General features: G+C 66.9%; 36 protein-coding genes and 2 pseudogenes. 12 read left to right on the top strand and 26 right to left on the bottom strand.

Annotated features, from left to right (window positions below):
* Positions 1-260 precede the first annotated feature (260 nt).
* The 3 genes from ACQ0O7_RS36080 to ACQ0O7_RS36070 form a co-directional block, all read right to left on the bottom strand.
* Positions 261-1,541: a ricin-type beta-trefoil lectin domain protein gene (locus tag ACQ0O7_RS36080; RefSeq protein WP_430789194.1), complete on the bottom strand. Its 1,281-nt coding sequence runs from the start codon at positions 1,539-1,541 to the stop codon at positions 261-263.
* A 144-nt stretch (positions 1,542-1,685) separates the two neighbouring features.
* Entirely contained in the window at positions 1,686-2,510 is an 825-nt protein-coding gene (locus ACQ0O7_RS36075; protein WP_430789192.1) for a helix-turn-helix domain-containing protein, read from the bottom strand.
* A 645-nt stretch (positions 2,511-3,155) separates the two neighbouring features.
* A complete protein-coding gene (locus tag ACQ0O7_RS36070) occupies positions 3,156-3,566 on the bottom strand; it encodes a helix-turn-helix domain-containing protein (RefSeq protein WP_430789190.1) in 411 nt (136 codons plus the stop codon).
* Positions 3,567-3,671: 105 nt separating this feature from the next.
* Here ACQ0O7_RS36070 and ACQ0O7_RS36065 point away from each other — a divergent pair, with 105 nt between their 5' ends.
* From ACQ0O7_RS36065 to ACQ0O7_RS36045, 5 genes are read left to right on the top strand one after another with little or no spacing between them, the layout of a single operon-like run.
* On the top strand, positions 3,672-4,577 hold the full coding sequence (locus ACQ0O7_RS36065; protein ID WP_430789188.1) for an AAA family ATPase: 906 nt from the start codon (positions 3,672-3,674) through the stop codon (positions 4,575-4,577).
* Entirely contained in the window at positions 4,564-5,049 is a 486-nt protein-coding gene (locus tag ACQ0O7_RS36060; protein WP_430789186.1) for a hypothetical protein, read from the top strand. Before ACQ0O7_RS36065 ends, ACQ0O7_RS36060 begins: the two co-directional genes overlap by 14 nt.
* Entirely contained in the window at positions 5,046-5,555 is a 510-nt protein-coding gene (locus tag ACQ0O7_RS36055) for a hypothetical protein (RefSeq protein WP_430789184.1), read from the top strand. Before ACQ0O7_RS36060 ends, ACQ0O7_RS36055 begins: the two co-directional genes overlap by 4 nt.
* Positions 5,556-5,585: 30 nt before the next feature.
* Positions 5,586-6,443, top strand: a complete 858-nt coding sequence (locus tag ACQ0O7_RS36050) for a CBASS oligonucleotide cyclase (RefSeq protein ID WP_430789182.1) — start codon at positions 5,586-5,588, stop codon at positions 6,441-6,443.
* Positions 6,444-6,475: 32 nt separating this feature from the next.
* Positions 6,476-7,378, top strand: coding sequence for an S-4TM family putative pore-forming effector (locus ACQ0O7_RS36045; RefSeq protein WP_430789180.1), 903 nt, complete (start codon positions 6,476-6,478; stop codon positions 7,376-7,378).
* Between the two features lie 177 nt (positions 7,379-7,555).
* Here ACQ0O7_RS36045 and ACQ0O7_RS36040 read toward each other — a convergent pair whose 3' ends face one another.
* From ACQ0O7_RS36040 to ACQ0O7_RS36030, 3 genes are all read right to left on the bottom strand, one after another.
* Positions 7,556-8,086, bottom strand: a complete 531-nt coding sequence (locus tag ACQ0O7_RS36040; RefSeq protein ID WP_430789178.1) for a topology modulation protein — start codon at positions 8,084-8,086, stop codon at positions 7,556-7,558.
* Positions 8,083-8,574 (bottom strand): hypothetical protein, encoded by a 492-nt coding sequence (locus ACQ0O7_RS36035; protein ID WP_430789176.1) that lies wholly within the window; start codon positions 8,572-8,574, stop codon positions 8,083-8,085. Before ACQ0O7_RS36035 ends, ACQ0O7_RS36040 begins: the two co-directional genes overlap by 4 nt.
* A gap of 136 nt (positions 8,575-8,710) precedes the next feature.
* Positions 8,711-9,316 (bottom strand): hypothetical protein, encoded by a 606-nt coding sequence (locus ACQ0O7_RS36030; RefSeq protein ID WP_430789174.1) that lies wholly within the window; start codon positions 9,314-9,316, stop codon positions 8,711-8,713.
* A 91-nt stretch (positions 9,317-9,407) separates the two neighbouring features.
* On the opposite strand from ACQ0O7_RS36030, the gene ACQ0O7_RS36025 reads away from it, so the two are divergent.
* Positions 9,408-9,629 (top strand): hypothetical protein, encoded by a 222-nt coding sequence (locus ACQ0O7_RS36025; protein ID WP_430789172.1) that lies wholly within the window; start codon positions 9,408-9,410, stop codon positions 9,627-9,629.
* A 50-nt stretch (positions 9,630-9,679) separates the two neighbouring features.
* Here the strand turns inward: ACQ0O7_RS36025 and ACQ0O7_RS36020 are convergent, their stop codons facing one another.
* Genes ACQ0O7_RS36020 through ACQ0O7_RS36005 form a run of 4 tightly spaced genes read right to left on the bottom strand, consistent with a single transcriptional unit; the run spans position 9,680 to position 15,679 of the window.
* Positions 9,680-12,061 carry a tyrosine-type recombinase/integrase gene (locus tag ACQ0O7_RS36020; RefSeq protein ID WP_430789170.1) on the bottom strand — a complete coding sequence of 794 codons (2,382 nt, stop codon included), beginning with the start codon at positions 12,059-12,061 and terminating at the stop codon, positions 9,680-9,682.
* On the bottom strand, positions 12,058-13,287 hold the full coding sequence (locus ACQ0O7_RS36015) for a tyrosine-type recombinase/integrase (protein ID WP_430789168.1): 1,230 nt from the start codon (positions 13,285-13,287) through the stop codon (positions 12,058-12,060). The genes ACQ0O7_RS36020 and ACQ0O7_RS36015 overlap by 4 nt, the downstream gene beginning before the upstream one ends.
* A 26-nt stretch (positions 13,288-13,313) precedes the next feature.
* Positions 13,314-13,625: a nucleotidyltransferase domain-containing protein gene (locus ACQ0O7_RS36010; RefSeq protein ID WP_430789166.1), complete on the bottom strand. Its 312-nt coding sequence runs from the start codon at positions 13,623-13,625 to the stop codon at positions 13,314-13,316.
* Positions 13,622-15,679, bottom strand: coding sequence for an ABC transporter ATP-binding protein (locus ACQ0O7_RS36005; protein ID WP_430789164.1), 2,058 nt, complete (start codon positions 15,677-15,679; stop codon positions 13,622-13,624). Before ACQ0O7_RS36005 ends, ACQ0O7_RS36010 begins: the two co-directional genes overlap by 4 nt.
* A 694-nt stretch (positions 15,680-16,373) precedes the next feature.
* Between ACQ0O7_RS36005 and ACQ0O7_RS36000 the strand changes: the two are divergent.
* A pseudogene (locus ACQ0O7_RS36000) lies at positions 16,374-17,289 on the top strand (phosphotransferase).
* 98 nt (positions 17,290-17,387) lie between these two features.
* Here ACQ0O7_RS36000 and ACQ0O7_RS35995 read toward each other — a convergent pair.
* The 9 genes from ACQ0O7_RS35995 to ACQ0O7_RS35955 all read right to left on the bottom strand — a co-directional run bounded on the left by ACQ0O7_RS35995 (position 17,388) and on the right by ACQ0O7_RS35955 (position 32,718).
* On the bottom strand, positions 17,388-18,101 hold the full coding sequence (locus ACQ0O7_RS35995; RefSeq protein WP_430789162.1) for a creatininase family protein: 714 nt from the start codon (positions 18,099-18,101) through the stop codon (positions 17,388-17,390).
* Positions 18,092-19,369 carry a hypothetical protein gene (locus ACQ0O7_RS35990; RefSeq protein WP_430789160.1) on the bottom strand — a complete coding sequence of 426 codons (1,278 nt, stop codon included), beginning with the start codon at positions 19,367-19,369 and terminating at the stop codon, positions 18,092-18,094. The genes ACQ0O7_RS35995 and ACQ0O7_RS35990 overlap by 10 nt, the downstream gene beginning before the upstream one ends.
* 114 nt (positions 19,370-19,483) lie before the next feature.
* Entirely contained in the window at positions 19,484-20,974 is a 1,491-nt protein-coding gene (locus tag ACQ0O7_RS35985; RefSeq protein ID WP_430789158.1) for an IMP dehydrogenase, read from the bottom strand.
* Between the two features lie 147 nt (positions 20,975-21,121).
* Complete coding sequence (locus ACQ0O7_RS35980; protein WP_430789155.1) at positions 21,122-22,243, bottom strand: acyl-CoA dehydrogenase family protein; 1,122 nt, start codon at positions 22,241-22,243, stop codon at positions 21,122-21,124.
* The gene (locus ACQ0O7_RS35975; protein WP_430789153.1) at positions 22,240-22,719 is read right to left on the bottom strand and encodes a nitroreductase family deazaflavin-dependent oxidoreductase; all 480 of its coding nucleotides are present in this window, start codon (positions 22,717-22,719) and stop codon (positions 22,240-22,242) included. The genes ACQ0O7_RS35980 and ACQ0O7_RS35975 overlap by 4 nt, the downstream gene beginning before the upstream one ends.
* A 119-nt stretch (positions 22,720-22,838) precedes the next feature.
* On the bottom strand, positions 22,839-23,798 hold the full coding sequence (locus ACQ0O7_RS35970; protein ID WP_430789151.1) for an ATP-grasp domain-containing protein: 960 nt from the start codon (positions 23,796-23,798) through the stop codon (positions 22,839-22,841).
* A gap of 102 nt (positions 23,799-23,900) precedes the next feature.
* Positions 23,901-30,995 carry an amino acid adenylation domain-containing protein gene (locus ACQ0O7_RS35965; RefSeq protein WP_430789149.1) on the bottom strand — a complete coding sequence of 2,365 codons (7,095 nt, stop codon included), beginning with the start codon at positions 30,993-30,995 and terminating at the stop codon, positions 23,901-23,903.
* Positions 30,992-31,648: a DUF6875 domain-containing protein gene (locus tag ACQ0O7_RS35960; RefSeq protein WP_430789147.1), complete on the bottom strand. Its 657-nt coding sequence runs from the start codon at positions 31,646-31,648 to the stop codon at positions 30,992-30,994. The genes ACQ0O7_RS35965 and ACQ0O7_RS35960 overlap by 4 nt, the downstream gene beginning before the upstream one ends.
* A 62-nt stretch (positions 31,649-31,710) precedes the next feature.
* A complete protein-coding gene (locus tag ACQ0O7_RS35955; RefSeq protein ID WP_430789145.1) occupies positions 31,711-32,718 on the bottom strand; it encodes a TauD/TfdA dioxygenase family protein in 1,008 nt (335 codons plus the stop codon).
* Between the two features lie 244 nt (positions 32,719-32,962).
* Here ACQ0O7_RS35955 and ACQ0O7_RS35950 point away from each other — a divergent pair, with 244 nt between their 5' ends.
* Complete coding sequence (locus ACQ0O7_RS35950) at positions 32,963-33,115, top strand: hypothetical protein (RefSeq protein WP_430789143.1); 153 nt, start codon at positions 32,963-32,965, stop codon at positions 33,113-33,115.
* A 30-nt stretch (positions 33,116-33,145) separates the two neighbouring features.
* Positions 33,146-33,535 (top strand): GNAT family N-acetyltransferase, encoded by a 390-nt coding sequence (locus ACQ0O7_RS35945; protein WP_430789141.1) that lies wholly within the window; start codon positions 33,146-33,148, stop codon positions 33,533-33,535.
* Here the strand turns inward: ACQ0O7_RS35945 and ACQ0O7_RS35940 are convergent.
* A complete protein-coding gene (locus tag ACQ0O7_RS35940) occupies positions 33,523-34,032 on the bottom strand; it encodes a PPC domain-containing DNA-binding protein (RefSeq protein WP_430789139.1) in 510 nt (169 codons plus the stop codon). The genes ACQ0O7_RS35945 and ACQ0O7_RS35940 overlap by 13 nt on opposite strands.
* On the bottom strand, positions 34,029-35,102 hold the full coding sequence (locus ACQ0O7_RS35935) for an asparaginase (protein ID WP_430789137.1): 1,074 nt from the start codon (positions 35,100-35,102) through the stop codon (positions 34,029-34,031). The genes ACQ0O7_RS35940 and ACQ0O7_RS35935 overlap by 4 nt, the downstream gene beginning before the upstream one ends.
* Positions 35,103-35,241: 139 nt before the next feature.
* Between ACQ0O7_RS35935 and ACQ0O7_RS35930 the strand changes: the two genes are divergently transcribed.
* Positions 35,242-35,955, top strand: coding sequence for an HAD family hydrolase (locus ACQ0O7_RS35930; RefSeq protein ID WP_430789135.1), 714 nt, complete (start codon positions 35,242-35,244; stop codon positions 35,953-35,955).
* Between the two features lie 16 nt (positions 35,956-35,971).
* Here ACQ0O7_RS35930 and ACQ0O7_RS35925 read toward each other — a convergent pair whose 3' ends face one another.
* The 5 genes from ACQ0O7_RS35925 to ACQ0O7_RS35905 all read right to left on the bottom strand — a co-directional run bounded on the left by ACQ0O7_RS35925 (position 35,972) and on the right by ACQ0O7_RS35905 (position 40,874).
* Positions 35,972-37,339 carry an XRE family transcriptional regulator gene (locus ACQ0O7_RS35925; protein ID WP_430789133.1) on the bottom strand — a complete coding sequence of 456 codons (1,368 nt, stop codon included), beginning with the start codon at positions 37,337-37,339 and terminating at the stop codon, positions 35,972-35,974.
* 62 nt (positions 37,340-37,401) lie between these two features.
* Entirely contained in the window at positions 37,402-38,325 is a 924-nt protein-coding gene (locus ACQ0O7_RS35920) for an LLM class F420-dependent oxidoreductase (RefSeq protein ID WP_430789131.1), read from the bottom strand.
* On the bottom strand, positions 38,322-39,647 hold the full coding sequence (locus tag ACQ0O7_RS35915) for a hypothetical protein (protein WP_430789129.1): 1,326 nt from the start codon (positions 39,645-39,647) through the stop codon (positions 38,322-38,324). Before ACQ0O7_RS35915 ends, ACQ0O7_RS35920 begins: the two co-directional genes overlap by 4 nt.
* A gap of 130 nt (positions 39,648-39,777) precedes the next feature.
* The gene (locus ACQ0O7_RS35910) at positions 39,778-39,999 is read right to left on the bottom strand and encodes a DUF397 domain-containing protein (RefSeq protein ID WP_430789127.1); all 222 of its coding nucleotides are present in this window, start codon (positions 39,997-39,999) and stop codon (positions 39,778-39,780) included.
* A 2-nt stretch (positions 40,000-40,001) separates the two neighbouring features.
* The gene (locus ACQ0O7_RS35905; RefSeq protein WP_430789125.1) at positions 40,002-40,874 is read right to left on the bottom strand and encodes a helix-turn-helix domain-containing protein; all 873 of its coding nucleotides are present in this window, start codon (positions 40,872-40,874) and stop codon (positions 40,002-40,004) included.
* 568 nt (positions 40,875-41,442) lie between these two features.
* Here ACQ0O7_RS35905 and ACQ0O7_RS35900 point away from each other — a divergent pair.
* Both ACQ0O7_RS35900 and ACQ0O7_RS35895 read left to right on the top strand, forming a co-directional pair.
* The gene (locus ACQ0O7_RS35900; protein ID WP_430789123.1) at positions 41,443-42,135 is read left to right on the top strand and encodes a hypothetical protein; all 693 of its coding nucleotides are present in this window, start codon (positions 41,443-41,445) and stop codon (positions 42,133-42,135) included.
* Positions 42,136-42,244: 109 nt separating this feature from the next.
* A pseudogene (locus ACQ0O7_RS35895) lies at positions 42,245-42,391 on the top strand (SAM-dependent methyltransferase); the annotation flags it as partial.
* Between the last annotated feature and the right edge of the window lie 90 nt (positions 42,392-42,481).

The following is a 42,481-nucleotide window of genomic DNA, read 5'->3' as shown; positions in this document are numbered from 1 at the left end:
CCCCGCCCCCCCCCCCACCGCACCACCCAGCAGCGCCCCGACACAGAAGGTGAGTAGCACACTCGTACTGACCAGCACCGCGTGGATACGCCCGGCATGGCTCGATGTCGCTCTCATGAAGATCCTCTCGATTCTCGGATGATGGGTACAGATGAGCGGTCAAGGTTGCGAGGCCGCAGCGAGGCCGCCCGCACTCGACCGGCTGAACTAGGGCAGCGCTCCCCGCGCGCGGTCGGCTGCGGAAATGCCGCCCTGTGCGGTCAGGTGCGCGCCCAGATGGCGACCCAGTCGACCTGCACGTTGCCGTTGGCGGAATCGGCCGGGGCTGTCTGCGTGGTCTCGGTCTGCAGAACCCAATGCATGGGGGTGCTCGGAATAACAGCCGTGTTGGTGGTGGCGCCGATGGTGACGCCGTCGAGAAGGAACTTCACGCTCTGCGGGGTCCACTCCGTGACCGCCGTGTGCCAGGAGCCGTAACGAGCCGTGGTCGAGTAGGCATCCTGAGTGCGCGGGTTGCCTTTGTAATGCATGAATGCCTCGATAGTGCCGTTAAGGTTGCCCTCCGGGAAGTCGATTTCCCCCCGGTTCCAGTTGCCGCCCGGGTAGCCGGGCTCAGAGTCCGGCCAGAGCAGCCACGCGGTCTTGTACCCGGCGAGGTTGGCCGGCTGATCGACGCAGAACCGGACAGCGTACCGGCCGTACGTCAGACCGTCGTAAGCGCTGGCGTGACCGGCGATCTTCGGCACCGGGGCGGACACCAGATGCACTCCGTTCTCGGTGTGTAGGTTGATGTTCATCAACCCCGCGGAGACACTGACGACCTTGCCCGGGTCGTGGGTGCCGTTGCCCCAGGTGTCCTTGAACCCGCTGTAGGCGTCCCACTTGGCGGAGACTGCGGCCGGGAAGCTGCCGCGAGGTACAGCGGTGGAGAAGTCATCGGTGAACACCTGCCGCCAGCCGGGCCGGTCGCCGGCCGGCAACGGCTCGCCGGAAGGGTCGTTCGCCGATGCTGGTACCCGCCAGACCTGAGCGGGGCCGCCGTCGCAGGTGTACACCCAGATCGGGTTGCCGTCGGTGGTGCCGGCCCCCTTGTCGGCCAGGCACAACCCAGAGTTGTTATTCACGATCGCGCCCTGGGCGGTGATGGTCCACACCTGGGCGGGGCCAGCGTTGCAGTCCCACAGCCACACCGGGGTGGTCGAGACCGTGCCCGCGTTCTTGACGGAAAGGCAATGGTTGCCCTGTACCCGGATCGTCCCGTCGCCCGGCATCCACCACCGCTGCTGGGTGGACCCGTCACAGGTCCGTAGCTGGATGGGGTTGCCGTCGGTGAGGACCGCGTCCTTGTTGTCGAGACACTTCCAGGCGATCCCGGTGATCGGCCCGCTGGGTGGCAACGCCACGGCGGGCGCGCTCGGTGCCACGACAAACACGGCCGCAACGGTGGTGATCAGAATGATCCAGGATCGGGTGCTGCGGGCGCCGAACGAGCGCGCCTCGGCGTTCGGAGAGATACAAGACGTCATGCAGGCCGCCTTCACGAGCTGGACGAAAGGGTTGCCGACCCAGCTTGAGCTCTGGCAGCCGCGGCCCAACCCATGGAACGTCTCAGGCTCTGTTCCACCCCTCTGAGCTGCGGGAACGCAACCATTCTGGAACGGCTGAAACAGGAGAGCCGGCTAGCCTCACGACCCCTGCCACTTCTTTACGTGCCAGATCACCTCAGACTCCACCCGTGTGCCGCGCGGCAGCTCAAGCACGCCCTCGTCCACCACCTTGTTCTGCTCGAGGGCGTGCCGGCCACTGTCATCAACACTGATGACATAAAACGCTGCTCTCGTGCCGACCGGCTCCTCCAACAACAGTTGGTGCGACGAGGTCACACCACGTTCGGGGCGGATCAGGTACGCCTTGGCGAAGTAAACGCTGTGTGGGTTGCCCGGGTCCACGTCCGGGACTTCCTCGATCAGAAGGTAGGTGCGGTCCTCAGCGAGGGCACACGCGGGGCGCATCGCCACCCCCATGGACCTCCCGCTGATCGACGGAACCTGCAGGGCGACCCGGTGCGACGGGCAACGCCCAATGCGGTACGTGTACACGGCGCCCGAAACCACCACAGCCAGCAGTGCAACAGCCCCGGATACCCACCACCGGTGTTCCCGGAACCACCTGAGCATGCCGGCCGAACGCGGCTGAACGCCTCGTTGCGCATGCTGAACCGAAGGATCCTGCAGCACCTCGACGGCGTCCCAAAGCTCGCCCATCCGAGCCGCGCTGGTCCCGCACACCTGAGCCCAACGGCACGCTTGCTCGCGTGTGGGCACCGCCGCCCCGGAAAGCCACCGGCTCACCGACGCCTTCGACGAAAGCACCTGCCGGGCAAGGCCGGACAAACTCAGATCAACAATTTCGCGCCCAAGGCGCATCTCTTCGGCCAAAGCCGACACCGGGGCCGGCAACCCGTCGGGCAGGGGCGCCAACGATCTTCTCGGCTTCTGTCCGGCACTCACCAGTCCTCCAACCAACACCCGAACAGGCCCCCGGTCCGGCGCCCGGTGGTGTCAGTCTCGGGCGCACTCCTTCCGGCAGCCTGTGACCGCACCGGGCCGTGCCGCCCGCACATCACGTGTCCGTCGCGATCCGGATCGATACGGTGCATCAACGCGCCGCGCTGATTGGGCAGCAGTGTCCATCTGTGAGCGACCACGGACCCACCGTAGTGCGCCCGGTCACACGCCGGTGGTCACGAATGCCGTTGTGCGTGTCGTTGTACACCGAATCGTGAGTGGACACGGGGACTGTTAGACAAACGGCTCGGGCGCAGTGACGGTGGTGCTCGATCAGCGAACGATGGTGGGCGTGATTGCCCGGACCTCATCGGCTGCGGTGGCCTGCCCGGATTGCGGGAAGCTCAGCGAGCGGGGGCCGACACGTGCCGCCAATGCCCCGGTTTGGTTCGCCAAGCCTGGAGAACGCCCTCCTGCACTTGAGTACTACCCCCTGGCAGGACCTGGTACGACTGGCCCTGTCAGGCGCTCGCACTGACCCTAGGCAGTGGTGTCATACCAGCATTACGCCAGGTGACGCGGCGTCGTGCTCTGGTCAGGGGATCAGACAGTAGCCGCCTCGGTTGCCGCTCGACGGCGACCTTGCCGTCAAGTTCGCTCGTGACGGCTGAGTTGTTCCAGAAGATCTACGGCGCGCAGTTTCTGATCCGTGGTGAGGCTGAGGACCAGGGAGATGAGTTTCTTGGTGACATCGGCGGTGGCCTCGCCGTTGTCGGCTTCGGTCAGGCCAAGCCATTGTGCCAGCAGGGTGAAGTCCAGTTCGTAGAGCTGGGCCAACTCCCAGATTACGGCCGGGTCCGGCTGGCGGATGACGCCTCGCTCGATCTGCGACAGGTAGGCGTTGGGGCGCCCGGTGCGGCGTTCAACCTCGCGCAGACTCCACCGGCGGTACTGCCGGGCGCGCCGCAGTGTCTCGCCGACGGACCCCTGCGCGGCATCAGGCGCCGGTGACGTATCTGAATTTGTCGTACCCGTCGGGGATGATGCGCCGCGTGCCATGGCCCCAGCCTAGGCCGTGCAGATAGACCCCGAACGGGTAAAACAACTTGCGAAGCAAGTTAGCAAACCTGCAAAGTGACTTCGCACTTACCGAAGGAGAACGCAGTGAACGTCGCTGAGACCGTGACGAACAACGTGGTACTGCCCCACGCCCGCTACGCGAGGACCTGGGACTCCATCATCGTGGACCCGCAGGTTAAGGACCGGCTGCTGCGATGGGCGGTGCTGAGCCTGCGCCTGCGAGACCGGCTGCCGTTCGAGGCCACCGCGCTGCACGGACTGATGCTGTTGTACGGCCCGCCGGGGACGGGCAAGACCACCCTCGCGCGGGGTTTGGCGCAGCAGCTGGCCCCGGTGATGGTCGGTGGCCGGGCGCGGCTGATCGAGTTGAACCCGCACGGGCTGATGAGCGCCGAGCACGGGCAGTCCCAGCAGAAGGTGACCGAGTTGCTGACCGGACATGTCCCGGCGCTGGCCGACGACGGCCTGCCGACGGTCATCCTGCTGGACGAGGTTGAGTCGATGGCCGTGGCGCGCAGCGAGGCGTCGTTGTCGGCGAACCCGGCCGACGTGCACCGGGCGACCGACGCGGTGCTCACCGCGCTCGATGACAACGCCGCCCGCTATCCGCATCTGCTAGTCGTGGCGACTTCCAACTTCACCGGGGCGCTGGACACGGCGTTCCTGTCGCGGGCCGACGTCGCGGTCGAGGTTCCCCCGCCGGACGCTGAGGCTGCTCTGGCGATCCTGGCGGGCACGCTGCGCGACATGGCCGCCGCGTTCCCCGCCCTGGCTGAGCTGGCCGACGACCCGGGCCTGAAGGAGGTGGCGAGCCTGCTCGCCGGCACCGACGGCCGACAGATCCGCAAAGCGGTCACCGAGGCGATGGCCGGCCGCCTCGAAACCGTCCAGCGGCCCGATCGGCTGACCGTTGACGACCTGCGTCAGACCGCCCACCGGGTTGCCTCAGCCCGCCGCGCTACCGGAAAGGGAACCCATGCAGCGTTCTAGAACAATTGCCGGCCCGCCCCAGCGGACCGCGACCGCGGCATGGGAGACCGCCGCGGCATTGATCTGCGACACCCTCGCCGTCTCCGGCCTGGTCACCGCCGATACGGTCAGTGCGGCGCTGGCCCCGCTGCGCGGGCTCGGCCCGGCACTCATCGCCGCCGGCCACCTCGAGACGGGTGCGGCCGTGCTGGTCTCCGGGCCGCTGCACGTCAGCATCACGGTGGCCACTGGCGGCGCCGTCACCGAGGTGCAGGAAAACCTGAACCCGGTGCCGGGCGGCGCGAACGCCACCTCTGACTGGGTGCTGTACCTGCCCAACCCCGCCAACTTCGCCGTTCCGCTGGCCGCCGCCGTCCAGCAGTCCGCCCACCTGTCGGTCGCAGCACCACCCGAGGAAGCCACCGCCGTGGCCGCGAGCTCGAAGGCTGGGCTGGTCGATCTGGCTGCCCTCGGCCGCCTGGAACGCTCATGAGCACCTCGACCTCGACCAGCACGTGGACGATCGTGCACACCGCCACCCACCTGGCCGACATCATCCTCGGCTCGATCGCGGACATCCTCGGTCATCTCGGTATCGACGCGACCCGCTTGTTTTCCACCTGGGCCCAGGACGAAAGCGCCATCAGCGCCTGGATCGCCGAACAATCCCTGGACACGGTCGTCCTAGAGTGCCACCGGCCCAGCGGTGTGGTCGACCCGATCCTGGAGTTCCCTGTCACGTACACCAGCACCGGCGCGGCCGACAAGACGTTCACCGCCGACCGCGCCAGCCTCGCCCGGTACCTCGCCAAACTCGGCACCGTGCCGCGCGGCACCACCTACCGACTGTTCGTCACCTTCCGCACCACCCGCACTCCCCAGCCCGGCTGGTCACCCGGCAGCCGGGCCGGCACTGACGGGATGCGCTCGACCAGCTTCGGGACGCTCGCCGGAGCACCACACGGCAGCGCGAGCCTGCGCTACCTCACCGGCAAATAGAAGATTCCACGATCGGAGTAGAGCCTCACCATGGGTTACATCGACGACGCTTTCGACGGACTCAAAAAGAATCTGGAGATCAGCCAGACCGAACAGGACCTAGCCCAATCCCGGCATGCCCTGATCCGCGACCACGTCAAACGCGCCTGGACGACCACCGGGGACTTCATCACCGGCAGCTACGACCGGCACACCAAGACCAAGAAACTCAAGGACGTCGACATCTTCATCGTCGTCGACCCCGACGGTCCGCAGGGCCCCCTCGCCGGCGGTACCGGTACCGCCGCCGTGAACGCCCTGTGCCAGGTCCTGTCGACGCGCTGGCCCAACGTCACCGGCGACGACTACGTCGCCTTGGTCGAGTACGCCGGTGAGGACGTCGCCTCCTACGAGATCGCACCCGTGTTCGCCCGCGCAGGCGGCGGGTTCCTCATGCCATGCGGAAGCGGATGGATGGCCACCGACCCGAACATCCATGCGCAAATGGTGACCACGAAGAACAAGGCGTGCGATGGCAAATTCGTACCGTTCGTCAAGATGGTCAAGGGCATCAACCGCGAAGCCGGTGACCCGATCGCGCCGGCCTTCCTCATCGAGGTGATGGCTTTGGACCTGGTCCGCCCGCCGTTCGGCCGGTACCGCGACGAGATCCGCTGGTTCCTCGCCTCGGCGGCCGAGCAGATCACCGACAACTGGCCGGACCCGGCCGGCCTCGGCCCAGATGTCAACGGGGGCCTGAGCGCGTACGACCGCCAGCAGCTCGCCGCGACCCTTCTCAGCTGGCAGCAGACCTGCGAGCAGGCCCTGCTGTTGGAGAACGACGGCAAGGACCGCTCCGCCGTCGAAACCTGGAAGACCCTGTTCGGCTGGCGCATGCCCCGACCGTAACCACCACGCCGACCGTCGAGGACACCGAGCGGATGACCGCTGCGCACCCGAATATCGCCACCGCCCAGAACAGCGAACGGGCCCTGACTCTGCTGGCCGCCCAGCGGCAGCTATATACCGACGCCAAAACGATCCAGGGAACACGGCTCGCCATCGCCGCTACCGGGGCCCTCGGCAGCGTTGTCGCCACCCTCGCATTCCCGGCATGGCGAACGTCGATCGGTGTCGTCACCGGCCTCATCCTGCTGGTCGTCGGCATCCTGGGTGGCGCCCGGGAGAAACGCAAAATCAAGGAGGCATCCTGCGTCCAGGAAGAACTCGACGTGATGCTGTTCGGCCTGACCTGGAACGACATGTGCGCGGACCGGCCGACCACCAGTACCATCACCGCGGCCGCAAACCGCCTCAAAGGCGACCGTAGCGATCTGCGGGACTGGTATCCCGACACCGCAACCGTGCCCTACCCGATGAACGTGCTGATCTGCCAGAACAGCAACCTCGGTTGGGGAGCGTCCGCGCACCGCAAATGGGCCGCGACCCTGACCGGTGTGATCCTCGCCCTGCTCGCGGTGTCCGCGCTCATCATGGTCGCGGGCCACATGGGCGTCGTGGAGGCGCTGATCGCGCTCGTCGTCCCCCAGCTATCGCTACTCAAAGAGCTCTATGAGATGGTGCGGTCCAACCTCGACACCGCCACCAGCAAAGCCAGCGCCGAAGGCAAAGTCCTGAACCTGTGGCGTCGCGGCCTGGCCGACCCGACCGCCGTCACGACCGTCGACTGCCGCGCCGTGCAGGACAAGATCCTGCAGTTTCGGCAGAACGGCGCATCAATCCCAAATTGGTTCCATAACCGGGTGCGGCAGCGCCAAGAAGCCACAATGCGCGCTACCGCTGAACACCTGGTCGCTGAAGCCCGAGCACACGGCATCGCCTGACCCGCACCACACCAGCCCGTGCCCGTGATCCAGATTTTATCGACGTTGATGTGCTCCCGCGTTCCTGCTGCCCGATCTGTCGGCTGACGTGAGACATAACCCCTCGGCAGATAACGAAATCGATCACGATCCACGTCGCGGCGAAGGCCGGGTCGCTCGCATACCGTGACAGGTCGATCATAGGCTGCCCTCCCGGCGACTGAGTCGGGCGACGAACTGTTCGGCCTGGCGGCGGCTGGTCAAGTGGACCACTGTGGCGTGCGGCCCGTGCTGGGCGATGCAGGCCAGCGTGCGGGCCAGGTGCCGATGCCGATACAAGATCACGTACCGGATGAACGGCCAGGTGATGCGGTCGAAAACCCCGTCGGCGTGCTGGCCGCCGCGGTAGCGCCAGCGGCGTTGCAGAATGCCCCACAGGCAGACCAGCGGCGGCGGGTCCACCACGATGACGGTGTCCGCAGCAGCAGCGCGTATAGGGAGTGTGGCCAGGGAGTTGCCGTCCGTGATCCACTGATCAGCGGCGACCGCCTTGCGCTGGCGGGCCGCGAACTCGTCCTCGGGAACCAGGTTCCAGTCGGCGTCGTAGCGCAACGCATCCAGGTGGGTCACCGGGATGTTCAGCTGGGTGCTGAGCCGGTTGACCAGCACGGTCTTGCCGGCGCCCCCGGCACCGACGATGACGATCTTGCGCATGCGGTTCGCTGTCATCGGCTGCCGGGTTCGCCGAGTAGATGGCCAGGCCACCGACTATCTCCTGGAGAGAGCGATGCCGCCCGGCTCGGTGTGTCGGCTGTGCGCTCGGCGACATCGACCAGCCGCTGCACTGCGGCGACCGCGCCTCGTAGCTGGGGGTGAGCCATCGAGTCGACGCGAGCGGCAAGGATGCTGCGCAGCAGGGCGGCACCGATATCAGCCGGTCGGACCTGGAGTTGCCGGAGGATCTTGGCGTGCCGTTCGTGATCGCCGCGGGCGACGTGTTTCGCGGCGAGCTGCACCAGCATCGGCACGGTCTGCGGCTGGTACGGGTCGCTGTCCCGGGTGTCGCCGCTGGGGTACGGGCTGATCAGCGGCAGGAACCCGAGGTCGCTACGCGGCGGTCGCTCATCGCCGCGCTGATACAGCAGTCGTGCGGTGGCGGACATCGTGGCCGTCGCCGTCGGCCACAGGTAGAGGTCGACCAGGACCGGCAGCGTCACCAGCTCGACGCAGACCGCCCGGTAGGCGCCGCCGGTCGGCGCGTTCTTTTTCCGGACTAGTGAAGATGGTCGATTTTCTGGTCATCGCGGAGTCCGGCCATGTGGTCGAGGGCATCGGCCGCAGTTCGAGAGGACCTTAGGGACGATCTTCAGCAGTACGGCGAGGGCGGCCGCCGGCCGACTTGCGAGGCGCAGCGAGGAACCCCAGGTCGCGTGCTCTACTGATCCAGCGGCTGACCTCGGCGCCCGACATCTGCCAGGTCTTCATGATGAAGGCTCTCGGTGGGACGCCGGCTGCCTCCGCCGCACGGTATGCACCTGCGATCTGCTTGTAGTGCTCCTCCGGATATCCCTCGCCTCGGCGCGGCGGAGGAAATCGTCCGATCGCGCTAGCCCATTTCTCGAGGTCCCAGTGCAGGGCATCGAACGCGTTGCGCACCAACTCCGCCAGCGGGAGATCATCCATGGCCTTGCGATCGATCGGAGCATCGCCGAACGGAACGCCGTCCTTGACCCTGATGGTCACAGCCTCGATCACGGGCCATGTCACCGGCCCATCCTCGACTCGTCGCACGACGGCTGCATACCGGAAGGACCCTTCGGGCGGGTCATAGGAAACGTCCATCACGAGCTCCGTCTGCTTCTCGGTGAAGGCCCCCACAAAGGCCTGTCGACCCTCGTCCGGCATCCAGAGCGAGATCATGGCGTTCGGCACGTTCGCGGTGCCTTCGTCGGTGCCCATGGCATCACTCCTGGAAAGATGAGAAACCTCGACCCTTTGCTGAGAAACCTATCCCGTGGTGTTTACCGGGGTGTACGCGCAGAGTCGAACCGTGACCACCGAAGAACTCGCTTTCACCATTCCGCAGCCGGCGATGGTGATCATCGGCATCATCGTCTGCGCCTGGACGATGGTGTTCGTGGCGTCTGGCTTTGCTGCCGTGTTCAGCAACGACTCGGCCAAGCGGGCCGACGCCCGGGCGGTAATGCGCATGATCGGCGCACCCCACCGGATGCTCGCATCGCTCGCGCGCCGCGACGAGAGCGGACGGTGAGGGAGGAACGCATGCGCACCGCGCGCGGGGTCAGCGAACCTCGTCGAGGTCTATCTGACTCGGGTAGGCCCGAGGGCAATTGTGGTCTGGCGGAGTTTGCGCATTTGGGTGAGTTTCTGGCGGGCGCCGGCGAGGCTCACTTGCAGTCCCTCGACCTCGCCAAGCCATCCGCGGTCAGTTGCCTCTCGGATCCGTTCGTGCAGGTTGGTGATGATTTCCGCGAGGCGCATGGCTTGGGCGGGGTCGGGTCGGAGCATTGGGCAGCGAAGGCACGAGTGTTCGTGGCGGCACGGGGTTCCGTATGGTCTGGCGCAGGTGCCGAGTTCGACCTTGCGTCGGGTGAAGTGCCTTTCGAACTCGGCCCACTCGGTCGCGGTTGGTTCCCGGTATTCCTCTGCGGGGCGTTCGACACGGCGGCGGGCGATGAAGGCGGCGTGTTGGCGCAGGACATCGTCCTGGTAGACCGCCGTGTAGACCTGGGTGGTGTCGAGGCTTCGGTGGCCGAGCAGCTTCGCGGCGATGTGGATGGGCAGGCCGGCGGCGACGGCCTCGGTGGCGAAAATGCGGCGGAAGTCGTGGGGTGTGTAGCGCACCGGGTTGCCGTCTGGCCCGCGCAGGCCGAGTCGCTCAAGCGCGTCGGTGATGAGCCGTTGCACCACTCCTGGTGTCAAGATGCGCCGCTCGGTCCCGTTCCAGCGTTGGAACAGGTGCGGCAGCGGTGGCCCGGTAACGCGCTCGTGAGGGTCGTAGCGAGCTACCAGCGGGATGTTCTCCTTCTCGGCCCGGACGCGGTGGACGATTCGTGCCAGTACGTGGGCGAGTTCGGGGGAGACGAGCAGAACTCGTTCCTCGTCCTGTTTCGACGGGACGATCTGGAGAAGGGGGACGACCTCGCCGGTGTCGGCGAGGCGGTGGGTTACCAGGGCCAGGTGGGTGAGCTCGAGCAGTTCCTCGATGCGGACGCCGGTGTGGCGCAGAGTCTCGACGCAGCCCCAGGTCCAGAAGGCGTCGTCCTCATCCTGGGTGAGGTCGAGGGCCTGGTCGTCGGCCAGCCGCCGGCATCGCAGGTGGCGGGCGCCGCCTTGCCCGCGCGCGAGGGTGTCGCTCCGCGCCTGGGTGCGGACGAACAGTTCGCCGTCGACCGCGAACGTGGCGTCCACGGGTGTCTGCTTCGCCGCCGTGGAGAGTTGCTCGACATAGCGGAGGCGGGCTTCGATGCTGCTGATGAGGTGAGGCAGCAGTGGAGCGAGGGTTCGAGTTCGCTGGTGCATCCGGGCGCGGCGGCTTCGTTGGTGTTTCAGGGCGCCGCGAACGTGCTCGTCACGAACCGGGCAGGGTGCCGCCCACCTGGCCCAGTATGGCTCTTCGAGCGCCCACTGGGCGATGTCATGGTAGAAGGCTCGGACCAGGAAGAAGTTGCTGTAGACGGTCTGGCGTTTTTGCCCTTTGCCGCGTCCGGTCTGTTGGACGTGCGCCCGTTCGATCCAGCCGCGGGCGACCTCGGGGCTCAGATCCAGCGAGTCGATGCCGGGGTGGTGCTCTTCAAGGTCTTTCCAGAAGAGGCTGACCAGGATGCTCGTGCTCTTCGCCAGGGTGTTGTAGTCGACCGAGGGAGCGCGCTCGCTGAGGTAGCGGACCAGCATGTCTCGGATCGGTTGGCAGTGGACGTCGTAGGAGTCGACCATTTCGGCGACGGTGAGCTGTCCGCGTTGCCGGGCGGCGCGAAGGGTGGGCGTGCCGGGCGGGAAAACCCCCGTTCTCTGCATGATGTCCCAGCTCACCGCCATGCCTCCGAGGTGCTGGAACGCAACCACTTCGGTGTAGTAGCTGAGCAGGTCGTCGGTGGTCAGCTCGCGTGGAGGACGGCCGGTGTGCATGACGATCCGGGTGATGTGGTTCAGGGCGCCGAACAGGTTCCGCCCGGTGATTCCTTCATCGTGGCAGCGGGTGAACGCCTCGGCGAAGAACTCGGCATCCGTCAGCGCCTGTATGAAGGCGTAGGTGTACTTGACCCGGATGGCGAAAAGGAACTTGTAGCTGGGTCTGATCACGCCGAGGCAGAGCAGCATGGTGAGGCCGACCATGGCGCTGCGGCGGCTGGCTGCCCGGGAGACCTGCGGCTGCGTGTTATTGCAGGTGAAGTCGGTCGGGGCCTCGTTCCAGGCACTGAGCGCTTCGTTGGAGCCGGAGGCTTGCCATCGCTCCTGCCACGTTGCGCCGGGGAACGACGCGAGCCAGGTCAGGAGCCTGTTGGTTGCAGTCGCGCGCGTCGTGCGTTTCTCGTTGGTTCGAGATCCGACCTGCAGACTCCGGGCTCGCTCGACGATGTCGGAGTGGGTCCATTGGGTCGCTGGCCAGGACGGCGCAGGCGCCGCCGAAGAGGCGCTTCGGGGCGCGATGACTTCCGGCTGCGTTGCCTGAGTGAGGGTCATCGGCGTAGTTCCTGCCAGCCGAAGAGTTCATGGAGATCGCCGTGGTCGTAGCCGAGGTTCTCGGCTGGCGTGTGCTCGGCCGGTTCAGGGATGGCCTGCCGGCGATAGTGATCGCGGGCGTGGGCCAGGACCTGCTCAAGACGGGGCAGCAGGTAGCGCTGTGTCGATGTCAGGTGGGCGTGACCGAGCAGCGTTTGAAGGCTGACCAGCGGGACTTTCGGGTCGTCGGCCATGCGAATGGCGTAGGTGTGTCGCAGATCGTGCAGAGTCCAGTTGGTGAGGAGCTGCTCGTTTGCCCGGCGCAGCACCGCGCGCAGCGCGTCGTAGTTGAGCTGCCGCCATGGCCGACGCAACGTCCACCACACGGTCGTGTCGGTGGTGACGAGTCCGGTGGGCAATTCGTTCAGGTAGAGAACCAGCCAGACGAAGGCATCCGGAGAGGCCGGCAGCCACTGCAGGGCACGCGATCCCTTGCGGATGACGCCCACCAGCTGCTCACCGTAGTTGATCATTGCGCCGGTCAGACCGAGCAACTCGGCAGGACGAGCGCCGCAGGAGACATAGAGCGCGAGCAAGGCCCGATCGCGGTTGGAGCGCATCGCGGCGAACAGCTCGTCGAACATGCGATCGGGTATCGCCCGTGGACTGGTCTGCGGCACGCGTTGGCGATAGGCGCCGCGGCGCGGCTGCCGAAAGGGCTCGAGCGGGTTGTGGTGGGCATGGGCTCGGCCACCGCGCGGCGCCGTTCGCTTCGGCACGGGGTTGAGCAGCGGCCCGGACCCTTGGCTGATTTGATGGCTGTAGTAGCTGCTGATCACGGCCAGGTTGTGGTTGATCGTGGCTGGTGCAAACGTCGCCCCAAGACACCGTTTCCCGGTCCGCGGATTCACGGTGCCGGCCACCCGTTGCCCTGCAGGTCGAGCGGGCGCGGAAGTTCGCATCCACAAGACGAAGTCGCGGGTGTCCTCACGTTGGGCACGTTGCCAGTCGACATCGACGGCCCGCAGGAACCGCAGCCATCGCAACAGCGCGAGAGCGTACGACCGCAGGTTGCCCGGGCTGTAATCGCACGCCAACATGTGCCGCAAGTAGTCGCTCGTCGCAGGATGCTCAACGCCGTTCGCGTCCCGCAAGATCCAGGGCAAAGGCCCGGCGGCAGCTACGACCGAGCCGAGCCGCTCCACGACAACGAGGTGCGGTTCGGGCCGGAAGGAAGTGGAGGTCACGGACCAAAATGTCCCTTCCTGCCCTGTTATGAGCAAGTAGGCGCGAAGGCTTTAGTTCGGTCAACACACATCGGCTTGTCCCGGACATACAGCAGACGGCCTGGCAAACCCAGCCCTGAAACCGGGTCCGCGAACACCTCGGGCGGGGCTGACTCGTCGACGGCCACCACCAGGTCGATGTCGCTGAACGCGTCGGCCACACCGCCACCGAGCGATCCTTCCAGCCAGACGGCTGTCACGAACGGTCGCGACGACAGCACGGTGGTCGCCGTGCTCAGCCACGTCGCTCGGGCGCTCGGTAGCCTGGGCAGCGCATCGGCCGCGGTCTGCCTGGTCATGCGGCACCGGCATCGGAGGCAACAGCGGCGGGTTGGTTTTGGTAGCCGGCCGCCTGCAGGGTGAACAGCTGGGCGTACAGCCCACCGGTAGCCATCAACTGCTGATGGGTGCCGGACTCGATCAAGTGCCCGTGCTCGAGTACGACGATGCGGTCGGCGTGGGTGACGTTAGCCAGCCTGTGGGTGATCAGAATGGTGGTCTGCCGGCCCTGCCGACTACGCAGCGCCTGGAACAGGGCATCCTCGGCGCGTGGGTCGAGCGCCGATGACGGCTCGTCCATGATCAGCAGCGGGGCGTCGCGCAGGAAGGCCCGGCTGGCGCAGATGCGCTGCCACTGGCCCCCGGACAGCTCCTGGCCGTCCTTGAACGTCTTGTCGAGCAGGGTGTCGTAGCCGTGCGGCAGGTCAAGGATCATGTCGTGCGCGGCAGCCCGTTGCGCTGCCACCTCGATGCGTTCCGGGTCGGTGTCGGCGTCGATGTCGCCCATCGCGATGTTCGTCGAGGCGCTGAACGGCCATCGATGATGATCCTGCATGGCGACCGCGACCTGACGGCGCAGCCCATCGGCGTCCCACTCACCGTAGGGGCAGCCGTTCCACAGGATCGCCCCGCTGGTCGGCTCGCGCAGGCCGGCGATCATCGCTGCTAAGGTCGACTTGCCCGAGCCGTTCTCACCGACCAAAGCGATCGTCTCGCCCGCTCGGATGGTGAACGACACCTGGTCGACCGCGGGTCGATCCCGGTCCGGGTACCGCAGGCTCACTTCGTTAACCGTGAGCTCGACCAGCCCTTCTGGCACCGGACCCGGCTCGCGGCGACTTTTCGCAGCAAGATTCGGCAGGTAGCTCGCCGCGGTAGCGAGAAAACGGACGTACTCGTTGAAGAACTGACCGCTTGAATACACCCGGTCGATCTGGAATGTCACCTGGGCCAGTGCACGCTGGGCGGCCTGCACCGCGATCACACACGTGGTCGCCGCAGCGAGCGGAATCTGGCCCCGCATCAGCAGCACACCGAGAAGCACGTACACCCCGGCCAGCGCGATACCGCCGACGAGCGCGCCGACACTCGTCGTGGTGGTGACTCGCTGCGCCACCCGCAGTTCCTCGGCGATCTGCGCACCCATCACCTTGTCGTACAGCCGCAGCAGGAAGCGGCGCAGCCCGTACGAGCGTAGCTCCGCCGCCGATTCCCGTTCGGCCATCAGCCGCTGCAGCACCCACTGTCGGCGCCGCCGCGTCGAACTCGCCAGGAAGCTCTGGAATCGCACATGCCCGGCGCGCAGCGCGGCGTACCCGGCGGGGACCGTGGCGACCAGCAACGCGAGCAGCAGCAGCGGGTGCACGGCGACCACGGCCACCGTGACGGCGATCAAACTGACCAAGCCGGCGAACAGATTCATAGTGGTCTGCACCAGGTCGATCGCGGCCTCGGTGCCCCGGGTAGCGCGTTCCATGCCCTCGGCGAACTGGTCATCGTCGAACGCCCGTAGCTCGACCGCAGTCGTGTTCTCGAACAACTCTCGCTCGACGAGCATGTGCACGCGCGGCGTCAGGCCGTTGAGGGCGTATCCGACCAGCATCCCGAGTCCGCCGCGCACCGCGGTGACCGCGGCCAGCCACACCAGGGCGGGCAGCACCGCCCGCACACGGTCCGGAGTCGGGCCTCCGGCGAACAACTCGATCAAAATCCGCTGGGTCGCCAACAGCCCGAAAGCCGCCATCGTCCCGGCGCCCACGGTCGCCACGGCCACCAACGACGTACGCAGCCGGTCCGCCCGCCACGCCACCCTTACGGCGCGCCGCATCAGTCCCGGCAGTTCGGCGAAGACCCCGAACACGCTGGCGTTCGCCCGGGCGCGTAGCCCGGTCTCCCACCAGCTCGGCCGAAACTCCGGCAGCACTTCTTGGACAGCGCTCGAGTGGCCGCGTCTGGGACCGGCTTCTCCTGCGTCGTGGCGGTCCCTTGTGGCACTGACCTGCTCGTCTCCTCCTGCCGGTTGGTCCGCTGTGTCAGACGTCGATCGGGGTGCCGGTGGCTGGTAGCTGGTCACGTCTTACGGGTACCGGACCGTCGAGAGAGTCGGCTGTCGGGCACGCGACCTCTTACGTCGTTTCGGGCATCTGATTCGTACATATGAACGACTGCCGCGTGTCGCTGGCCGGAGCGGCAGCACCTGTGCCGGAATGTGGCGGCAACGACGACGAACGCGGACCGACGTCTCGGTGATGCGCGCCGCGCGGGGGTAAGTCGCTGATGCAGATCGCGGGTATTGCGCGGACGCGACGGGAACGACGTCCGGCCGGCTTGAGGCACGAACGATCGGCGCCTTCCGGTGCAAGCAATCGATGCCGAGCCACTCGGTCTCCGAATCGGGCGAGGCGTGTTGTGTAAGTCCACGATCCGGCAACAGGCGTCGCTGGTGGAAGGTCGTTCGTGAGGAATCGAGAGGGAATCGGAACGGGCATTATCCGCTTGAGCTGCTGATACTCGTTAGTACGCCACTTGGCGCTGCGCTGTGAGCGGTTGGGCGTTCGTCTTGATGACGTGGAGGCTCGGTTGTAAGGCCACCGGTCCGCTGTCACCGTAAGGGCTCTAGCAACGCCGCGGATCGTTGTGGGAAGGGGCATGGTGACGGCCGCCCGCCGAGTACCGAACGTGCTGTCCCAACGTGCCCGGCGGCTGAGTTGCAGCCGTCAGGAGTTCGCCGATGACGTGAAGCACCCACGGTGCAAGGTAGCGACAGCGTGATGCCCGTTCCAACCAATGGGCGGTTCACCGAAGCTGCCATGCGCCGAACAGCGACACGGATTGCCGACCGGCTCGGGGTGCTCCACGACGATCTGACTCTGCTGCGGCTGACCAACAACGCGGTTCGCCCTGCCGACGGCCGGCTTGGTGATCCGCATAACCCGCTCACACGGGCTACGCCAGCGCGGCGGCAAGGTCGCCGCCCTCGGCGGTTGGTTTGCCGCCGTTCAAGCCCCAACGATTCGCCTCGGGGCCGACATTGGGCAACCCATCGAAGAGGACGGGCTGCTTGCCACGATCTGGACCTACCTGCCGCCGCGAACGCCAGCGCCCACCGTTGATGAGCTCGGACGACTGCTGAACGACTTCCACCGGCTAGGGGTTCCCCCGATTGCCCTTCCAGCTTGGGATCCTGTCGGTGACGCCCGTGCTCGCCTCGCCGACGCGGAGGCGCTCGGCGAGCGGGACAAGGAGTTCCTCCTCCAGTGGTGCGACTCCCTGGCGCACCGACTCGACAAAGCGTCAAACGCAGACACACCGGTGCTGGTTCACGGAGACGCGCATCTCGGCAACGTCCTACGCCGCCACGACGGCCAGCCGGTTCTCTGCGACTTCGACGCCACCTGCCTCGGTCCCTGGCAAGTGGATCTGACAGCGGTGCCGGTCGGCGAGGTCAGGTTCAAGCGCAGCAGCGGACATCGCGAGCTGGCGCGAGCGTACGGGCGCGATGTCACCGTCGACCAGCACTGGCCCTTGTTTCGCGAAGCAAGAGAACTGAAGATGGTCGTCGCCGCCGTGCCACTGCTGGCCTCGGCGCCGGGAGTCGCGCTGGAGTTCATTACCCGGTTGCGTTCGGTGCAGCAGAACGACGGCGATGCCCGATGGACACCGTTCGCTGACCTGCCCCGTTGATCGCGAACCATGCATGGGCGGCCTCTTGGCGAGCCGCCCGAGCGTGGTAGGCGTTCGGTGCGTGTGGACGAGGCGCTTGACGGCGGCGCAATTGGCTTTCAGGCTGCGTTGAGCTGGTGCAGGTGCTCACCGAAGGACGCCACGAGGCTGGTCAGAATCGCCTTGCCCTTTGCTGCCGTCCCAGCTGAGGGAAGGCCAATCACGCCGCTACTCGTGTAGGCCGCCATACCTTCGATAAGCAGATGAGGCCGCGCGTTGGACCGATGATCGGCAGATTCGAAGCCGTCTCGCAGTGCGTCGGGCGTGACCGCTTGCAAGATGGACACCTCGAGTTCACCGGCGTGCATGTCTTCATGGTCGTCCGTCTCGAGCTCGGCATCCTGACGTGCCTTCCGCCAGTCGTCTCGGCCCGGGAACAGAGTCATGGACTTGGGCGTCACCGCGTTCGCGGACTGGACCACGTTGCTGAGGAAGTAGTTACCTCCGTGACCGCTGATGATCGCCAGCTTGTCGATGCCCTGAGCGGAGAGGCTGGCCACCACGTCGTCGATGATTGCGCTGACGGTGCGGTGGCTCAGGCTGATAGTCCCTGGCCATGCCGCATGTTCGTGTGAGCAGGACATGGTGATCGGGGGCAGGACGAGCACGTTGTACGACGTTTCGAGTTCGCCGGCGATAGCTGACGCGACGATCGTGTCGGTGGCCAGAGGAAGGTAGCGGCCGTGCTGCTCGAAACTTCCGACGGGCAGAACCGCTATGCCAGGCTGGCGATCTCGGATGTCCGCCGTTGTGGCAAGGGTGATCAAGTCCATGATTCCGATACTGACAGTTGAGTGGCAACGGCTGCGTTGTGCTGCTGGAGGAATCTGTCGACGAGGTCAAGACCACGAAGCGGTCTGAGCGTCACAGCGACGGGGAGCAGGGCTTGCGTGACGCGTGCGGAGTCTGCCGCCCGGGACAACGCTAGCGCCTGCAACGCCGCCTCAGCGCTCTTCTCCGGTTGGCGTGACGCGTGGGTCTCTGCGAGATAGGCATACCAGATTCCGAGGTCAACCGATCCGGCTGGCTGTTCGTCCGCGAGGACGTCCGTCAGAAGCGCCGCTGCTTCCTGATGGTTTCCCAGCAGGTAGTGGCAGCGGGCTCGAATCCCGTCGATGTACCGCACGTCGCAGTGCCGGGAGATGTGGTCTTGCGGCGATGTCGAAGCGGTCTTCACACTTTGATGGGCGATCTCCAAGGCCTCCAGGCCTGACTCGTTGCCGGCTAAGGCCAGGCCCTCGGCCAGCCTCGTCAGGCACAGTGCTTGAGTGCGGGCCGGTAGAGGGCCGTATTGCAGCGCCTTGCGCGACAGGGCCACTGCCGAGGTGGGACTGCCTGCATCGAGCGCTTGCTGGCTCTGCCGCATGAGTACGTACGCCTCCACTACAGCATCGCCAGCGGCTTCCGCGCGGTGGCGTGCTCGGCGCAGCCAATCATCGCCGGGAATGCCGTTGTTGGCGCATATCCAGCTCATGAACTCGGACCAGCGCGCATCTGCCACGGTCAGTAGTCCGGCCAGTTCGGAATCCTGCCGGCGGAGCGCTTCCAGGCTTTGCATCTGCTTAGCCGCCAACGGTCGGACGGCGCTCCACCCCAGGGACTCAGCCAGTGACGCAAGGTTGTCCAGCAGGACTAGCCATGGACCACTCACCGGTCCGCCGACAGCGAAGGCTATGAGCGGATCAGCGCCTTCCGGTAGACCGACGTCGTCGGGCCGGCCGGCAGTGAGCGAATCCGCCGGCGGTGCGAACTGCTCAACACGCCGTGTGGCAGGGCCTGACTCGGCGAAGATGGCACGAGAATTGACAAAGCCCAGCTCATCGTCGGTCGCGGCACCAAGAACCTTTCTGAGTGCTGCACGCCGCTCGGAGCCCGGCCAGCTAACCACGCCCCTTTCTATCTTGCCGATGTCGTTGTCGTTCAAGGAGTGCAGACGCGGCAGATGCTGGTTCGCCGCGTCTGCGAGTGCCTGCCGCGTGAATTGAAGACGGGTGCGCGCCACGCGGAACCGTTCGTTGCGCTGAGGTTCGGTTCGCGCCACCGCCGCTCCTTCCCAGTCCGGATGGCGTCGGTCACAGTCCGGAAATGGTCCCAAAGACCGTGCGAAGGGCACAACCCGCTGAACAGGGACGGCTGGCGGCGAGGCGCGGTTCGATCAGACGACGGTCGGTCGGTCGTTGCGGTCGACCTCCTCAGAGTTCTGCACGAACGTCTGCTGGGAGACCGGCTCGAGGATCGCGGTGTCGTGGAACTGCCGGAGGGTGGTCGAGCCGCAACTGATCATCGTCGACCGGATCTTGGCGAGGGTGACCTTCACGGTGTCGGCCAGGGCGCCGGAGTAGTTGACGTACCCATCGACACCCTCTTCGAAGACCATGTCGCCTTGCCCGTACCGGGCGGCGTTCCGAGCACGGGAACTGCCCTCGCCCCAATACTCCTTGAGGACCTGGCCGCCGGCGCCGCGGACCTTCGGAGCCGGGCTCTCGTCGAAGCGGGCGAAGTAGCGGCCGAGCATGAGGAAGTCCGCGCCGAAGGCGTACGCGATGGCCATGTGGGAGTCGTGGATGATGCCGCCGTCGGAGCAGACGGGCACGTACATACCGGTCTGCTCTGCGTAGGCATCACGTGCGGGGACGATTTCGGCGAGGGCGGTCGCTTGGCCGCGGCCGATGCCCTTCTGGTCGCGGGTGATGCAGATGCTGCCGCCACCGATGCCGACCTTGACGAAGTCCGCGCCGGCCTCGGCGAGGTAGCGGAAGCCGCGAGCGTCGACGACGTTGCCGGCCCCGATGCGGACGGTGTCGCCGTACCGCTCGCGGACGAACTCGATGACGCGGTGCTGCCAGACGGAGAAGCCGTCGGAGGAGTCCAGGCAGAGCACGTCGGCACCGGCTTCGACCAGTGCCGGGATCCGGTCGGTGAAGTCGCGGGTGTTAACGCCGGCGCCGACACGGAACCGTTTGTCGGCGTCGACGGACTCGTTGCGGAACTGCTCGTGCAGCTCGTAGTCGCGGCGTTGCACCAGGGCGGTCAGCTGGCCGGTCGCATCGACGATGGGGAGTACATCCTGCCGGGAGTCCCAGAGCAGGGAGTTGGCCTGTTCGAGCGACGTCCCTTGCGGTGCGGTGATGAGGCCCGCGACCGGCACCATCCGCGACTCGACATTGTCGCTGGGCTGGTGGCGGTGGAAGTTGTAGTCCCGGCCGGTGATGAGCCCGAGGAAGCGGCCTGACGGTGTGCCGTCGTCGGTCACCACAACGACGTCGAGGCCGGTCTCCTTCATCAGCAGGTCGGCCTCGTGGAGCGTGGCCGACGGTTTGATGTTGACGTCGTTGTGCCGGAAACCGGCCTTGTGACGTTTGACGGTGGCAACCATGGCGGCCTGCTCGTCGATCGGCTGGTTCTGGTGCAGGAAGGACAGACCACCGACCTGGGCGAGGGCGATCGCCAGGCGGGGTGAGGACACCGCGCCCATGATCGCGCTGACCATCGGCGTCGCGATACGGATCGGCGACTGCTCCCCGACCGCGTGCCGGACCAGAGGCGTGGACAAGTCGACCCGGTCGGGGGTGCAATTTTCGTCGGTGAGATTCGGGAGAAGCAGGTACTCACCGAAGGTGCGGGAGGTCTCGGACAGGATCCGCACTGCTGCACTCCTTGACAGTCGATTCGCTGATGTTTGCGCTGGCTGAGCTGGTAATCGGGTGACATTACCAGCCGTAGTGGTTCGGGAAGAATCGCACATATCACCTGGACGGATGACCGTTGTCCGCGTCGGTGGCGGTGGTGGTGGTCACGTCTGGCTGAGGCGTGCGTAGTCGGCCGCCGCGATCGGCAGGTCGAGCGCGGGGTGCATCAGTCCGGTGTTGATGTCCCGCCAGAAGCGGGACAGCGGGTGGCTGGCGTCTACCGCCACGGTGCCCCCTGTGCGGAACAGCATGGCGGTGGTTTGGGCGATGAGGTCGGCGGCGGTGGCGTGGTAGACCCGGCATCGTAGGGTCGCTTCGTCGTCGAGACCATCGGTGTCGGCGAGGTGAGCGGCGTGGGACAGCATCGCCTCGGCGGCGCCAAGGTAGCCGACTGCCTGTCCGAGTTCCCGGGAGGTGCTGTGTTCGCCACCTCGTCGGGTTCGTCGGAGGTGCCGCCAGGTCTCCAGCATGCCCTGCGCAGCGCCCAGCAGCGGTGCGGCGAAGAAGAGACCGAACACCGCCTCGTGCGGCACCGACCGGCCCGCCGTGTGCTGCCCTTGGATGAGCTGCTGGCGCGTGAAGGAGTGGCTCTGCGGGACGAACGTCTGCTCGACCAGCACGGTGTGGGTGCCGGTAGCGCGCATTCCTACCGCGTTCCACGTGTCGTGGATGGCGCATGCCTTCTGCGGAACGAGCATGAACCGCTGCTCGTCACCGCTGGTGGTGGAGAGCAGTGCCCACTGGCAGTGCGTGATGCCACTGACATAGAGCCACTGTCCGTCGAGCAGCCAGCCGCCGTCGACGGGTGTGGCAGTACCGGCCGGGCGAAGCGTCGCGGCGATCATCACGTCGGGCCCGGCGGCCCACAGGTCACGTTGTCCCGCGGCCGGCAGGTGGGTCGCCATGCGTGCTGCTGATGTCATCAGGGAGGCGCACCAGCCGGTGGACGGGTCGGCGCGGCCGAGCTGGATGAGCGGTGCGAGGGTGTCTGCGAGCTGCCCGTCGGCACCGCCGAGGTTCTCGGGCACGAAGTGCCTGAGCAGGCCACTGTGGTGAATCCCGTCGACAACTTTCCGAGGCAGGCCGTCCCGTGTAGCGGGCGTCGGTGCCGACTGGCTGGACGGCTTACCGGCGTCGTCGTCGTTGGCCTGGTTTGCAGGCGCGGATGCGGATACCGCGTGCTCTGCTGCGGCGGTCGCGGCGCGCGTGACGTCGATGCCGTTCACGGCCGGTCTCCCTCCGACGTCGCCGCCGGGTGTTCCGGCGTCACCGGTTCGAGGAAGATGACGGGGATGACGCGAGAGATCCGGCTCTGGTAGGAGTCATAGTCCGGCCAGCGGGCGGTCATGATCGCCCAGCACGTCAGGCGTTCCACGCCGGCCACGGGGCGGGCACGGGCCTCGATGACCTGGTCGACTACCTGGATGGTGACGGGTGGGTTCTGCAGCAGGTTGAGGTACCAGTCGGGGTGGTCGTTAGCTCCGGCGTTGGAGGCCACAACCAGGTAGCCGCCGTGGTGCCTGCCGTAGATCAAGGGGGTGCGGCGCGGTAGGCCGGTCTTTCGGCCTGTGGTGGTCAGCAGCAGGGTGGGGGCGCCGTTCCACAGTTGTCCTTGTTGGCCGCCGGTCGCGGCGTAGGTGCGGGCGTGTTGAGCGATGACCGGGGTGCGGCTGTCGGTGGGCGAGATGCCGGGGGCGGTCATGGTCGGCGCTCCTGTGCTGTCGTGGGGCGTGTGCTGGGGTGATGGCAATGCCGGTGCGGTGCGGTGTGGCGTTGGCTGAGCCGCCGATGTGGGGCAGTCGGTGGGGGCGACCGGCGTTGTCAGTTCGGCGACCACACCGTGCGTGCCCAGTCGAAGTAGGCGGCGCTCCACCGGGCACGTTCGTCTGCTGGTAAGGCGAGGTGACCGCCGAATCCGGCGCTCCATTCGTTAGCGATGGGTCCGTCTTCGGTCAGCAGCCAGTCGACTTGCAGGCATGATGCGTCGAGACTTTCCGCGACGCGGATGCTGTCTGCCGTCATGCGGGTGGCGGCCGTACCACCGCTGCCGGCGCCGCCTTGACTGGTACCGGCTTGGTAGGAGCCGGGCGCGGGGCGGCGGTGTTCGCTGGCCACGACCTGGCCGGCAACGACGAACACCCGGAGGTCTCCGTCGTTGGGCAGGTAGGGCTGGACGATGTACGCCGTGCCTGACTGCGCGGTGAGGTCCAGTCCGGCGGCCAACTGTTCACGGGTTTCGGCCTTCAGGACTCCGAAGCCCATGCCCATTTCCCGGGGCTTGAGGATGTAGGGGCCCGCTCCGATTTCCGCGTCGATTAGCGGGAGCGCCGTTCGGGCGTACCGGCCGAACGGGACGGCCACCGTCCTCGCGGCGGGCAGGCCGAGGCGCCGGGCGTGCTGGCTGATTGCCAGCTTGTCGGTTGTCAGGTATTCCGGGGCGCCGAAGGCCTGGTTGAGCAGGATCGAGTCGCTGGCCCTCACGGTGCGGTGGATCGCGGTCAGGTGACGATGTGCCTGGGGGTCCCAGCTGAAGTCGTCGACTTGGAACAGTTGCCGGTTCTGGAGCAGGTCGCTGCCGTGATGCCAGAGTTGCGGCCGGTCGCCGCAGCCGGGTATCAGCTCGTGGTGTGGGATGGCCCGGTAGCGGAAGCCGGCCCTACCGGCGTCTTCGGTGGAGGCGTCGACCATCCGTTGGATGGCCCGCTCGAGGAAGGCGGGATCGAAGTCGTCAGGCCGGTAGACGACTGTCAGCCAGGGATCCTTCTTCATGTCGTCCTCCATGCAAGATCTCTCGCCGCGCGGCCGTGGGCGGCAGGCGCCACGCCGGCGCTTGCCGGGCCGCGGACTACCGGAGCCAGGCCGCGGCGAAGGGGCCGGATGCCATCAGCTGTCATCGCTGGTCAGCGTGGAGAGGCCGTCGAGGTATCCGATCAGTTCAGCGGTGACGAGCATGCTTTCGTGATCTCCCGGGATGGTGATGGCGGAAAGTTCACGGCTGTAGGGCTGCCAGGTGGCTACGGCGTCGTCGTGGTCGGGCGTGCCCGTCTGCGGGATGTAGAGGGTCATCCGGCCCACCGTGGTGGTGGGTTGCCAGGCCGACATCGCCGCGTGGTCGGTCAGCCGCATCACCATTTGGCTCAGGAGTTGCGGGTCGGGCTGGCCGGGCCCGGCCGTTGCGAGCAGATCGACGAGTGCTGCCGCGCGTTGTTCGACGGGCAGCTGGTCGGTCGCGGCGAGCGCGTCGACGACCGTAGTGCGGCGCTGGTGGGGGCAGGCGTTGTGGATGTGCGAGATCAGGACGTCGTGGGGGTTGCGGGGTTGTTCGGCCCGAGGTGGGTCGAGCAGGATCACCTGGTCGATCCGATCGCCGTCGCCGTCGGCGTGCGCCTGGCGGGCGATTTCGTATGCCAGGGGCCCGCCCAGGCACCAGCCGCCGACGGCGTACCGGCCGTCGGGTTTGGCCGCCCTGATCAGGGCCAGGTAACGGCTGGCCAGGTCCTGCATCGTTGTGTCGACGCAGGCGCGGTCGCGGGGAATGCCGTAGCACTCCCAGCCGGGGCCGAGGCCGTTGACGAGGGGGAGATACCAGTCGAGCAGCCCGCCGACCGGGTGGATCAGGAACAGGGTCCGGCGTGCCGGACCGGCCGCGGCGCTGGTGAGGGGGGCGAGCCTGGCGGCGGCTTCGAGCTCGGCGGCGAACCGGTCAGCGACTTGGGCTGCCTGCGCCGGGTCGAGCACGGTCGGGTCGACGGAGAAGCGGCAGGTGACGGTGCCGTCGATGTCGGGGGCGACGGTGAGGTCGAACGGTGTCGGCAGCACGTTGCTCGCGCCGATCGTGGCGCCCTCAGGAGCGGCGACGGGCTGCAGGAGCCAGCCGGTCGAGTCGGCTGGTTGTCCGAGGTAGTTGAAAGTGATCTGCGGAAGAGCGGCGGCAGCCAGCTGTTGGTACAGCGCCGAGCCCGGGTTGCGCAGCACCGCTTCACCGAACCCGGCGGCGGCGTCTGCGGCGGTGGAGGTCTGCCGGTGGATGCTGGTGGCCACGTCGACGAGCCGGGCCGCCAGCCCGTCGTCAACGGTGAACAGGGCCGGATGCAGCGAGGTCAGCCAGCCGACGGCGTGGTCGGCGCCTCGGGTGCCGGCTTCGCCGCGGCCGTGGCCTTCCAACCACAGGTAGAGGCCGATGCCGGTGCTCGACGGCGTAATCGCTCGCTTGAGGGCGGCGAGCAGAACCGCTTGGGCGGTGATGCCGTGCAGACGCGGCACCTCGAGGCGCAGGTACGTGCCAGCCCGGGCCGACAGCGGCCGGGTGAGTTGGATCCGCTCGGCGAGCGTGGCCGTGCTAGGCCGGCCGGTGCTGAGGCGTGGCGTGGCGGCTGCCGCCAGCGCCTCCCAACGGCGTAGATCAGGCGCCGCCTGGACGGTGGCGGGGCTGTCGAGTGACGGTAGGCCGGGTGCCGAGCCGTGCGGCAGCGGGAGCCCGTCGGTGAGCAGCCGGTACGCGTGCTCGATATCAGCGGCGAGGATCTGCCAGGACACCACGTCGACGATGAGGTGGTGGGCGATCAGGTAGAGCCAGCGCTCCCCGGTGGGGTCGTGCACGATGGTGAACATCGCCAAGCGGCCGTCGGCGATCCGGATCTGCTCGTGCAGGCCGCGCAAGGCCGTGTCGAGCTGCTCAGCGGCTGGCGTGCCGGTGTCGGCCGGCAGGGTGTGTTCGCGAATCAGGTCGGGAAGGGCTTGGTCGGCCAGGACCGCAGTCCACGTGCCTGCGGTGCGGGTGAATCGGGTGCGGAAAGCATCGTGCCGGTCGGCGGCCCAGGCCAGCGCTTCCCGGAGGCGGGCCAGGTCGCAGTGGGCGGGGATCCGGAACAGCCGGGCCTGGTGGAAGTGGTCGGGGTCGGCCAGGCCCAGGTTGAAGAACCATTCCTGGATCGGTGTGGTGGCCAGGGTCGTGCCGGCGGGGCGCCGGTCGGTGACCGTGATGCCCGCTGATGCGGGGCGGTTGGCCAGCAGGATGTCCAAGGCACGGACGGTGGGCGCCGCGAGCAGGTCGGCGACGCTGACGGTGACACCGAGGGCGGTGATCCGGGTCGCGGCCTGGATGGCCTGCAGCGAGTCACCGCCCGCGGCGAAGAAGTCGTCGTCGATGCCGAGGGCCGGTTGCTGCAGGACGTCACGCCACACCTGGGCCAGCAGCCACTGCTGGTCGGTGGACGGCCCGTGTTCCGGCTCCGGGCCGTCGGCTGCGGGGAGCGCGGCCAGTTCCTTGGTGTCGATCTTCCCGGTCGAGGTTCGCGGGAGCTGGTCGGCGACTACGAACACGGCCGGGATCATGTAGGTCGGCAGCCGCTGCGCCAGCCAGGCACGCAGCCGTTCCCCGAAGCCGATGTGCGAACCCGGGGTGGCGGCATACGCGACCAGGCGGGCGCCGTCGCCGTGGACGAGCACGGCCGCGTCGCTGACATCGGGGTGGGCGCGCAGTTGCGTGGTGATCTCACCGAGTTCGACCCGGAAGCCGCGGATCTTCACCTGCTCGTCGGTGCGGCCGAGGATCTCGAAGCCGGTGTCGGTGAGCCGGGCCCGGTCGCCGGTGAGGTAGAGCCGCTGGCCGGCGAACGGCCCGGCGGCCGGGGTGACGAAACGTTGGCCGGTGAGATCCGGGCGCCGGTGGTATCCGGCGGCGACGCCGGGCCCGCCGATGACCAGCTCGCCGACAGCGCCGGCCGGGGCCAGGTTGCCGGCCGGGTCGAGAACGGCGACGGTGTAGTTGACCAGCGGCCCGCCGACGGTCACCCGCGAGGTCAACCCGGGTGCCGCCGGGTGCAGCCGCTGCGCCGTGCACCAGACGGTGCCTTCAGTCGGCCCGTACTCGTGATCCAACGCGACGGTGGGCAGCAGTTCCGCGTGCATACGTACGTCGTGCGGTGTGCACGCCTCGCCGCCGACGGCGACGACCCGGAGGTGGGGTCGCCAGCCGGCGGGAACCGCGGTCAGCCACTGCCGGTAGAACGAGGCGGTGAAGTTGACGTGTGTGATCCCCGCGGTCTCGATCAGCACGCGCAGCGCGCCGGGGTCGTGGACCTGATCGGGGCTGTCCGGGAAGACGACCGTGCCGCCGGACCACAGCGTCCACATCATCATGTGCGGGCCGACGTCGAAGATGGCCGGGAGGGTGATCAGTGTGGTGACCGGCTCGGCGCCGGTGCCGGCGTCGTGCAGGAATCGGGTACGGGCGTGAATGGCCGTGCACGCGTTGCCGTGCGTCGCCACGACGGCTTTCGGCTTGCCGGTCGACCCGGAGGTGTAGACCAGGTAGGCGCCGTCGCCCGGTTCGACCGGTCGTGGTGCGGGCGCGCCCGGAGCGTCGAGTGGAGGGAGGTCGTCGGCGGCGATCACCGTCCTGGCTCCGACGGCGTCGGGATCCAGAACCGTGGGACCGGTGGTGATGATGATCCGGGTGCCGGCGTCGGTGAGGATCTCGCCGGTGCGGGCGGCGGGATGGCCGGGATCGAGGCAGACGTACAGGGCTGCGCTGCGCAGCACGGCGAGGATGGCGGTGATCAGGTCGGCGCCGGGCGGACAGGCGACAGCGACCACGTCACCGGCGCGTACCCCGGCGGCGGCCAGATGCGCCTGGAGGACGGCGGCGCGTTCGTCGAGGTCGCGGTAGGTCCACCGAGCGCGGCGGTGGAGCACGGCGATCGCGTCGGGTTGTGCGGCCGCGGCCGCGGCGAACCCCGCGTGCAGCGTGTCGTGCGGCAGCGGCTCCTGCCGGCCCTCGCTGGCGGCGAGGATGCGGCGGATTTCGTCGGCGCCGAGCAGGTCCAGGTGCCGGACAGCCCGGTCGCTGCTGTCCGGCAGCAGGCCGAGGATCGTGGCGAAACCGGACAGCAGCCGGTCGGCGGTGGCCCGGTCGAACAGGTCGGTGTCGTACTCCCACAGGACCGTCATGCCGCCGGCGCCGGTGCCGTCGTGGTCCGGGTCGGGGACACAGACCACGTTGACGTCGCCCTTGGCGGTGGCATTGTGCTCGATGACGAGCTGCGCCTGCACAGGCTCCATCTGCAGCCGGGGCCGGGGCGTGTCGTGAAACGCGAACATGACGTTGAACAGCGGATTGTGGCCGGGATCGCGAGGCCGGTCCAGGTGGGCCAGGAGGTCGAGCAACGGAAGTTCCTGGTGGTCCTGGGCGTCGAGCAGCATCGCCATCGTCGCGTTCAACAGTTCGGCGACCGAGGCGTCCGGGTCGACGTAGACGCGCAGCGGCAGCGCGTTGACGAACATGCCGAGCAGCGCGGCGGTGCCCGGCAGACGTCGGTTGGCCAGGGCCGAGCCGATGACGATGTCGCTGCTGCCGGTGTGCTGCCACACCTGCACCGCGAACGCGGACAGGAACACCGCGAACCGGCTCACGCCGTGCCGGGCGGCGAGCTCGTCGAGGCGTTGCACGACGACGGCGGGGATGTGCGTGTCGATCCGGTCACCGCGAAACGACCGGACAGCCTGGCGGGGCCGGTCCGGGGTGAAGGTCGCGCCCTCGGCAGGGCAGCCGTCGAGCCGGCCGGTCCAGTAGTCGGTGTAGGCGGTGAAGTCCGCGGTGGTGCGCCACCGCTCGTACCAGCAGGCGTAGTCGCGGTACTGCACCGCCAGCGCCGGCAGCTCCGGATCGCGGCCCTCCACGATCGCGGTGTAGATGTCACGTAGCTCGGTCAGGAACAGCTGCGCTGACCAGCCGTCGTGGGCGAAGTGATGCTCGACCTGCAGCAGCCGCCACCGGTCCTCGGCGAGCCGGAACAGGTGCCAGCGGACCAGCGGCAACGCGGCGATGTCGAAACCGACGCCGACGGCGGCCTGCATCCGGCTCGCCAGGGCCGCGTCGCGGTCCGCCTCTTCGAGGCCGGACAGGTCGACCAGGTCGATCGTGGCGTGCCAGGGCGGGTGCACGACCTGGATCGGACCGGTCGCGCTGTCGTGGAAGGTGGTCCGCAGGATCTCGTGCCGCGCCACGATGCTGGTCAGCGCCGCCTGCAACGCGTCGACGTCGACCGGCCCGTGCAGTTGCAGGGAGAACTGGGTGTTGTAGGCGCGGGCGTCCGGCGCCAGCTGGGTCAACACCCAGATCTGTGCCTGCTGCCCGCTCAGCGGATAGCCGCCGTGCGGCTCGCTGCTACCGGCTTCGATCATCCGGGCCGCCGGAGTCGCCTCCCGGACCAGGCCGGCGACATCCGTGATCGTCCGTGCGGCGAACAGCGCGCTGATCGGCACGTCGACCCCGTGGTCGGCGGTGATCGCAGCGGCCAGTCTGATCAGCGCCAGCGAGCTGACGCCCAGCTGCGCCAGCGGCGCAGTGGGCGCCAGGCGCGGGACGCCGAGGATGGTGGCAGCCCGGGCGGCGAGGCCGCGCAGCAGGACGTTGCCGTCCGCGTTGACGTCCTCCGGGTCGTGCACCGTGCTGGCCGGGCCGGGTAGTCGACGGTGGTCGATCTTTCCGGCTGGAGTGCGGGGAAGCTCATCCAGGACGACGTACGCGGCGGGCACCAGATACGACGGCAGCCGGCCGCGCAGGAACCGGTCGCAGTCGCCGATGAGCGTGGGGTCGTTGGCGCCGACACGGTGCAGGCCCGGGATCGGGACGAGGTAGGCGATCAACGCGGCAGCGTCACCGCCGTCCGACGCAGGCCGCGGAGCGACATGCGCCTGCATGATCGCGGGATGGCCCATCAGGACCGTTTCCACGTGCCCCGGCTCGACCCGGTGCCCGCCGATCTGGACCTGCCGGTCGGCACGCCCGAGGAACACGAAGGTCCCGTCCGGCGCCTGCTCGACCAGGTCGCCGGTGCGGTAGCCGCGCTCCCCGTCGACCGTGACGAACCGCTGCGCGGTCAGGTGATCACGGCGAAAGTAGCCGATGGCGAGGTTCGCGCCGGTGATGACCAGCTCCCCCGACCGGGCGGGCCGGCCGTCGGCGTCCAGGATCCGGTAGCCGGTGTTGCGGACCGGCGTGCCGATGCTCATCGGCGCCCGCTGTCCGGTGTCTCTGTCGTAGACCACGGCGTAGCTGGAGCAGACGCACGCTTCCGTCGGCCCGTACTCGTTGACCAGCGACACCCCGGGCACCGCCGCGGCATGTCGGTCGATCAGGGCAGGGCTCCACCGTTCACTGCCGATGCCCACGGTGGTGAGGCTGGCCGGGGGCTGTGCGGCGATCCGGTCGAGGAAGGCGCCGTACAGCGACGCCGGATAGATCAGGTGGGTGGCTTTGTGCCGGTTGATCAGGTCGACGGTACCGACGACGTCCGCCAGCGGCACCGCTTCGATGATCAACGCTCCGCCGGTCAGCAGGGTCCAGAACAGCACCCCGGTGGTGAGGTCGAACGCCGGCGAATGCAGCAGCGGCACCCGCCCGGCCCGGCCGTACACGTCGCTGCGGGCAGCGGTCGAGTTCAGCAGAGCCGTGTGCGGCACCACCACCCCTTTCGGGGCGCCGGTGGACCCAGAGGTGTAGATGACGTACGCCGCAGCTGACGGCGCCCCGGATACCTCGGCGGCCGGGGTGTCGAGCAGATCGGGGTAGGCGCACACCCGCGCATTGGTCCCGGCCCGGATGCGCTCGGCGCGGTCGGCATTGGTCACCACCAGCACCGGGCGCGCTTCCTCGATGACCTGCTGGACGTAGCTGTCGGGAGCCTGCGGATCGAGCGGCAGGTAGGTGCCGCCGGCCGCGAGCACGCCCAGTACCGTCGCGACGAACTCGGCAGACCGGTCGAGGATTACCGCCACGACCGGATCGCCGGTGGTGGGCAGGCCGCTGCGGATCAGGCCGGCAGCCACGGCGTGGGCGGCGCCGGCCAGGTCGTCGTACGTCCAGGAACGCGCCGAGGTGATGATCGCCGGCTCGGAGGCATACGACTGGAAGGCCGCACTCAACGCTTCCGCAACGGTGGGCGCGTCGACGGGGGACGGTAGTCGGACGATCACGACGAGGCTCCAGTGCGAGAGGCGGTTCGAGCGGCGGCGATACGGGCGTACAACTGCGTCCGGGCTGCCGGGCTGAGCCGGGCGCTGACGTGCCGGTCGAAATGCAGCAGGTAGGCGAGTCGCTCAGCCGGTGGTGTGTCGGGCTGGTCGGCGAACAGCAGATCGTGCGGGGTCATCGTGCGCACGGCGAACATCGGTTCGGGACTGCGCATCACCGGCAAGGCACGGTTGTGCACGCTGCCGACCGTGCTGGCCGGGTGGAACTCGCCGAGCATCAGACCGTGCTCAGCGAGCTCGTTACGCAGCAGCCTGTGTCCACCGTCGATGAAATCGGCGGCGCGATCCGCCGGTAGGTCGGGGAAGAAGGCGAGCAAGGTGGTATCGGATCGGTCCGATTCCTCGGCGAGTTCGCTGAACAGCCGCATCAACAGCCGGCCGGTGAGGACCGCCTGGTCGCTCGTGTAGGCCGGCACGTGGACCGTGACCATCCACACCACGCGAGCGCGCAGCGCCGGCGCCAGCCGGGGGCAGACCGCCCCCGGCCGGCCCAGCTCCGGATGCGGCTGGGTGACGAACTCGTCCAGCCAGCGCAGCCCGGCCGCGTACTGCGGCCACCGGCCGACCGCCTCGTCGACGTCGCAGGCCCGGATCAAGGACCCGGTGACAACCGACGGCGCCGCGCCCGTGATCCTCGCCGCGGACCTCGACCTTGCGCTCACCGCTGGGACGCTCCGACGGTCGCCGGAACCGGTGCACCGGGCTCGTCCAGCGGCTGGCCCGCCGTGGCGTAGGACTCGAAGCCGTCCGGGCCGACCGGCACCTCACCCCGCGTCGACGTGCGGTGCATGATCCGCACGGCGTCCTCACCTTCGAGGTGGTCGATGTCGGTGGCGGCCAGGTGCGCGGTAAACCGGTTGTCCCAGATCGCCACCGAGCCCGGCGCCCACGAGAACCGCGTGGTGTACTGCGGCCGGGTGAGTTCCTCGAACAGCATGTTCAGCAAGTGCCGGCTCTCGACCGGGCTCATGCCCAGGATCCGGGCGGTCCGCGACGGGTTGACGAACAGCGCACGCTCACCGGTCTCTGGGTGCACCCGGACCACCGGGTGCACCGCGACGCGCTGGCTGCCGATCTCCTCCATCGCCTGCCGCTCGGCCGGCACCGACGGATCCAGGTTGTGCGCTGCCCAGAAGGTGTGCTCGGCCTGCAGACCGTCGCACATCTGCCGCACCGCCGGCGACAGCCCTTGGTAGGCGGCCACCAGGTTCGTCCAGTGTGTGTCGCCGCCGTACGGGGGAACCCGCTCCGCTCGCAGGATCGCGATCGCCGGCGGGTTCACCACCTGCGACGCGTCGATGTGCCAGCCGCTGAGCGCCGTGTTCCAGTTCTTGCGGAAGATGGCCTCCCGGTTGGCGCCGACGAGCTTCTCGTCGACCTGCGGAGAGATCGTCAGGATCTCCGGGAAGCCCTCGAGCTCCGGAAGGTTCTGCGTCCGGGGGCTGGTGTGCAGCGTCCCGAACCTGCGCCCCAGCGCGACATGCGACGCGTGATCTAGACGCTGATCCCGGAAGAACAACACCTTGTGGGCGAGCAGCACCTCGCGCAGCGCTCCGATGGCGGCCTCCTCCAGGTCAGCGGCCAAATCAAGTCCCTCGACATAGGCGCCGATGAACCCCGCCGTGCGCTGCACCTTGAAGTTGGTAACCATTTGGCTACTTGCCATGGCCATTTCTCCTCATCTGGAAAAGACCGCGCCGATCAATGCATCGTTCACCTCCACATTCACACTCTTGCCTACGCATCGGAACGCCGTTCAGGCGGGAATTCCGTGGGAATCTGTATGGGAATGACGGCGGGAAAGATGCCTTCTCGCCTGGAGAAACACGAACCTTCTCCAGGGTTTCGACGCCCGGTAAGCGTCGAGCCAGCGGGAGCGCCAAGCCAGGCCCCCGACGTATGCTGACGACATGCTCGACGAGATCACCATTGACGTCGGACACGCCGAGCTCGCGGCCGCACATCTCGACGCGATCTGTACGGTCTACGACGAGGTGTTCTCCCGGCCGCCGTTCTTCTGGCGCGACGACGAATCCGTGCTGCACCGCGAACGCCTCGACTAGTTGCTCACTGATCCCACCTTCGGGATCACCGTGGCGGTCGCGCGCCCGATTTTGGTCGGCTTCGCCTACGGGTTCACGCTGCCGGCCACCACCCAGCGCTGGAGCAAGGTGACCGAGACCCTGGCGGACGAGACCATGCGGGAGTGGCCTGGTAGGACCTTCACGCTCTTCGACTTCGCGGTCCTGCCGACGGCACGCGGACACCGGGTGGGCAAGACGCTGCATAACAAGCTGCTGGCCAGCCGAGCCGAGCAGCGAGCCACGCTCACCGTCCAACCGACTGCGACCGACACGAAAGCCATCTACCAGAATTGGGGCTGGCGCCAGATCGGCCAGATTGAAGGCGGGCCCACCGCACCGGCACCGCTGTTCGACGTCTACCTCCGCGACTCCCTGGACGACCTACGTCACACCAGGTGATACGAACGCGCGAGCGCTAGAGCGACGTCGCTCAGCGAAAAAATACGCAGCAACGGCACGTCATAGAGATCCCGTTGTTTCCTTCGGAACATCAGGGGAGCAGTCACCTCAACGATGACTATTTCCGTGAGGAACTGCACGGTTGCGTCGAGTAGGTGGCTGGTGTGACCCGTGGCGCTGTGTTCCTTGAGTCCGACGGCTACGTGGATGTGGGGCGCTATCTGGTCCGCAGCTTCGTCCCATGCGAGGGTTCCGCCGCCGACAGCCTCGATGTTGGATAACTGGACCTTCGACCAAACTGGGGCTTGAGGGTTCTCGAGGCGTTCGCAGGTGCCGACTATGTCGGCGTTGGCGAAGCCGGCGATGAACATGGGGATGTAGCCCTGGCGGATGCCGTGCTTGGTGCAGACCTCGTTGAGGGCCGTGTAGAAGTCGTCGCCGTGGTCGAAGACCGCAACGATGGTCTGTCCGGCAGCGGCCTGCCAACTGCGTGTCATCGCGGCACCGCTTCGCGGTAGGTAGCGGCTGCACCGTTGAACGGTGACCTGTCGTCTACTTCGCTCATCGCAGAGAAGGCTGCCAGTGCTTCAGCGCGGCTGGTGGTGGAGGCGAGTGTCAGCTGTAGTAGGAGACGGGCCTTGTAGGGGTCGAGGATCCCGGTAGTGATGAGGCCGCGGTTGAGAAGGTCTCGTTCGGACCCGGGGAATCCGTAGGTGCTGGTTGCTGTGAAGCCGGCTCCGGTGCGGGATGCGAGGACGACCGGGATGCGGCTAGCGGCGCCTTCCAGATAAGTGACCCAGGTATCGGGGACGTGGCCGACGCCGAAGCCTGCGATGACGAGGCCGTCGAGTTCTCTGGCCAGGATTGGAAGCAGTGCGCCGTCGTCGCCGAGGGCTGCGGTGTGGATTGCGACCCTTGGGAGCGGGCGATCGATCAACTGGCAGGTGAGGGTGGCACGGTGGGAGGGCCGGTTGAGGATGCGGGGTTGTCCTTCGGCGAGGTAGCCGAGAGGGCCACCGGTCGGTGAGACGAACGCGGCGGTGCTCATGCTGTGGCGTTTGCGGACCCGTACGGCGGCATGGATCTCGTCGGCGAGTACGACGACGCAGCCGAGTTCTCGGGCTTGCGGAGATGCCGCGACCGTGACCGCGGCGAGCAGGTTGGCCGGTCCATCTGCGCCGGCCAGGGTGGGGTTGCGCATGGCACCGGTAACCACGATCGGTTGGGCGCCGGTGTGGAGCAGATCGAGGAGATAGGCCGTTTCTTCGATGGTGTCGGTGCCCTGGGTTATGACCGCACCGGCGACGCCGTCAGCGAAGTGTTCAGTGAGCATTTCGGCGAGTTCGAGGATGTCCTCACTGGTCAGTGACGCGCCTGGCCGGCTGCGCAGGGAAAGCGCGTTGACGTCGATGCCGGAGTCGGCGAGGCCGGGTACGGCGTCGATGAGGTCATGGGCCGACAGAGTGGGCGTGACGCCGCCACCTGCGTTTTGCGTCATGGCGATGGTGCCGCCGAGCCCGACGACCACGACTCGTGGGCGGGGGAACGGTGTGGAGGGTTCGGGCACCGATGTCGGTCCTTCCGGTCGGGCGCTGCGTGGGTAGCTTAAACCTGGTCACCGTCGCAGAGGACGCTGAAACGGCAGGGAGGGTAGACGCGCTGTTGCAGGGCGGTGTCAATGGCGCGACATGTGGAATCATGGTTAGGTGAGAGCATTAGAACCCGGCCTGGTGATCTGGGACATCGACGGCACGCTCATTCCGGCAGATCTTCGCTGGCTGCGTCGGGCGATCGCCAGGACCTACGGAATCGCGGAAACAGACGTTTCCTTCCCGCAAAATAAGGTCCACGGATACACAGACGAGTCTATCGTCATCGATACGGCGATCGCTTCCGGTGTTTCGCCCGTCGATGCCGAGATTCAGGTCGGCAACTTCGCTAGCAACCTTGATGCCGTGATGAACGAGGGGCGTCTAGAATTGCGGGCCAGCCAGCCACCCTATCCCGGTGCAGTTGTTAGCATTGCCGAACTGCATCAGGCAGGATTTGTGCAAACGGTGCTGACGGGTAACCTTCAGTCGGCCGCCGAGATCAAGCTCAGCGAACTCGGGCTGGATTCCCACTTGGACCTCAGCATCGGCGGTTATGGATCGGACAAACGAGATAGATTTCAGCTTTCGGACGTGGTGAAGCAACGATTCAGTCGTTTCTACAAATATGATCTAGATCCGCGAAAGACCGTTGTAATCGGAGATGCGCCAAATGACATCGCCTGCGCCCGGCAGGCCGGATTTCATGTGATTGTGGTAACTCACCGTGCAACCCGGGCAGAGTTGGAACAACATTCGCCAGATGTCATCTTGGAATCCCTAGACCCTTCGCAGGTTATTTCTGCGGTCAGAGAAGTTGTTCTTGGCTAAATACTTGCCGAGTCGCCTAGGCCGTCTTCATGCGAGCATCGAGTTGCCGGATCGAACGTTCACCGTTCCATGCCTCCAGACGTCTCCGAGCCTGGCGAGCGCGGTGAATTCCTCGGAGGTTGCCGACTGCAATCAATCGGTCGTAGGTGGCACCCAGGAGCGAGCAACACTCCTCCACCTCACCAGTTTCGGCGTATGAGCTAGCAAGGTCCACCTGCGCCGCGAGCATGACGTTAGTGTGCTGTTGATCCTCGGCGAGGTTTTCTACGGCTGACTCCAGCACCTCTATGGCCTGTTTGGGGCTTCTTAGGAGAAGCCGGCAAGTCCCCTCGTAGACTCGCACACGATTGACGCTCCAATCACTATATAGTCCGATACGGTCGTCGGGCTCAATCTCTTTCGCTGCCTCGTAAGCACGTTCTAAGGCCGAATCGGCCTCGCGCCGCAGGCCAAGCGCGGCGAAGGTTTGCGCCTGTTCTGCTGCGATCCGAGCGCGGGCTGGCGCCGATAACAGGTGAGAGGCTGCGGCTGCCTCATCAAGGAGCCTCAAGCCCACCATGACGTCACCGTTGGCCTCTATTAGAGTCGAAGCGTCAGAATGAAGGTTGCTCTCGAATATACGCGCCGTAGCACCAAGGCGCGGATGTTGCAGCTGATCAGCAAGACGTCGGGCATAGGCGCAATGTGCGAGCGCCATGCTTCGATTGCCCTGAGCACTCCACAGTCGACTAGCAACCACTGAGGCTTCACCTAGCATCGCGCCGATTTCTTTCCGGATGGGCCGCGAGCCCGGATGCCGAAATAGTGTAGAAAGGCATTCGCGATGCGCCTCGACCAGATTCAGCAGCGCCGAGGGCGCCACATTCTGCCGCTGCTGCACCAGCATGCTAGTAACCACTGAAAAGCTATTCCACTCGCCGACGGGTGAGTCGAAGATCTGAAATTGATCAGCCGGGCCAAACCCGGCGTCGACCGCAGAGGCTGGATCCCCAGATAACAGCTGGTGTTCCCAGTGAGGCGAAGCTGCTGCGGCGAGGGCCGAATCTTTCGAGAGTGACGAGCTCACCAGTCGTGGCACACTGATTTTCGGGCTTGAACTGACTTCCGTCACCGAACCGGCACCTTCAGCTTGCGGGGCTCGGCGATCGAAGAATCCGAGTTCCGGATCGGTAGCAGCTTGCAGTGTCTGCCGGTATGCGTCGCGACGTGGTTGGCGCGGCCAGGTGACCTGGCCGCGTTCGATCTTGCCGATGTCGTTGTCCGAAACCCGGTAGGCGTCGGGGACGAGCTGGTTGACGGCGTCGGCAAGGGCCTGCCTGCTGCCGAACAAGCGTCGGCGCGCATCACGGAACAGGATGTTGGGCCCCGCGTCCTGCGCAGACATCGTCGCCTCCTACAGACCGATGTTTGAATACGGAATGGCCGGTGGCCTCCCAGCACGAACCGTCATGTGTCGCGCCGTGACGGCGGTGCGCTATTGGCTGGTCGTCGCATCGAGATGGCTGCCAGCCGTCGCCATTGCGGTAGCGGCAACGCGCGCGGGTCCGGGTCGAGGACGTTGATGCAGACGTGATCCGCGCCGGCCTGGTGGTGCCGGTTGATGCGCTCCGCGATGCGGTCCTCGTCGCCCCAGGCCACCAGAGCGTCGACGAGGCGATCACTTCCGTGATGGTCGAAGTCGTCGTCGGTGAAGCCTAGTCTGCGCAGGTTGTAGGTGTAGTTCGACAAAGGTAGATACCGGCGAATGTGTTGGCGAGCGATGTCATAGGCGCGCGTCTTGTTGGTCTCGAGAACCACGGCTTGTTCCGGGATCAGGAGCTTCTCCGGTCCCAACTGGTGCCTTGCGAGAGCAGTGTGTTCCGCGGGTACCAGGTAGCTATGAGCACCGTCGGTAAGCGTGCCGGCGAGTTGCAACATCCGAGGGCCCAGGGCCGCAGCGACCCGGATGACATTGTTCGCCTGTACCGCCCGGTATGTATGCGCGTTGGCGTCCATCGCCTGTAGGTAGTCGCGCATGGTTTCGAGCGGCTTCTCGTACCGCAGTCCTCGAGTCTGTTCGACCAGCCTTCGGTGACTAATACCGAGGCCGAGGATGAACCGGCCGGGGTACGCCTCGCTGAGGGTCTGTTGTGCTGCATGGGTGGAGAGCGGATCGCGGGCCCAGATGTTCGCGACGGCGGTGGCGACGATCATCCGCTGCGTCGCGGCCAGCAGGATACTGGCCTGGCTGATGGGCTCACGGCCGACGTTCTCCCCGACCCACAACGAGTGGTACCCGAGGTCCTCCAGCTCCTGGACGGTGTCACGGACGACGTGAGCCGGCTGGAAATCGAATTGCGCGGTCCAGATGCCGAGGCCGGTGAGTTTCATGACGCCGCCCCGGCGGCTACGGTCGCCAGCGCCGTGGCGAACTCGTCGATCGGGCTTTCCAAACTTCGGCCTGCCCGCGGGTCTCGTCTGGCGACGGATCGCTGGATTCTGCGGGCCTGCTGAAGTATCGGCAGGATCGGCTGGTGCGTGGTCGACGTCAGAGCGCTACAAGCCAATTTGACGGCGCGGCCTGTCTCATCCGACTGAACAGCTGCGTCGGCGATCGACAGCGTCAGTACCGCGCGAGCTTTGGTGTGTGCCTGCGGCAGGGCTTCGAGCGAACCTGACAACTCCGCCTCCGCCATCTCGGGTTGTCGCAGCAGCAGCCAGCCCGAACCCGCGTAGTACCACACGTCGAGAATGCCCCGGTCGAAGTCCATACCGTGTCGGCGGTCGCGCTCTGCCGAGTATTCGGCTGCATCCTGGGCCCGCGCGTAGGACCGCTCGAATCCTGCTCGGTCACCCGTGGCGGCAAATGCCCGTGCCTGGAGGGCATACAGCCATGCTCGCGTCGTCTCGTCCGAGCCGTTGCGGGCGTGGTAGATGCCGCGTTCGATGAGGTCAGCGGCGCCTCGGAAGTCACGCCGATGCCACGGAATCAGGCTCTGGGCGCCGAGCAGCCATGCCCCCACGCTCCAGGCCTGCGCTTCGTGAGCTGCGGAGACCGCTAGCTCGAACCAGCGTCCGGCGGCGCGGTGCTCGTCGACGTCGAAACAACCCCAGGCCCGCAAGCCGCCCAGCCGCGCCGCAAGTGTCACCAGTCGCCGCTGATGGTGAATCGTCTGCCGGCGGCTGAGATGGGCAGTAACGGTGGTCATCAGGTCGCGGACTCGGCCCAGTGTGGTGTCGGGCGGCATCCGAGGGTAGTCCCGGTCCAGTTGATCGCACGCGAGCTCCGCAGCGATGAGCTCCGCGGCGCCGATTCCTGAGCGGTCCAGGACAGCGGCAAACCGGACGAGGTCGGTCCCCTCAGCGATGGCACTGAGTGACGCCAGCGGCGGCTCGTCGGAAGTCGCCTCATCCGGCGAATCCAGTGACGGTTCGTTAGGCGAGTCGGCGTTGCTTGTTCGCTGCTGGCGCCGATCGAAGAGGCCGATCTGCTGGTCGTTATCTACCTGCAGCGCCTTACGAAACGCCGATCGGCGCGGCTCACGAGGCCAGGTAACCTCCCCTCGCTCCAGCTTGCCGATGTCGTTTTCAGACACGACGAAGGAGATCGGCACCATGCTGTTGACTGCCTCAGCGAGAGCCTGTCTGCTGCCGAACAGCCGGATGCGTGCATCACGGAACCGCTCATTCGGTATCGCGTCCGACTCGGGCATCGCCGTCTCTTCCTGCGCGAGGGTATGGGCTGCAGCGAGCAAGGCATTCGTATGGTGATGGGCGGCCTACTCGATCCGCAAGGCATCGGCCGGGGCAGGCCACCCATCGGTGTCGGGTTCCGGGCTGGCGTCAGCGGTCGAAGTCGCCGTCCTTAGCGCCGCCGACCCAGGCATCGAACTCCTCGTTGGTGAAGATCAGCGACCCGCCTTCCGGACGCTTGGAGTTGCGCACCTCAACACCGCCCTCCGGGAGGTATCGGACCTCGACACAGTTCGACGCCGGGGCCGAACGGCTCGACTTGAACCACACCCCTGCCGGGCGGGGAGCCGCTGACGCCGCAGTGGTTTCCATACTCATCTCCTTGTTAAGCACTCCTGCGCCAGGGCGGCGAGAAGCTCGAGGGAATCGGCCGCGCTCAACGCGTCCTCCTGCAATTCCGAACGCAAGCTGGCGTAGATCCCTACTTCGACCTCGTCGGTAAGGATCATGTCGTCGATATTGGTATCCACCGTGACGATCTCAAGATCGTCAGGATCGGAGTAGGCGTAGTACGAGAACGCGCTGCGGGCCTGCAACCGCTCCGCGAGTGCGGCATCGAGCGGCAAGACCCGCACGGTCACCGCTCGCAGATTCAGCGTCGCACCGATCAGGTGTTCCAACTGGCCGTGCATGACATCGGCGGTGACGGTGCGCCGGCGAAGGGCCGTCTCGTCGATCACCACCTCGTACGGGGTCGCGGCCGGCGCGGACAGGATGGCCTGGCGTTTCTCCCGGGCTTCGAGATCGCGAGCAGTCGAGAAACGGCGGCTGCGGGTGGTGCGCGCCGCCTCCGCACGGGCCCGCGCGAAATGCGGGGTCTGCAACAGGCCGGGAATGAGAAACGGCTGGTACTCGAAGATCGCGCTGGCGCCTGCCTCCAGGTCGGCGGTCTGCGCCTGACGTGGACCCATCTCATCGTCGTAGCGCTTCCACCACCCTTGCGCTGCGGCCCGTTCGGCAGCTCGCATGATCTTTGTGTGCCTGGCGGCCGCAACGCCGAGGGCGTCGAGGATGAGGCGGATGGCCGCAGGATCGACTGGCCGATTGGCGGTCTCGATATGGCTGATCTTCTGCCGCTGAATACCGGTTTCCTGCGACAGCCTGTCGGTGGTGTATCCAGCTTGTTTGCGCGCATCGAGGATCGCGGCGGCAAGCCAAAGCCGATTCACATACGGGCTGAAGTTCACAACGCGACCTTCCCTGCTTCGCCGCATTCGATTGCGCCGCTCGACGAGAAGCGGCAATGGCGGCATCGTAACCCACCGCCGAAACGCAGCCAGGCCCTCACGAGCGGCCCTCATTGACGTTTTCGCAGCTCAGGACCCATAATTCCCGCGCCGATTCCCTTTTAAATTCCCGTCGATTCCCATGAAACAGGGATTCCTCTCGCCTCGTGCAGAGGCGATTGTGGAGCAACACAGATTGGGCATCACCTCGAATTGCAGATACCGCGGTGCCGCGCCTCACACCGCACTGCTGGCCAGATGCCGAGACCGATGCACGACCGCCGGCCACAAGACGATGCGAGGAACCGATCATGGCTGAGATCGCTGCGAGCACCCGTCACGCCGGGATGCCCAGCACCACGGAAGCCCGGGTCGTTGATGGCACGCGGCTGCTCGTCGGTGTCGCCGCCTACGACAGGGAGCTGGGGGCCTGCCGCCGCGGCGCTTGGCCGCCGAGCGAATCCGCGCGTTGGTCCAGCCGGGCAGGCGTACCCGCTCCTGTTCCTGGCGCGAGGACGGTGTCTCGCTGATGTGGACAACCCGAGATGCGACCTACTGGGACATCCGGCCCCTGGCGGGTGTGCTTGCGGCCGCCGCGCTGCCCACGATGTTGGGCCGTTGGCTGGAGGCGGAGCCGGTAGCCCGCGGCCGCCAGCTGTTCCATCATCATGTTGCCCGGACGGCGGAGGCGATCCAGTACGGTGCAGCACGAATCGTTGAGAACGGCGATCAGGTGATCGCTGCAGCGCTGTGGCTGCCCTGTGCGGCTCCCTGCTCCGCCCGCGCGGTGACCGCACCTGATGGCGGCGCGTTCGCCGCCAAGCTCGGCGAGCTCGATGCCGCATCCAGGCAGGCGCACGAAGGCCAGCCACATCGGCGGCTGGCCGGACTGGGGGTTCTGCCGCGTTGGCAGCGGCACGGTATCGCCAGCGTGCTGCTCACCGAAGACCTGGCGGGTGTTGCAGAGCCGGCGCGCTGTTTGCTCGCGGCCGATGATGCCGTCACGGCCGTGGCCTTAAGGTGCGGATATCGTCCGTACGGCGATCCGGCTCTTCTTGGCCGTGGATCGGCAACCGTCCAGCCGATGCTACGCACAGTCGACTGCGATGCCGTACGTGTTTACGTGCATGCCTTCGCAGGGAAGGGCAATGCGAGTTTCGCCGGTAGTGACACCGCCGGCTCCGTCAGCACGGCGTGCAGGCCGGTACAGGAGGCACGGTGAACGCCGCTGCGCCACCGGCGGGCCGCACCGCCCGCATCGATCGCCGACGCACGCCAGCAGTAGCCAGCCCGCGTTCCCGGAACGTACCCAGCGGCGGGACGGTCCTGGCATGAACCTCGACCATGGGTCCGCAGCCCCGCCGGATCACCGTCCGCCGACCGTCAAGATCGACGTGCCGCATTCCGCCCGGATCTACGACTACTGGCTGGGTGGCAAGGACAACTTCGCCGTCGACCGCGAAGTCGGCGAGGCGATGGGGCCCTCCCCCTTGATCTTGGACACTTGAACCTTGGATCGTGAGGTCCGGGTAGATCAGGAGTCCTGGAGCACGATGGCGAACAAGCAC

The sequence above is a fragment of the Actinoplanes sp. G11-F43 genome, assembly GCF_050589265.1.
Taxonomy (GTDB): domain Bacteria; phylum Actinomycetota; class Actinomycetes; order Mycobacteriales; family Micromonosporaceae; genus Actinoplanes.
The sequence above is the reverse complement of the archived record's forward strand: the minus strand, read 5'-3'. Positions and strand labels throughout refer to the sequence as shown.

What these genes read in the sequence shown, in the direction of transcription:
- ACQ0O7_RS36070 (WP_430789190.1), bottom strand. Translation starts at nt 3,566, where the DNA reads ATGGCACGCGGCGCATCATCCCCGACGGGTACGACAAATTCAGATACG.
- ACQ0O7_RS36060 (WP_430789186.1), top strand. Translation starts at nt 4,564, where the DNA reads ATGCAGCGTTCTAGAACAATTGCCGGCCCGCCCCAGCGGACCGCGACC.
- ACQ0O7_RS36055 (WP_430789184.1), top strand. Translation starts at nt 5,046, where the DNA reads ATGAGCACCTCGACCTCGACCAGCACGTGGACGATCGTGCACACCGCC.
- ACQ0O7_RS36050 (WP_430789182.1), top strand. Translation starts at nt 5,586, where the DNA reads ATGGGTTACATCGACGACGCTTTCGACGGACTCAAAAAGAATCTGGAG.
- ACQ0O7_RS36045 (WP_430789180.1), top strand. Translation starts at nt 6,476, where the DNA reads ATGACCGCTGCGCACCCGAATATCGCCACCGCCCAGAACAGCGAACGG.
- ACQ0O7_RS36040 (WP_430789178.1), bottom strand. Translation starts at nt 8,086, where the DNA reads ATGACAGCGAACCGCATGCGCAAGATCGTCATCGTCGGTGCCGGGGGC.
- ACQ0O7_RS36030 (WP_430789174.1), bottom strand. Translation starts at nt 9,316, where the DNA reads ATGGGCACCGACGAAGGCACCGCGAACGTGCCGAACGCCATGATCTCG.
- ACQ0O7_RS36020 (WP_430789170.1), bottom strand. Translation starts at nt 12,061, where the DNA reads ATGACCCTCACTCAGGCAACGCAGCCGGAAGTCATCGCGCCCCGAAGC.
- ACQ0O7_RS36010 (WP_430789166.1), bottom strand. Translation starts at nt 13,625, where the DNA reads ATGACCAGGCAGACCGCGGCCGATGCGCTGCCCAGGCTACCGAGCGCC.
- ACQ0O7_RS35995 (WP_430789162.1), bottom strand. Translation starts at nt 18,101, where the DNA reads ATGGACTTGATCACCCTTGCCACAACGGCGGACATCCGAGATCGCCAG.
- ACQ0O7_RS35975 (WP_430789153.1), bottom strand. Translation starts at nt 22,719, where the DNA reads ATGACCGCCCCCGGCATCTCGCCCACCGACAGCCGCACCCCGGTCATC.
- ACQ0O7_RS35970 (WP_430789151.1), bottom strand. Translation starts at nt 23,798, where the DNA reads ATGGAGGACGACATGAAGAAGGATCCCTGGCTGACAGTCGTCTACCGG.
- ACQ0O7_RS35955 (WP_430789145.1), bottom strand. Translation starts at nt 32,718, where the DNA reads ATGGCAAGTAGCCAAATGGTTACCAACTTCAAGGTGCAGCGCACGGCG.
- ACQ0O7_RS35950 (WP_430789143.1), top strand. Translation starts at nt 32,963, where the DNA reads ATGCTCGACGAGATCACCATTGACGTCGGACACGCCGAGCTCGCGGCC.
- ACQ0O7_RS35940 (WP_430789139.1), bottom strand. Translation starts at nt 34,032, where the DNA reads ATGACACGCAGTTGGCAGGCCGCTGCCGGACAGACCATCGTTGCGGTC.
- ACQ0O7_RS35925 (WP_430789133.1), bottom strand. Translation starts at nt 37,339, where the DNA reads ATGTCTGCGCAGGACGCGGGGCCCAACATCCTGTTCCGTGATGCGCGC.
- ACQ0O7_RS35920 (WP_430789131.1), bottom strand. Translation starts at nt 38,325, where the DNA reads ATGAAACTCACCGGCCTCGGCATCTGGACCGCGCAATTCGATTTCCAG.
- ACQ0O7_RS35915 (WP_430789129.1), bottom strand. Translation starts at nt 39,647, where the DNA reads ATGCCCGAGTCGGACGCGATACCGAATGAGCGGTTCCGTGATGCACGC.
- ACQ0O7_RS35910 (WP_430789127.1), bottom strand. Translation starts at nt 39,999, where the DNA reads ATGGAAACCACTGCGGCGTCAGCGGCTCCCCGCCCGGCAGGGGTGTGG.
- ACQ0O7_RS35900 (WP_430789123.1), top strand. Translation starts at nt 41,443, where the DNA reads ATGTGGACAACCCGAGATGCGACCTACTGGGACATCCGGCCCCTGGCG.